This is a genomic window from Thalassobacillus cyri, assembly GCF_900107755.1.
Taxonomy (GTDB): domain Bacteria; phylum Bacillota; class Bacilli; order Bacillales; family Halobacillaceae; genus Thalassobacillus; species Thalassobacillus cyri.
In genome coordinates, this window is the sequence record NZ_FNQR01000025.1 from 1 (window position 1) to 56,456 (window position 56,456).

Here is a 56,456-nt window from a genome sequence, read left to right on the forward strand (position 1 = left end):
GGGTTTACCTCAATTGCATAATCAAGGTCTAGTGGCGATAGCGGAGAGGTCACACCTGTTCCCATGCCGAACACAGCAGTTAAGCTCTCCAGCGCCGATGGTAGTCGGGTTTATCCCCGTGAGAGTAGGACGCCGCTAGGCAATCAAGAAACCCGGAAGTCTTCCAAGGCTTCCGGGTTTCTTTGTATTTTAAAAAAACATGCATACAATGCTATACTATTCATACTTATATATAATCAGTATATGTACTGTAGTTGGAGGTGGATTCTGGTAATGGAAGCTATAACATTCTTAGATGATGATTTTGACATATTTTTAGTCCGGCTGTTAATTGCACTCTTTTTATCTGGATTAATTGGCTTTGAACGGGAGCTGAAAAACCATTCCGCTGGTTTCAGGACTCACATATTAGTCGGAGTAGGAGCGTGTTTAATGATGCTCTTATCCTTATACGGTTTTGAGTCATTTATGGATGCATATAAAAATGTCCGTTTCGACCCTGCAAGGATCCCTTCTTATGTTATCAGTGGTATTGGTTTTCTAGGTGCAGGCACGATCATTGTCAATGGTATGACCATCAAAGGATTAACTACAGCAGCTTCGATATGGACGGTAGCTGCAATAGGATTAGTAATTGGGGCTGGTATGTATGATGCGGCCATTTTAACTACTATCTTAGTGCTGCTCAGCCTGGTAGTGTTAAACCAAATAGAAGAGAAAATAATGGCTGGCCGGGGAAGGAATTTTGTACGTTTGATTGTAGATGAAGAAGTGAATATGGGAGAGGTCGTCGCTACTTTTGATGATTTCGGAATTAACGTGAAACGTTTGTCGATTGAAAACGATCGGACAGGAGAACGCACGCTCTTTATAGAAATGGAAAGAGGACAAAAGTTTGATCAAGCTGTCTTATTTGATTGTCTTTCTAAAATAAATCATGTCAAATTGGTATATGAGCGAAAAACATGACTTTTCATCTTAAGCTGTACTGCATTACTGTAGTACGGCTTTTTTCTACATAATCACCTATAAATCGTTGTTTTAAAATCCCTTGGTTTAGGGGAACATGGATGGTAGGTAAAAATTATAAACTTTTTAGTTGCGTCTCGAAAAATTTTGAGTATAATAAAATTAAAGTCAAAGATAGTCAAAGTCAAAAGAGGAGGAGGGAAGATGCGGAATATATCCGACATCATTGAAGCATATTTAAAACAGATACTTGAGGCTAATCAACAAGAAGTCATTGAGATCAAACGCAGCGAAATAGCAGAACAGTTTCAATGTGTTCCCTCTCAAATCAACTATGTGATTAAGACTAGATTTACTGTGGAAAAAGGTTATATAGTAGAAAGTAAACGTGGCGGCGGAGGTTATATCCGTATAATGCGGGTCAAACATCAGGATGATACGAAACTTTTAGACGAAATTTTAGAAATCATCCAGCCGAAAGTGACGCAGACTGCTGCCATTGACATAATTGAACGATTACTGGAAGACGAAATTATCACGGAGCGGGAAGCTAAGCTGATGGTAAGTGCAATGACTCGTGAGGTGTTGGCATTTCAACTGCCATTACGTGATGAGGTAAGATCGAAAATATTGACTGCGATGTTAACTACCCTGAGGTATAAAATGTCATAAAGGGAAAGGGGAGGAGTTAAGATGGAGTGCCAAGAATGTCATCAACGGCCGGCAACCGTCCATTTGACAAAAGTGATCAATGGAGACAAAACGGAAGTCCACGTATGTGAGCAATGTGCCAAAGAAAAAGGTTATGGCGAAAGTTCTTTTTCATTAAATGACTTACTATCTGGCTTATTCAACTTTGATCATGCATCTTCTCTTGGCAACGGGACAGCGCCGTCGTCCACGCCGCCAGCCCAACAGCTGCAATGCCCTAAATGTGGCATCACCTATCAAGAATTTACGAGAATCGGTAAATTCGGGTGTGCAGAATGTTATAAGACGTTTGATGATAAACTTAATCCGATTTTCCGCCGGGTACACAGTGGCAACACCGAGCATAATGGTAAAATTCCAAAGCGTGAAGGTGGAAACCTTCACTTAAGAAAAGAAGTTGAACAAAAAAAACATCTGTTGCATCAATTAATTGAAAAAGAGGAATTTGAAGAAGCGGCAAAGGTACGTGATCAAATTCGTAAACTGGATAAACAGCTTCAAAATGAGCAAGGGGGGGATGGATGATGTCTCTTCAGAATTTCATGAATGAAGCGATTAGCCCCTGGATGAAAGAAGAAGGTCCTGATAGTGACATTGTTTTAAGTAGTCGGATTAGGCTGGCGAGAAATTTCGCTCAAGTGACTTTTCCGATTATCGCTAAAGAAGAGGACCTGAAACCGATTCTTGATTTTTTTGATCAGGAATTCGCCCATCAATCATTTAAGGAATATAAAAACTTTGAATTAGTGCCAATGAACAATCTTAAACCTATTGAAAAACGGGTATTGGTAGAAAAGCATCTGATCAGTCCTCATCTTGCTGAGCAATCCGACCATTCTGCAGCGTTGATTTCCGAGAATGAGCAGATATCGGTCATGATTAATGAAGAGGATCATCTTCGCATCCAATTATATTACCCCGGCTTTCAATTAGAACAAGCCTTAAAACGGGCTTCAGAACTGGATGACTGGCTGGAAGAAAAAATAAATTATGCATTTGATGAAAAGCGTGGCTATTTGACCGCTTGTCCTACAAATGTTGGCACAGGGATGCGTGCTTCTGTTATGATGCACCTTCCTGCGCTGGCAATGACCCAACAAGTGAACCGTATGATTCCTGCTATCAATCAGCTGGGCCTGGTAGTAAGGGGCATCTATGGAGAAGGAAGCGAAGCTTTAGGCAATATTTTTCAAATTTCCAATCAGATTACCCTTGGTAAATCAGAAGATGATATTGTTGAAGATTTGCAAAGTGTGGTAAGACAGTTGATCGATCAAGAACGGCGGGCACGTGACACATTGATGCAGCGTTCTGGTCTTCAGCTGGAAGACCGGGTGTTCCGTTCTTATGGAGTTCTAAAGAACAGCCGAATTATTGAGTCTAAAGAAGCAGCAAAATGTTTGTCTGATGTTCGTCTTGGTATCGATTTAGGTTTTATTAAGAATATATCTAATAATATATTGAATGAGCTGATGATTTTGACACAACCGGGTTTTTTACAACAATACGCTCAGGAAACACTGACACCGGACCAAAGAGATATACGAAGAGCATCGCTGATACGAGAGCGAATACAACTAGAAAAACAGTAAACTATTAATGAGGAGGTTATGTCCCATGATGTTTGGGCGATTTACAGAAAGAGCACAAAAAGTGTTAGCACTTGCACAAGAAGAAGCAGTACGACTAGGTCATAATAATATTGGAACCGAGCATATCCTTCTAGGTTTAGTACGTGAAGGAGAGGGTATTGCTGCGAAAGCTTTAACCGCATTAGGCTTAGAGGCAGAAAAAATCCAAGGTGAGGTAGAACAGTTGATTGGCCGTGGCGAAAAGGTTTCTCAAACCATTCATTATACACCACGTGCTAAAAAGGTGATCGAATTATCAATGGATGAAGCAAGAAAGCTGGGTCACTCTTACGTTGGAACCGAGCATATCCTTCTAGGATTGATTCGGGAAGGAGAAGGTGTTGCAGCCCGTGTATTGAATAACTTAGGTGTAAGCCTGAATAAGGCTCGTCAGCAAGTTCTGCAGCTGCTGGGCAACAATGAATCATCAAACGGGCAGAACCGCCGAGGCGGTTCCAGCCAGGCTGCCAATGCCAACACACCAACGCTCGATTCTTTGGCCCGGGATTTAACGGCAATTGCTAAAGAAGGAAATATCGATCCGGTCATCGGCCGTGGAAAAGAAATCGAACGTGTCATCCAAGTACTAAGCCGACGTACCAAGAACAATCCAGTTCTTATCGGTGAGCCTGGTGTTGGTAAAACCGCTATAGCAGAAGGATTAGCACAACAGATCATCAGTAATGAAGTTCCTGAGATCCTTCGTGATAAACGAGTGATGACGCTCGATATGGGGACAGTGGTTGCTGGAACTAAATATCGTGGTGAGTTCGAAGACCGTTTGAAAAAAGTGATGGAAGAAATCCGTCAGGCCAACAACATTATTTTATTTATTGACGAATTGCATACGTTGATTGGTGCAGGTGGTGCAGAAGGTGCGATTGATGCTTCTAATATCCTTAAGCCGTCACTGGCTCGCGGAGAATTGCAATGTATCGGTGCCACTACACTGGATGAATATCGTAAATATATCGAGAAGGATGCCGCACTTGAACGACGTTTCCAGCCGATTCAAGTGGATGAGCCGACTTCAGAAGAATCGGTTCAAATTTTACAAGGACTCCGCGACCGCTACGAAGCCCATCATCGAGTAACTATTACGGATGAGGCGATCGAGTCTGCAGTCAAGCTATCTGACCGGTATATTACGGATCGTTTCCTACCGGATAAAGCAATTGACCTGATTGATGAAGCTGCTTCCAAAGTTCGCCTGCAGTCTTATACAGCTCCGCCAAATCTTAAAGAATTGGAGCAAAAACTGGAAGAAGTCCGAAAAGAAAAAGATGCAGCGGTTCAAGGGCAAGAGTTTGAAAAAGCGGCTTCCCTTCGAGATAGTGAACAGCGTCTACGTGATGAACTGGAGCAGACTAAAAATGAATGGAAAGAAAAGCAAGGCCAGGAAAGCTCCGAAGTATCTACAGAAGACATCGCAGCGGTCGTTTCTACCTGGACCGGTGTTCCAGTGTCTAAGCTGGCGAAAGATGAAAGCGAGCGTCTGCTACACATGGAAGATACGCTTCACAAACGTGTAATCGGGCAGGAAGAAGCGGTGAAATCCATTTCCAAAGCCATTCGCCGTGCCCGCGCCGGCTTGAAAGATCCGAAACGTCCGATTGGTTCCTTCATTTTCTTAGGACCGACTGGGGTGGGTAAAACAGAACTTGCCCGCGCTCTTGCTGAAACCATGTTTGGCGACGAGGATGCTATGATCCGCATTGATATGTCTGAATATATGGAAAAACACAGTACGTCTCGTCTGGTAGGTTCACCTCCAGGATATGTCGGCCATGAAGAAGGTGGACAGTTGACAGAAAAAGTTCGCCGTAAGCCATATTCTGTCGTGTTATTGGATGAAATTGAAAAAGCTCATCCAGAAGTGTTCAATATCCTATTACAAGTATTAGAAGATGGACGACTGACAGATTCCAAAGGACGTGTCGTCGACTTCCGTAATACTGTTCTGATTATGACTTCCAACGTAGGCGCCCAAGAGTTGAAACGCAATAAATTCGTTGGGTTCAGTCTGGGCGATGAGGATCAAAGTCATGCTGATATGAAATCTAAAGTTCTGGATGAATTGAAGAAAGCATTCCGTCCAGAATTCTTGAACCGTATTGATGAGACAATTGTCTTCCATTCTCTGGAGAGAAAACACATGACAGACATTGTAACGCTTATGGCTGAGGAGCTGCGTAAGCGTCTCAAAGAACAAGATATTGACTTCACCTTATCTCAAAAGGCAATCGAAAAAATTGCCAGCGAAGGGTTCGATCCAGAATATGGTGCACGTCCTTTGCGCCGTTCGATCCAGAAAAATGTCGAGGATCTATTATCTGAAGAACTATTGAAAGAAAATATTGAAAAAGGGCAGAAAGTAGATATCGATATTAGCGACGAAGATAAATTTGTCGTTCATGCCAAATAACAGTATTTTAAAAATCGGAAGGTGTTTGCCTTCCGATTTTTTTCTGTTTTCGCTATGCTTTCATTATGGATATTTAAAAAAGTTTAGCTTCTATGTAACTTTCTCATAATCATTTTCGTATACAATAATTGAAGTAAGGGGAGATCACCTTGGCAAAAAAGAAAAGTAAATTTGTTTGCCAGGAATGCGGTTATGAATCAGCGAAATGGATGGGCAAATGCCCGGCCTGTCATCAATGGAATACCTTAGTAGAAGAGGTAGTTTCAAAGGATCCATCACGCCACGTATTCCAGGCAGACAGTGGCAGTGGCTCAAAAAAGCCAGAAAAAATCACTGCCATCCATTCTGAAAAAGAGCCCCGCATCACCACCAATATGCCCGAGTTGAATCGTGTGCTCGGCGGCGGGATTGTTCCGGGTTCCCTGGTTTTAATAGGGGGAGATCCGGGAATTGGTAAGTCAACTTTGTTATTGCAAGTATCTTCACAACTAGCCGACAAAGGAATGCCGGTTTTATATATATCCGGGGAGGAATCAGCACGTCAGACAAAATTAAGGGCTGACCGGCTGTCAATTAATTCGGAAGAACTTTACGTCCTCCCGGAAACAAACTTGGTAGAAGTGGTCAATCAGATTGAATCGATTGAACCGAAATTTGTGGTCATCGACTCAATCCAGACGATTTACCGGGAAGAAGTAACCTCCGCTCCAGGCAGTGTTTCCCAAGTTCGTGAATGTACCAGTGAGTTGATGCGAGTGGCAAAAAGTAAAGGAATCCCGATATTTATTGTAGGGCATGTAACAAAAGAAGGTTCCATCGCCGGACCGAGACTGTTAGAACATATGGTAGATGCGGTTTTATATTTTGAAGGGGAACAGCACCACACTTTCCGAATCTTGCGAGGGGTAAAGAATCGTTTTGGCAGTACACATGAGATGGGTATTTTTGAAATGAAAGAAAAGGGATTGGAAGAGGTCGATAATCCTTCGGAAATCTTTTTGGAAGAACGATCCCAGGGTGCTGCCGGATCAACGATTGTAGCTTCCATGGAGGGGACAAGGCCTGTTTTAGTAGAAATTCAAGCGCTCATCTCTCCTACCACTTTCGGAAATCCTAGACGTATGGCTACTGGGCTGGATCACAACCGTGTACCATTACTGATGGCTGTGCTGGAAAAACGGGTAGGTCTCCTCCTGCAGAATCAGGACGCTTATTTAAAGGTAGCGGGTGGAGTGAAGCTGGACGAGCCGGCTATTGATCTGGCTGTCGCTATCAGTATTGCTTCGAGCTTCCGTAATCAGGCTTCTAAAGCTGACGATGTCGTGGTAGGGGAAGTAGGACTGACGGGTGAGATCCGTCGTGTCGCCCGTATTGAACAACGTATACAAGAGGCCGCAAAACTTGGCTTTAAGCGTGTAATCATTCCTCAAAAAAATCTTGATGGCTGGACGCCTCCAGCTAATATTAACGTAATAGGAGTAAACACCGTACAAGAAGCATTAAACGTGACGTTAGGAGAGAGGTAGATGGAATGGCATGAAATGAAAGAGTCCGTAATCGGTGACATACTGCAGTTTGTCGCTCCAGGGACTCCAATTCGTGAAGGGATTGATAATGTCCTGCGAGCGAACACTGGCGGACTGATCGTGGTAGGATATGATGAAAAGATGCAAAATATCGTCGATGGCGGTTTTCATATCCACTCTGTTTTCACCCCTGCCCATTTGTATGAGCTGGCTAAAATGGATGGGGCTATCATACTGGATGATGAAGGCGAATATATTTTATATGCTAACGCTCAATTGATTCCGGATTCTAACATCACTTCTACTGAGACGGGAATGCGACATCGAACTGCTGAACGGGTGGCTAAGCAGACCGGTCATCTGGTCATCGCCATCTCACAGCGGAGAAATGTCATTACCCTGTACAAAGGAAGTTTACGGTATTCGTTAAAAGACATCGGGGTCATATTGACTAAGGCAAACCAAGCCATTCAGACGCTTGAGAAGTATAAAAAAGTACTGGATCAGGGGATTACAAATCTTGGCGCTCTTGAATTCGAAGAGATGGTCACCTTTTCAGAGGTAATTCAGGTCATTCATCGTATTGAAATGGTGCTTCGTATCAAGACAGAGATACTGAATTACGCTAATGAACTGGGAACTGAAGGGCGACTGGTCCAACTGCAATTGACTGAACTGGTGTCCAATATTGAAGAAGAAGCTACACTTCTTCTCAAGGATTACAGTAAAAATCCAGATTATGAACCTTCCTATTTACTGAAGAAAATGCAAGAAGCTACAGATTCTGAATTAATGTCAGGAGAGCAGATTCTTAAACTGCTTGGATACCCTGCTACTCAAAAAATACAGGATTCCATCATACCAAGAGGGTATCGTATTTTGAAAAAGATTCCTCGACTTCCCCCATTGATTATTGAACATCTTGTAGAACGTTTTACGACCCTTAATAATATAGTGATGGCTTCTACTAAAGACTTAGTTAAGGTCGATGGTATTGGTGATGTTCGTGCAAGCAAAATAAGAGATGGCCTGGATCGTGTGCAGGAACAATTGTTTGTAGACAGGCATATTTAAGGTTTGACATACATCTTGTCCGTGTGGTAAAATTTTACGTTAAAAAATTGACTATATTTGTAAATTGTGCTAACTTAGAAAATATATATTTAGTTGAAGATTTCATGGTTATCGTAACCCAATTTTGGTCATACTGTTGGCTAGGAGGTGAACAGAGTGCTTAAAAGAATTGTGCAATTATTTATTATTATTGCAGGTGCTACATTAGGGTATTTGTATATTCCTGACTTGATGAAGCTTTTTACTGACCAGGGCTGGGTACAATCTGCTTATGTGGGCGCTGTTATAGGAGCACTTATATTATTTTTATTAACATTTTGGCTGGTTGATCCTATTGTGAATTTATTAAGGTGGTTTGAAGATACGCTCGTCAAAGCCCCGCTGGCTGATTTGTTATTAGGAAGTTTCGGTTTGATTATCGGTCTGGTTATTGCATTTTTGATCAACATGATTATTCAGGATATCCAAATCCAGGTTGTCAGTCAGGTTGTGCCGATTTTCTTGACCTTTTTCCTTGGGTACTTCGGGTTCCAGGTAGGTTTTAAGCGGAAAGATGAGATACTGGCCTTATTTAATAACACGGGAAAAAGAGAAAAGAAAAGGCCGGAAGAAGAGGGCTGTTCTGATCAGTCTGCAGAGATCCCTAAACCGAAAATATTGGATACAAGTGTGATCATTGATGGACGGATAGCTGATATCTGTCAAACTAGCTTTCTTGAGGGAACGATTGTTATTCCGCAATTTGTGCTCGAAGAGCTCCAGCATATTGCCGACTCTTCTGATGGGTTGAAGCGGAATCGAGGACGACGAGGGCTGGATATACTGAACCGGCTTCAGAAAGATCTGCCTGTCAATGTTGAAATTTATGAAGGCGACTTTGAAGAAATCCAGGAAGTAGACAGTAAACTCGTGAAGCTTGCTAAGGTGATGAATGGGGTTGTCGTCACAAACGATTTTAATTTGAATAAAGTGTGTGAGTTTCAAAACGTGGCAGTATTGAATATCAATGACCTTGCTAATGCCGTCAAGCCCGTTGTACTGCCTGGGGAAGAAATGAAAATCCAGGTGATCAAAGATGGTAAGGAGCAGAATCAGGGAGTGGCATATCTGGATGATGGTACCATGATTGTTGTCGAAGAAGGCAAGAATTACATTGGCGAAACCATCGATGTCATTGTCACCAGTGTCTTACAGACATCCGCCGGGCGGATGATTTTTGCTAAACCTAAACCACTTGAAAAAGCCTTATAAAAAGGGTATAAACAAATAAGGAAAAACAAAAGTGATAACAGATATGTTATCGCTTTTGTTGTTTACAAACGGTTAGGATGGATGCATGATGATCAACTATACAGCCATAGTGCTTGCGGCTGGCCAAGGGAAGCGGATGAAAGCAGGAAGAAATAAACAGTTTCTGCTGCTGGAAGATAAACCGCTGATTATACATACTTTATCTGTTTTCGAAACAGATGAGTGGTGCAAGGAAATCATTTTGGTCATTAATAAAAATGAACAAGAAAGCATGCAGTCTTTGGTCAAGTTCTACCCCTTCCACACAACGATCCGGTTTGCTGAAGGAGGTAAAGAACGTCAGGATAGTGTTTACGAAGGACTCCGGTATGTTTCAGATAAGAGCATTCCTGTCTTCATCCACGATGGAGCCCGGCCTTTTGTAGAACACCAGCATTTGCATGAGTTAGCGGAAATGACACAGCAGCACCAGGCTGCTTTGCTTGCTGTTCCAGTTACAGATACCATCAAGCAGCGGGAGGACAATAAACTGAAGACACTTGAACGGAATAGTTTATGGGCTGCCCAGACACCGCAAAGCTTTTCCTATCCATTGATCTGTCAGGCTCATGAGCAGGCGAAAGCGGCTGGTTATTACGGTACAGATGATGCCTCACTCGTGGAGCGGATGGGGAGAGATGTAGTGGTGGTACAAGGAAGCTATGATAATATGAAATTGACAACACCGGAAGATAAGGTAAAAGCACGGTCGCAGCTGTCAAAATACAACCAGACAGGGGATGAAGGAATGTTTCGGATTGGACAAGGATTTGATGTACATCAATTGGCCGAAGGGAGAAAATGTATCATAGGTGGAGTGGAAATTCCTCATGCTAAAGGCTTGCTTGGACATTCCGATGCAGATGTATTACTCCACACCATTGCTGACGCTTGTTTAGGCGCGATAGGGGAAGGGGATATCGGGAAACATTTCCCTGATACAGATGAAGCGTTCAAGGATGCCGATTCCTCCAAATTGCTTCAACAAGTTTGGGGCCTTGTACAAGAAAAAGGCTATCAACTTGGTAACCTGGATTGTACGGTCATTGCCCAGGCTCCGAAAATGGCCCCATATATTGATGAAATCAGAGAAAATATAGCAGCTTTACTAGCGACGGATATGCCCCGTATTAACGTAAAAGCGACTACTACCGAAAAGTTGGGCTTTCCTGGCAGGGGTGAAGGAATTGCTGCCCAGGCTGTTGTTCTTTTGCAGAATGATAACTAATGAGCAGGAAAAAATGATAAAATAGGACAAGGTAACGAACGTCCTTTAGTGGAGCGGAAATCAGAAAGGGGTAAACATACTATGAGTAACGAAGTACGTGTGCGTTATGCACCAAGTCCAACGGGGCATCTTCATATCGGGAATGCTCGAACAGCATTGTTCAATTATTTATATGCGCGTCATTTAAATGGGAAATTTATTATCCGGGTGGAAGACACGGACGAGAAGCGGAATGTCGAAGGCGGTGAAAAAAGCCAGTTGGATTATTTGAAGTGGCTTGGCATCGAGTGGGATGAAGGTGCCGATATTGGCGGGGAATACGGTCCATACCGCCAAATGGAACGTCTGGATATTTACCGTGAATATATCGATGAACTATTAGAGCGCGACCTTGCATACAAGTGCTATATGACCGCTGAGGAGTTAGAGCAGGAACGTGAAGAGCAGCGTGCTAAAGGTGAAGTGCCTAAATATTCTGGTGCACATGCTAATTTGACCCAGGAACAATGTGAACAATTCGAATCGGAAGGGCGTGAGCCAAGTATCCGACTTCGTGTGCCGAAAGACCATACCTATAAGTTTGATGATATTGTACGTGGTGATATCAGTTTTGACTCCAGTGATTTCGGTGATTGGGTCATCGTGAAGAAAAACGGCATCCCGACATACAATTTCGCTGTTGCTATTGATGATCATTTGATGGGTATTTCTCATGTACTGCGTGGGGAAGAGCATATTTCTAACACACCGAAACAAATGATGGTCTATGATGCTTTCGGATGGGAGCCCCCTAAGTTCGGGCATATGACTTTGATACTGAATGAAAATCGTAAGAAATTGAGTAAGCGCGATGAGCATATTCTGCAATTCATCGAACAGTATAAGAATCTTGGTTATTTGCCAGAAGCATTATTCAATTTCATTACGTTGCTGGGATGGTCTCCAGTAGGGGAAGAAGAAATTTTCACGAAAGACCAATTTATCCAGATGTTCGACCCTGATCGCCTGTCGACTTCACCAGCAGTATTCGATCCGGCTAAGCTGAAATGGATGAACAACCAATACATCAAAGCAGCTGATTTTGACCAGGTGGTCGACCTTACTTTGCCTCATTTGATTCAAGCTGGACGGCTTCCGGAAGATATGGACGGGGAAGAGCGGAAGTGGGCGCTAGAACTAATCAGCCTTTATCATGAACAATTAAGCTACGGTTCTGAAATCGTCGAACTGACAGAGTTATTCTTCAAACAGGAGATAGAGTATGACAGTGAAGCGATGGAAGTACTGGAAGGAGAACAGGTTCCTGAAGTACTGGAAACGTTCAAGCAGAAACTTGCAGAGCTTGAAGAAGTAAACCCTCAGAATATCAAAGCCCAAATCAAAGCGGTACAAAAAGAGACTGGTCACAAGGGTAAAAAGCTATTCATGCCGATCCGTGTTGTTACGACAGGACAGACGCATGGACCAGAACTTCCAGATGCTATTCATTTACTTGGCATCGACACGGTAACGGTACGATTGAACGATGTACTGAAAAAACTAGAAGCCTAATTGATTCACAAAGTATCAGGATTGTAATATAGTAATAATACATTTAAGGCTACGTATGATATAAAACGTTGATGAGGAAAAGTAGAAAACGGACTCCTTACACAGAGATGACCACCATGGCTGAAAGTGGTTTTAAGGGCTGTTTTTGAAATGCCCCTCTGAGTCTTTCGTCGAAATAAGTAGACGGAAGCGGGTTCTCCCGTTACAGGGATCAAGTTGGAGAAAGGTACTTTCTCAAACAGAGTGGAACCGCGTCTGAAGCGTCTCTGTGCTGATAAGCATAGAGGCGCTTTTTTATACTTTAGAAAGTTTAACTTTGTTAAAGGTTTAAAGGCTTTGGCCATAAGTACTTGGCGACAAGCCAAGGTTCTCTTATATTATTTTAGGAGGTCAAGTATGGGGCTGTTCAAGATGTTCAAGGAAGATGTCGAAGTCGTGTTTGATCAAGACCCGGCTGCTCGTACGTATTTTGAAGTCATTCTTACCTATTCCGGGTTGCATGCTATTTGGTCACACAGGGTGGCCCATGCTTGTTATAAGCGGAAGTTTTTCTTCATTGCCCGCGTCATATCCCAGGTAAGCCGTTTCTTTACAGGGATTGAGATACATCCGGGAGCAACGATCGGACGACGCTTTTTCATCGACCATGGTATGGGAGTAGTGATTGGGGAAACCTGTGAAATAGGGGATAATGTGACCATTTTCCAGGGAGTTACTCTTGGCGGGACAGGAAAAGAAAAAGGAAAAAGGCACCCTACACTGTTGGATAATTCTCTTGTTGCCACAGGTGCAAAAGTGCTCGGTTCGATTACGATTGGGGAGAATTCAAAAGTCGGGGCAGGTTCTGTGGTCCTAAAGGATGTACCTGACAATTCTACTGTCGTAGGAATTCCTGGGCGGGTCGTCATCCAGGACGGAATAAAAGTAAGAGAAAAAGACTTGGATCACCATAAGCTTCCTGATCCCGTTTATGATCGGTTGAAGTTGATGGAAGAAGAAATCATGCGGCTAAGAAAACAGATTGACGATAGCGAAGGAGCGATTCACGATGGCACTAAGAATTTATAATACCCTTAAGCGAACCAAAGAGGTATTCACCCCCCTGGAAGAAGGGAAGGTTAAAATGTATGTATGCGGTCCAACCGTATATAACTACATTCATATCGGGAATGCCCGCCCGGCTATCGTATTTGATACAGTGCGCCGGTATTTTGAACATAAAGGGTATGAGGTAGACTACGTCCTCAACTTTACGGATGTTGATGATAAATTGATAAAAGCGGCGAATGAATTGGGAGAAGAAGTGCCGACTATTGCTGACCGGTTCATATCTGCATATAAAGAAGATGTCAAAGCATTCGGAGTTAAAGAGGCGGTCCATCATCCCCGTGTTACAGAGAACATGACAGAAATCATTGCATTTATCGAAGGGCTGATTGAAAAAGGGCATGCTTATGAATCCGGTGGGGATGTCTATTTCAAAACACGTTCCTTTGATGAATATGGTAAGCTTTCACACCAATCGATCGAGGAACTGCGTACCGGCGCAAGAATACAGGTGGGGGAAAAGAAAAAAGACCCTCTCGACTTCACATTGTGGAAGCAGGCAAAGCCAGGAGAGATTTCATGGGACAGCCCATGGGGTAAAGGCCGTCCTGGCTGGCACATCGAATGCTCGACGATGGCTAAAAAGTATTTAGGAGAAACGATCGATATTCATGCCGGCGGCCAAGACTTGACTTTCCCTCACCACGAAAATGAAATCGCTCAATCGGAAGCCCATAATTGCCAGACATTCGCTAATTACTGGATGCACAACGGATATATTAACGTGGAGAATGAAAAGATGTCCAAGTCGTTAGGGAATTTCGTCCTGGCCCATGACTTGATTCAAAAGCACGATCCTAACATCATTCGTTTCTTTATGTTGAGTGTCCATTATCGGCATCCGATCAACTTCAGCGATGCGTTATTAGAAGGGGCGAAAAGCAGTTTTGACCGAATCCGAAATGCTTATGAAAATCTGCAGCACCGTAAGAGAGCGAGTGTAGATTTGCAGGACCACAACGAATGGCTGGGTAAAGTGAACGATCATAAACAGCGGTTTGAAGAAGAAATGGACGATGATTTCAACACGGCAAATGCGATCTCTGTTCTGTTTGATTTGACGAAAGATGCCAACCTTTACTTACAGTCGCAGCAAACTTCCACAGAAGTAGTGGAAGCATTCGAGGAAGCACTTGTTAATCTTACAGGAATCCTGGGTATTGAGTTGAAACAGGAAGAATTGGTCGATGAAGAAATCGAAGCGTTGATTCAAAAACGTATCGAGGCCAGAAAGAATCGTAATTTTGAACTTGCCGATCAAATCCGAGATGACTTGAAAGCAAGGAATATCATTTTGGAAGATACTCCGCAAGGCACACGCTGGAAACGAGGTTGAACGATGGCAGGGATAGAAGTAAAGCAAATGAAAAGCCTTGCCCTTGCCTATATGGGTGATGCCGTATATGAAATGTATGTACGGCATCACTTGTTAAAGCAGGGAGCTGTGATGCCTAATCAGTTGCATCGCTCCGCAGTCCGCTTTGTTGCTGCTACATCTCAGGCTTCGGTTGTACAAGCCTGGCTTACAGGTGATTTTTTGACAGAAGAAGAACAAGCGGTTGTAAGAAGAGGGAGAAATGCAAAATCGGGTACCATTCCAAAAAATACCGATGTGCAAACCTATCGGTACAGTACAGGATTTGAAGCACTGCTAGGTTACCATTATTTAGCGGAAAATACAGGCCGGCTGGAAGACTTGGTGACGGATGCTATCCGGCAAGTAGAAGAAAGGAGTTGAGAATATGAGTGAGGAATGGATTATTGGAAAAAACCCTGTTTTTGAAGCGTTGAAATCAGGGCGTACCATAAATAAAGTGTTTGTTTCTGATCAGTTGCAGCATCAAGCTTTTCAAAAAATTCAGCGTCTTGCCAAAGAGAATGGGGCACTGGTTCAAAAGGTACCTAGAAAGAAGATCGACCAACTGGTAGATGGAAACCACCAGGGGGTTGCCGCTTCTGTCGCAGCCTATGATTACAGTTCGTTAGATGATTTATTTGCAAAAGCGGAATCGTTGGGAGAAGCGCCTTTTTTCATCATCCTGGATGAAATTTCCGATCCCCACAACCTTGGCTCTGTTCTTAGAACTGCTGATGCGGTCGGGGCCCATGGCGTGATTATTCCAAAACGTCGTTCTGTCGGATTGACAGCTACCGTAGCAAAAACGTCGGCAGGAGCGATTGAGTACATTCCGGTTGCCCGTGTGACCAATCTATCGCGGACCATCGATGAATTGAAGGAGCGGCATGTATGGGTGGCCGGTACTGATGCGGAAGGGACAGAAGATTATCGCCAATTAGATGGTGAGATGGCGATCACGCTAGTAATTGGGAGTGAAGGTAAAGGGGTCAGCCGTATTATCAAAGAAAAGTGCGACTGGACAATTCAGCTTCCGATGAGAGGGAAAGTAACTTCGTTGAATGCCTCCGTAGCTGCATCTCTGCTGATGTACGAAGTCTATCGTAAAAGAAACCCTTTAGGTAGATAACTATGATTGTATTACTTGTAGATGGGTATAACATGATAGGGGCCTGGCCAGAACTGAAGAAATTTAAAGATAAAGACCTCTCCCAGGCCCGGGATTTGTTGATTGACATGTTGGCTGAGTATCAATCATATACCGGCGATCGTGTCATCATCGTATTTGATGCCTATCATGTAAGGGGACTCGCAAACAATGAAAAAAGCCATCGCGTTGAAGTGATTTTCACGCGGGAAAATGAAACAGCTGATGAACGGATTGAGAAACTGGCAGGCGATCTGAATGACGTCAGGACACAAGTTTATGTCGCCACCTCCGATTATGCGGAACAACGGACAATTTTCGGACAGGGCGCCTTAAGGAAGTCGGCGAGGGAGCTTTATATTGAAGTGAAAAATATCGAAAAAAGCATAGAAAAGGATGTAGAATCCCATAAACAAATTAAATATCAGCCGAAGATTCCGATAAAAAAAGAGGTGCTGGATGTGTTTGAGAAGTGGCGCCGAGGTGATAAATGAGCCAAGAGCCTTGTTGACGTTTTGGAAAGGCTTACTGTATAATATTTCTATATTCAGGGCACTACGGGTCGGGGGGAATCCTGAGTGAGCATCGTTCAAAAAGAGTTGGACATCTATGATTATGAAAAGCTGGAAGATGAAGAAATTATTGAACGGATCAACGAGGGTCAAAGCCAGGCGCTCGATTATCTGATCAATAAGTACAAAAACTTCGTCCGTGCAAAAGCCCGGACCTATTTTCTGATTGGTGCAGATCGTGAGGATATTGTGCAGGAAGGAATGATCGGTCTTTATAAAGCTATTCGAGATTATAAAGAAGACAAGCTTTCATCATTTAAAGCCTTCGCTGAGTTATGTGTCACCCGCCAAATCATCACCGCTATCAAAACTGCCACCCGTCAAAAACATATTCCGCTGAATTCGTATGTTTCTTTGGACAAGCCTATTTATGATGAAGAATCCGACCGTACCCTATTGGACGTCATTGCCGGGTCAAAAGCAATTGACCCGCAAGAATTAATTATCAATAAGGAAAGATTCGGAGACATGGAAGATAAAATTTCAGAATTGTTAAGCGACTTGGAGAGGAAAGTGCTGACCCTTTATTTGGACGGCAGATCTTATCAGGAAATTTCCGCTGAATTGGACAGGCACGTGAAATCGATCGATAATGCCTTGCAGCGAGTGAAGCGAAAGTTAGAGAAGTACCTGGAAGTAGCTGAAATCATATTATAATCCTGCATTGACATGCCTTGACAAGCGTGCTACATTTATGAGAGTGAAAAAATCCTCTTAGTCTAGGGGTGTATCATGAGAAAAAAAGTAGTCTTAGCCTGTACTGAGTGTATGAGTAGAAATTATAGTTCTTATAAAAATACGTCGAACCAGGCGGAACGGCTTGAGGTTCGCAAATTTTGTAAAAAATGCGGTAAACATACATTGCATCGAGAAACAAAATAGAGAAAGAAGCCGACAGGCGCAACGTTGGGGGAGGTTTAGCATGTTTAAGTTCTTAAAGAACGTGTCGCGTGAAATGCAGAAGGTCAGCTGGCCAAAAGGTCAGGAGCTTGTGCGCTACACAATTACTGTGTTAACCACGGTGGCATTTGTTTCTGTATTCTTCGCGGTTGTTGACTTGGGCATTTCTTGGGGTCTTGAATTCTTCTTCCCTGAATAATGCCGTCGGATTTATGCTATAATGGTGAATAAGATTTACGTTTAAAAACCCGTTCCGCGGGTTTTTTCAATGCTTGAATTTTTAAGATAAGGGAGGGAAGGGCAAGGAGCTTGTCCTGTATACATGGAAAAAAGATGGTATGTGGTTCACACCTATTCCGGTTACGAAAATAAAGTAAAAACGAATTTAGAAAAACGCGTCGAGTCAATGGGGATGGAAGATAAAATCTTTCGTGTCCTAGTGCCAGAAGACGAAGAAACAGAAATTAAAAATGGGAAACGCAAGGTTTCGAAGAAGAAGGTGTTCCCTGGTTATGTGTTAGCTGAAATGGTGATGACCGATGATTCATGGTACGTTGTCCGTAATACTCCTGGTGTAACCGGGTTTGTCGGATCCACAGGCTCCGGATCAAAGCCGACCCCTCTTTTGCCTGAAGAAGTAGAGACAGTGTTGAAGCGGATGGGAATGAAAGAGCCGGTAACCGACATCGATTTTGAATTGAAGGAAAGTGTCCAAGTGACAGACGGACCTTTCGCTAATTTCACTGGCACGATTGAGCACATTGATTTGGATAAACAAAAGGTAAAAGTCCACGTCAACATGTTCGGGCGGGAGACACCAGTGGAATTGGACTTCTCGCAAATTGAAAAATTATAACTCCCCCCTTGCAAACAGGTCGTAAAGATGCTAAAATTTTTATGTTCTTTATGTGCCTCGAACAAAGAGGAAGTTAACATATTGTAATTTTGAGTGGGAGGGCATCGCCCCATTACCACATCACGGACTTAAGGAGGTGTGTCTCGTGGCTAAAAAAGTAATCAAAGTAGTAAAACTTCAAATCCCTGCAGGTAAAGCGAACCCAGCACCACCTGTTGGACCAGCACTAGGTCAAGCGGGTATCAATATCATGGGTTTCTGTAAGGAGTTCAACGCTCGCACACAAGAACAAGCGGGAATGATCATTCCAGTTGAGATCACGGTATTTGAAGACCGTTCATTTACATTCATTACGAAAACTCCGCCAGCTGCAGTGCTTCTTAAGAAAGCAGCGGGCATTGATACTGCGTCAGGCGAACCGAACCGCAACAAAGTTGCGACGCTCAATCGTGACAAAGTAAGAGAGATTGCAGAAACTAAAATGCCTGACTTGAATGCTGCTGACGTTGAAGCTGCTATGCGTATGGTAGAAGGTACAGCGCGTAGTATGGGTATCGTTATCGAAGACTAATCCCACAGCGTCGCTCTATTGGAGTAAAAGGTTGCGAGAATGGAGCTTGTTTTCATTCCGCAACCTTTATTCGTGGGAGGTATAACCGTTAAAACCACAACGAGGAGGAAATAATAATGGCTAAACAAAGCAAAAGGTATCAAGAAGCTCAAAAGCTTGTTGATCGTGAAAAAGCATATGAAGTGAAAGAAGCAGTCGAATTAGTGAAAGAAACTTCTAAAGCGAAATTTGATGAAACAGTAGAAGCTGCTTTCCGTCTGGGAGTAGATCCTAAGAAAGCAGACCAGCAAATCCGCGGTGCGATGGTTCTGCCGCATGGTACTGGTAAAACGCAACGTGTCCTTGTTTTCGCTAAAGGTGAGAAAGCAAAAGAAGCGGAAGCTGCTGGTGCTGATTATGTAGGCGATCAAGATATGATCAACAAAATCAACCAGGGCTGGTTCGACTTTGACGTAGTCGTAGCTACTCCAGACATGATGGCTGAAGTAGGTAAATTAGGACGCGTGCTTGGACCAAAAGGTCTAATGCCTAACCCTAAGACTGGTACAGTCACTTTTGAAGTAGAAAAAGCTGTCCAGGAAATCAAAGCAGGTAAAGTGGAATACCGTGTTGATAAATCCGCGAATATCCACGTGCCGATCGGGAAAGTTTCTTTTGATACAGATAAGCTGGTTGAAAACTTTGAAGCCATCACAGATACTCTTGTAAAAGCGAAGCCGCAAGCTGCTAAGGGAACTTATATGAAGAATTCCGCTATTGCTTCTACAATGGGACCTGGAATCAAAGTAGACGTCTCCAGCTATATCCGTAAATAATTTGCTGTTGACTTTTTAAAGCATAACAAATATAATAAATGATGTTGTTTAAATAAATACGTTATACCGTAGACAGTAGGTGCGCGCTGGCGCTTAATTTCCTACCGAGGTGTGTGAATAAACGAAACGATTGTTCGTATGTCGTTTCTCACCAAAGCCTCCATGTCTACATGGGGGCTTTTTTCATCTTTAACCCTTGCCGTTTAAAAATGGATTGGGCACCTGGCGGTATGATGAAAAGTCAATAGGAGGTGGAATGATGAGCAAAATTATCGAGCACAAAAAACAGATTGTATCTGAAATTGCTGACAAGCTTCGCAATAGTAAATCTACCATCCTTGTAGATTACCGCGGACTTGATGTTGCAGAAGTGACTGAGCTTCGCCAGCAGCTTCGTGAAGCAGGCGTTGATTTCAAAGTGTATAAAAACACAATGACTCGCCGTGCTACTGAAGAAGCAGAGCTATCAGAGCTTAATGAAACATTGGTGGGCCCTACGGCTATTGCTTTCAGTGATGAGGATGTAGTAGCACCTGCCAAAATCCTTAACAACTTCGCTAAGGATCATGATGCACTCGAAATCAAAGGCGGTGTCATCGAAGGTAACGTAGCTAGCCTTGAGCAAATCAAGGAACTTGCAGATCTTCCAAACTACGAAGGTCTTGTATCTATGCTACTCAGCGTGCTTCAAGCACCTGTGCGCAACTTCGCTTACGTTACAAAAGCAGTTGCCGAGCAAAAAGAAGAACAAGGCGCTTAATAGCGTTTTCTGGTTACGATTAAATTATAAAACAAACAATTTTAAGGAGGAACTTAATCATGAGTCATGAACAAATTATTGAAGCGATTAAAGAAATGTCAGTTCTTGAGCTTAACGATCTAGTTAAAGCTATTGAAGAAGAATTCGGAGTAACTGCTGCAGCACCAGTTGCAGTCGGTGGCGGCGGTGCAGCAGAAGCAGAGGAAGAGCAAACAGAATTCGACGTAGTTCTTGAGAGCGCTGGAAGCTCCAAGATCAAAGTTGTTAAAGCTGTTCGCGAAATCACTGGTCTTGGTCTTAAAGATGCGAAAGACCTAGTTGATAACGCTCCTGGCGCTATCAAAGAAGGCATTTCTAAGGAAGATGCTGAAGAAATCAAAGGTAAGCTAGAAGAAGCAGGCGCTTCTGTAGAAGTTAAGTAATTTCATGCTTGAGAGGTAAAGCTCGCTGTTCATCGGCGAGCTTTCTTTTTCTTATACTATAGTGGAGCTTAACATGGTTAAAGGAATATAGCATAAGGAAAACTAAGACCTTCGCCATAAGTATCTGGCGATAACCCGAGCCGGGTTTTGCTAAAACGTAATTATCTATTCCAGTAAGAAGCAGGTGCATGAAAATGACCGAACACTATTATTCCAATAAAACTGATGCTCCCAGTGAGGAGCGCACATGGGAATATACGCTCAAAGGAGAGACTTTGCGTTTTACCACGGATAATGCAGTTTTTTCAAAAAAGGAAGTAGACTTTGGTTCCCGTGTTTTAATCGAAGCTTTTCGAGCTCCGGAAGTCGATGGCGGCTTTTTGGATTTAGGCTGTGGCTATGGAGCGATTGGTTTGACTCTGGCAAAAGTCCACCCCGGACGGAAGGTTTATATGGTAGATATAAACGAACGGGCGGTGGAGTTGTCAAGGAAAAATGCGGAGCAAAATGAGATATCCAATGTAGTGGTTGAAGTCAGCGACCGTATAAGCAATGTTCAAGATGTTACATTTGCAGCAGTCTTGACCAACCCTCCTATTCGAGCAGGGAAGAAAGTGGTTCATGCCATGTTTGAAGACGCTTATCGATCTCTGGTGGATAAGGGAGAGCTCTGGGTGGTCATTCAGAAAAAACAAGGTGCTCCTTCTGCACGCAAAAAACTGGAAGAATTATTTAGTGAGGTAGAAGTAGTAGACAAGCAAAAAAGATATTACATCTTCCGAGCTAAAAAGGTTTGACTGGGTTAATCGTTTATGCTATTATTGGAAAATGCCTATATATGCACTCCTATGTCAAGGGTTTTTTTCGCATTTTATGTATAAATTTAGTGAACGCGGTTCACAATGGTAAAATCGAAGAAAACAATAGGGTGAAATACGGTTTTTTTCTATGATAGAAGAACGTTTCTTTTTTGTCTAACGTTAGAGAGAAATGAAGTTTTCTGTTTTTAGATCCCATCCGCTTTCGCGGGTGACTATATATATCAGCTTGTGGTCGACATTAGCTTCCATAAGCTTGTTCGGCATGTCTGCCGGACCCTTTTTACGTAAGATTGAAAGTGGGAAGTACAGAATGTTGCTCAAAACTATTCGAGTAGCTGAAACACTTCCGCTTTTATTATTAAAATGCTTGATTTGAGGGGTGAAGCAGTTGACAGGTCAACTAGTTCAGTATGGACGACACCGCCAACGCAGAAGTTATGCGCGCATCAGTGAAGTACTAGAATTACCTAACTTGATTGAAATTCAGACCGCTTCTTATGAGTGGTTCTTAGAGGAAGGTCTGAAAGAAATGTTTCAGGATATTTCTCCAATCGAGGATTTCACCGGTAATCTATCGTTGGAATTTGTAGATTATAGTTTAGGGGAGCCTAAATATCCTGTAGACGAATCGAAAGATAGAGACGTCACCTACAATGCTCCTTTGCGAGTGAAGGTTCGTTTGTTGAATAATGAAACAGGCGAGGTAAAAGAGCAGGAAGTATTCATGGGTGATTTCCCATTGATGACAGATACAGGTACATTTGTCATTAATGGTGCAGAGCGTGTTATCGTATCACAGCTTGTCCGCTCACCAAGCGTATATTTCAATAAAAAAATTGATAAAAACGGTAAAAAAGGCTATACGGCCACCGTCATTCCAAACCGTGGTGCATGGTTAGAGTTCGAAACGGATGCAAAGGATGTCGTCCACGTTCGTATCGACCGTACTCGAAAGCTGCCAATTACGGTTCTTTTGCGTGCGCTCGGCTTTGGTACAGACCAGGAAATCATTGACCTTATCGGAGACAATGAATATCTGAAAAACACATTAGAAAAAGACAACACCGAGAATAGCGAAAAAGCGCTTCTTGAAATCTATGAGCGTCTTCGCCCTGGTGAACCGCCAACGGTTGAAAATGCGAAGAGTTTACTGGTTTCCAGATTCTTTGATCCGAAGCGTTATGACCTTGCTCGTGTTGGTCGCTATAAAATGAACAAAAAGCTTCATATTAAAAATCGTTTGTTCAACCAAACATTAGCAGAAACTTTAGTAGACGAAGAAACTGGTGAAGTTTTAGCTGATAAAGGGGACAAAATTGATCGTCGTTTATTGAACAAACTACTTCCTTATTTGGAAGGTCAGGATGAAAATACTGGAGAAGAGATTCTCGAACCTCATGAAGGGGTACTGGAAGACCCGATCAAGGTACAATCCATCAAGATTGTCGATCCTACCGATCCGGAAGGGGAACGGTCTATTAATGTAATCGGCAACTCTAATATCGATAAAACTGTCAAAAACATCACTCCTGCTGATATCCTTTCTTCCATCAGTTATTTCTTCAACTTGCTTCACCAGGTTGGGGATACCGATGATATTGACCATTTAGGAAACCGCCGCTTGCGTTCAGTCGGTGAGTTGCTGCAAAACCAATTCCGTATCGGGTTGTCTCGTATGGAGCGTGTGGTTCGTGAACGTATGTCTATCCAGGACACGTCTTCGATTACACCGCAGCAGTTGATCAACATCCGTCCGGTCATTGCATCAATCAAAGAGTTTTTCGGAAGCTCGCAGCTTTCTCAATTTATGGATCAGACCAACCCATTAGCAGAGCTTACGCATAAACGCCGTTTGTCTGCACTTGGACCAGGTGGTTTGACGCGTGAACGTGCCGGCTTTGAAGTCCGTGACGTCCACTATTCTCACTATGGACGTATGTGTCCAATCGAAACACCAGAGGGACCGAACATTGGTCTGATCAACTCGCTTTCATCTTATGCGAAGGTGAACGAGTTCGGATTTATTGAAACACCATACCGTAGAGTCGATCCAGATACCAATAAGGTTACTGCTCAAATCGACTACTTGACTGCCGATGAAGAAGATAACTACGTGGTTGCCCAGGCAAATGCTAAGCTGGAAGAGGACGGATCTTTCACAGATGCAGAGGTTATTGCCCGTTTCCGTGGTGAAAACACAGTCGTCAGTCGTGACCGTCTTGATTACATGGACGTATCACCGAAGCAGGTCGTTTCTGCTGCGACAGCATGTATTCCTTTCTTGGAGAATGATGACTCCAACCGTTCCTTGATGGGTGCGAACATGCAGCGTCAGGCAGTACCATTGTTGAACCCGGATTCGCCAATCGTCGGAACCGGCATGGAATATGTGAATGGTAAAGACTCAGGTGCGGCAGTTATCAACCGTCATGAAGGGATCGTTGAACGAGTGGAAGCGAAAGAGATCCACGTACGTCGCATCTCTGAAATTGATGGTAAAGAAGTAGAGGGCGACCTGGATCGTTACCGTCTGCAAAAATTCATTCGTTCCAACCAGGGAACTTGCTATAACCAGCGTCCAATCGTATCTAAAGGAGACCGTGTGACAAAGGGAGAAATTCTCGCTGATGGTCCTTCCATGGATAAAGGGGAACTAGCCCTGGGTCAGAACCCGCTGGTAGCCTTCATGACATGGGATGGTTATAACTACGAGGATGCGGTCATCATGAGTGAACGTCTGGTGAAAGATGATGTTTATACTTCTGTTCATATTGAAGAGTATGAGTCAGAAGCTCGTGATACGAAGCTCGGACCAGAAGAAATCACACGCGACATCCCGAACGTCGGGGAAGAAGCGTTAAAAGACTTAGACTCTCGCGGTATCATCCGTGTCGGTGCTGAAGTCAGTGATGGTGATTTATTAGTAGGTAAAGTTACTCCTAAAGGGGTAACGGAGCTATCTGCGGAAGAACGTCTATTACATGCGATTTTCGGGGAAAAGGCCCGTGAAGTTCGCGATACCTCTCTCCGTGTACCCCATGGTGCAGGTGGTATAGTGTTAGACGTGAAAATCTTCAACCGTGAAGACGGAGACGAACTTCCTCCTGGTGTTAACCAGCTGGTTCGTGTCTATATCGTACAGAAGCGTAAAATCTCTGAAGGGGACAAGATGGCCGGACGACATGGTAATAAAGGTGTCATCTCCAAAATCTTGCCTGAAGAAGATATGCCATTCCTTCCAGATGGCACACCAGTCGATGTCATGTTGAACCCACTTGGTGTTCCTTCTCGTATGAATATCGGTCAGGTGCTTGAATTGCACTTGGGAATGGCTGCTCGTCAGCTAGGCATCAAAGTAGCGACGCCAGTCTTTGACGGGGCGCGTGAAGAAGATGTTTGGGAAACACTTGAAGAAGCGGGAATGCCGCGTGACGCGAAGACCATCCTTTATGATGGACGCACAGGTGAACCTTTCGATAACCGTATATCTGTCGGTGTCATGTATATGATCAAACTGGCACACATGGTTGATGACAAACTCCATGCTCGTTCTACCGGACCGTACTCCTTGGTTACACAACAGCCATTAGGTGGTAAAGCACAGTTTGGTGGACAGCGTTTCGGTGAGATGGAGGTATGGGCGCTGGAAGCATACGGTGCAGCATATACCCTTCAAGAAATTCTTACCGTCAAATCGGATGATGTTGTCGGTCGTGTCAAGACTTATGAAGCTATCGTCAAAGGTGAAAATGTTCCAGAACCTGGTGTACCAGAATCCTTCAAAGTTCTAATCAAAGAGCTGCAAAGCTTAGGTATGGACGTGAAGATCCTGGCAGGTGACGAATCAGAGATCGAAATGAGAGATATTGAAGAAGAAGAAACAAAAGCTTCTGAAAATTTGAATCTCGACCCGGAAGAATAAAAACTCTTAGCAACAGTCCTGATGTTCTAAGCTTAGGGAAACTTGGATACTAAAAGGGAGGTAGGCCCCTTGCTAGATGTAAATAATTTTGAGTATATGAAAATAGGTTTGGCATCACCGGATAAGATACGTTCTTGGTCATTCGGTGAGGTCAAGAAACCGGAAACGATCAACTATCGTACGCTGAAACCAGAAAAAGACGGTCTGTTCTGCGAGCGCATTTTCGGTCCTACAAAGGACTGGGAATGCCATTGTGGAAAGTATAAACGTGTACGCTACAAGGGTGTGGTTTGTGACCGTTGTGGAGTAGAAGTAACGAAAGCGAAAGTTCGTCGTGAGCGTATGGGGCACCTTGAACTGGCTGCCCCTGTCTCTCACATCTGGTATTTCAAAGGAATTCCAAGCCGTATGGGTCTTGTTTTGGATATGTCTCCGCGTGCATTGGAAGAAGTTATCTACTTTGCCGCTTACATCGTGACAGATCCAGGCGAAACGGCACTGGATAAAAAGCAGCTGTTATCGGAAAAGGAATACCGTGCGTATCGTGAAAAATATGGCAAGAATTTCGGTGCCCAAATGGGTGCAGAAGCTATCCGTAAGTTACTTTCAGATATCAATCTTGATAAAGAGGTCGATATCCTGAAAGAAGAGTTGAAAACTGCCCAGGGTCAACGTCGCACACGTGCGATCAAGCGCCTGGAAGTTTTGGAAGCATTCCGTCACTCCGGAAATGATCCATCCTGGATGATTCTTGATGTTTTACCTGTCATTCCACCGGAGCTTCGTCCGATGGTACAGTTGGATGGTGGACGTTTTGCTACATCTGACCTTAACGATCTATATCGTCGTGTGATCAACCGTAACAACCGCTTGAAGCGATTATTGGATCTTGGAGCTCCAAGCATCATTGTCCAAAACGAAAAACGGATGCTGCAAGAAGCTGTCGATGCCTTGATTGACAACGGTAGACGCGGTCGACCGGTGACTGGTCCTGGTAATCGTCCATTGAAATCTCTTTCTCATATGCTGAAAGGGAAGCAAGGACGTTTCCGTCAGAACTTGCTCGGTAAGCGTGTCGACTATTCCGGTCGTTCGGTTATCGTGGTTGGTCCAAACTTGAAGATGTACCAGTGTGGTCTGCCGAAAGAAATGGCGCTTGAATTATTCAAACCATTTGTTATGAAAGAATTGGTAGAGCGTGGTTTGGCGCACAACATCAAGTCTGCCAAGCGGAAAATCGAACGTATCCACCCAGAGGTATGGGACGTACTCGAAGATGTAATCAAGGAGCATCCGGTGTTATTGAACCGTGCCCCTACATTGCACCGTCTTGGTATTCAAGCATTCGAACCAGTGTTGGTCGAAGGAAGAGCGATTCGTTTGCACCCGTTAGTATGTACAGCCTATAACGCTGACTTTGACGGTGACCAGATGGCGGTACACGTACCACTTTCTGCGGAAGCTCAAGCGGAAGCACGCATATTGATGCTGGCAGCACAAAACATCCTGAATCCTAAGGATGGGAAACCGGTTGTTACACCATCACAGGATATGGTATTGGGTAACTACTACCTGACTATGGAACGACCTGGTGCTGTCGGTGAAGGAATGGTCTTCAAAGACCTGAATGAAGCATTGATTGCATATCAAACAGGCTATGTCCATCTTCACACACGGGTAGCAGTTTATGCAGGTTCCTTAGATAACGAAACCTTTACCGAAAAGCAGAGCAAACAACTCTTGTTGACGACTGTAGGTAAATTGATATTCAATGAAATGCTCCCGGCTTCATTCCCGTATATGAATGAACCGACCCAGGAGAACCTGGAAATCAAGACTCCGGAGCATTACTTTGTAGAAAAAGGTACCAACATCAAAGAGGAAATCGCGAAACGGGAGGAAATACTTCCGTTCAAGAAAGGGATCCTCGGAGATATCATTGCACAAGTATTTAAACTGTTCTCGATCAGCGAAACTTCCAAAATGTTGGACCGCATGAAAGACCTGGGTTTCTCCTATTCTACAAAAGCTGGTATGACGGTCGGTGTTTCCGATGTGGTCGTATTACCAGAAAAGCAGGAAATTTTGGATGAAGCCCAGACTAAAGTAGATAAAGTCTTGAAACAATTCCGTCGTGGTTTAATTACAGAAGAAGAACGATACGACCGCGTCATTGAAGTTTGGTCCAAAGCCAAGGACGATATTCAAAATCGCTTGATGAAATCCTTGAACCCACGTAACCCGATCTTTATGATGAGCGACTCTGGTGCCCGTGGTAATGCATCTAACTTCACCCAGCTTGCAGGTATGCGTGGTCTAATGGCCAACCCGGCTGGACGGATCATTGAGTTACCGATCAAATCCAGTTTCCGTGAAGGTTTGACCGTACTCGAGTACTTTATTTCCACTCACGGTGCTCGTAAAGGTCTGGCGGATACCGCACTGAAAACAGCCGATTCTGGTTACTTGACTCGTCGTCTGGTTGATGTCGCCCAAGATGTCATCATTCGTGAAGACGATTGTGGTACAGACAGAGGACTGACAGTCAGCTCCTTGACAGAAGGCACCGAACTGATTGAACCGTTAATCGATCGTCTGATTGGACGTACATCGTTCCAGACAATCCGCCATCCAGAAACTAATGACATTCTTGCTACTCGTGATGAAGTCATTTCTGAGGATGTTGCTAAAGAGATTGTGGAATCGGGAATCGAAGAAGTCGTTATTCGTACAGCCTTCACTTGTAATACGAGGCATGGGGTTTGTAAGAAGTGTTACGGTCGTAACTTGGCTACTGGTGATGAAGTGGAAGTTGGAGAAGCGGTCGGTATCATCGCTGCCCAGTCCATTGGTGAACCAGGTACACAGCTTACCATGCGTACGTTCCACACGGGTGGGGTAGCAGGAGACGATATTACACAAGGTCTTCCTCGTATCCAGGAATTATTTGAAGCCCGTAACCCTAAAGGGCGTGCCGTCGTTTCGGAAATTTATGGTACGGTACAGGAAGTTAATGAAGTTAAAGAAAAACAAGAAATCGTCGTACAAGGCGATGTAGAGACTCGTACGTATACTGCCCCATATGGTGCTCGTATGAAAGTGGCAGTCGGCGATCAGGTTTCTGCCGGCCAGGAACTTACAGAAGGTTCTGTGGATCCGAAAGAACTCTTAACCATCAGCGGTCTTGATGGCGTTCAAGAATATCTCTTAAAAGAAGTCCAGAAGGTTTACCGCATGCAAGGTGTTGAAATCGGAGATAAACACGTCGAAGTTATGGTTCGTCAAATGCTTCGCAAAATTCGTGTTCTTGATTCCGGAGATACAGAAGTATTACCTGGCTCATTGCTGGAAATCCACCAATTCCGCGATGCAAACAAGAAAGCATTGCTGGAAGGTGGACAGCCGGCAGTTGGACGTCCGGTTCTGCTTGGTATCACGAAGGCATCGCTTGAAACAGATTCCTTCTTATCTGCCGCTTCCTTCCAGGAAACGACACGTGTCCTTACAGATGCGGCAATCAAAGGTAAGCGTGATGAACTACTCGGCTTGAAAGAGAATGTTATCATCGGTAAGCTCGTACCGGCGGGTACCGGCATGACTCGTTACCGTAAAATCCAGGCTGATAGAGAAGGGCAAAACCCCGATCAGGCTGAATTGGATCAACTGACTCAGTAATTGCAAAGTTAGCAAATAACATGGGTAAATAACAGGAAGCGCCTTGAAAAAATCACCTCGAATAATGTTGACATGCAAAACCGGGAGTGATAATATAATCAAGGTGCTTCCATTTATCCTTGTTACTTTGGAGGATATGCTTAAATGTCTTATGAAAAAGTAGCACAGGCTAATTCTAATATCGTTATTGGAACGAAACAGACACTAAAAGCCATGAAAAGTGGTGGAGTGGAAGAAGTCTTCGTAGCTGATGATGCTGATCGGCACGTGACAGAAAAAGTAATGCGCCTGGCTGAAGAATTAAACATTCCCTGTCAGCGGGTTGATTCTATGAAAAAACTGGGAGAAGCCTGTGACATTGATGTCGGTGCAGCTACAGTGGCGATAAAGCAATAAAGTTTTGGCGGTCAATCGCGAAAGCTTTGTTTTTTGCCTTATTATGAACCACCTGGATGTGTGGTATTGAAAAAGTGAGGAAGGGAGGACATAAAACATGCCTACTATTAACCAATTAGTTCGTAAAGGACGCGTAAGCAAAGGTCGTAAATCCGACTCTCCTGCGTTGAATAAAGGTTACAACAGCTTCAAGAAGTCATTGACAGACCAGTCTTCTCCGCAAAAACGTGGAGTATGTACTCGTGTTGGTACAATGACACCGAAAAAACCAAACTCTGCATTGCGTAAATATGCGCGTGTGCGTTTGACTAACGGTATTGAAGTTACTGCTTATATCCCTGGTATCGGCCACAACTTGCAAGAGCACAGTGTTGTTCTTATCCGTGGCGGACGTGTAAAGGACTTACCTGGTGTACGTTACCACATCGTTCGTGGTGCGCTTGATACTGCAGGAGTCGAAGGACGCATGCAAGGCCGTTCCAAGTATGGAACAAAGCGCCCTAAAAAATAATAGCCAGAGAGTGGCTGTATTATAAAAATTCATCATGGAAGGAGGGGGACATATGCCACGTAAAGGTCCAGTAGCTAAGCGTGATGTGTTGCCAGATCCGCTTTACAAATCTAAACTTGTAACTCGTTTGATCAACCAAATCATGGTTGACGGACAACGCGGTAAAGCCCAGAAGATTCTTTATAAAGCTTTTGATCTTGTTCAAGAACGTAGCGGTAATGACCCTATGGAAGTTTTCGAACAAGCAATGAAAAATGTTATGCCAGTACTTGAGGTGCGCGCTCGTCGTGTTGGTGGTTCAAACTACCAGGTACCAGTTGAGGTACGTCCAGAGCGTCGTCAAGCACTAGGATTGCGTTTCATCGTAAATTACTCTCGCCTGCGCGGAGAAAAAACGATGGAAGAGCGTCTGGCTAACGAAGTGTTAGATGCAGCAAACAACACAGGTGCATCTGTCAAGAAACGCGAAGATATGCACAAAATGGCAGAAGCGAACAAAGCATTCGCTCACTATCGCTGGTAATGCCAAACCAACTATAAAACTTATATTCAGGAAGGAGAAAGATTCATGCCTAGAGAATTCTCCTTGGAGAAAACACGTAATATCGGTGTCATGGCTCACATCGACGCCGGTAAGACAACTGCTACTGAACGTATCCTTTTCTATACAGGACGTATCCATAAAATTGGGGAAACTCACGAAGGTGCTTCCCAAATGGACTGGATGGAGCAGGAACAGGAGCGCGGTATCACCATTACATCCGCTGCTACAACTGCTCAATGGAAAGGCCATCGTATCAACATCATTGACACACCAGGACACGTGGACTTCACAGTAGAGGTAGAACGTTCCCTTCGTGTACTTGATGGATCCGTAGCAGTCCTTGACGCTCAATCAGGTGTTGAACCTCAAACGGAAACAGTATGGCGTCAAGCTACGACATACGGCGTACCACGAATCGTATTCGTAAACAAAATGGACAAAATTGGTGCAGACTTCCTTTACTCTTTAAGCACACTTAAAGACCGCCTGGGAGCAAATGCAGCAGCTGTCCAACTTCCAATCGGAGCAGAAGATGAATTCGAAGGAATCATCGACTTGATAACGATGGAAGCATACTACTATATGGATGATTTGGGTACACGTGCGGAAGCTCGTGAAATTCCAGACAGCCATAAAGAACAAGCGGAAGAATACCGTAGCAAGTTGGTTGAAGCTGTAGCAGATTTTGATGAAGACTTAATGATGAAATTCCTCGAAGGGGAAGAAGTCACTAATGAAGAGTTGAGAACAGCTATCCGTCAAGCAACATTGAGCGTGGAATTCTACCCTGTATTCTGTGGTTCAGCTTTCAAGAATAAAGGTGTCCAGCTATTGATTGATGGAGTTATCGATTATCTTCCATCACCATTGGATGTACCTCCAATCGAAGGTCACGTTCCACAAACAGAAGAAGAAGTTGTCCGTAAAGCGGATGACAAAGAGCCTTTCTCTGCCTTGGCATTTAAGGTTGCAACAGACCCGTATGTAGGTAAATTGACTTTCTTCCGTGTTTATTCCGGAACTTTAAAAGCCGGTTCTTACGTGAAGAACTCCACGAAAGATAAGCGTGAGCGTGTAGGTCGTATCCTGCAAATGCATGCAAACTCTCGTGAAGAGATCTCTGAAGTATATGCAGGGGACATCGCGGGTGCTGTAGGTCTGAAGGATACTGGTACTGGTGACACATTGTGTGACGAGAAAAGTCTTGTAATCCTTGAGTCTATGGAATTTCCTGAGCCTGTTATCTCCGTTGCGATCGAGCCTAAGTCGAAAGCGGACCAAGATAAAATGGCTGTTGCCCTTGGAAAACTAGCAGAGGAAGATCCTACATTCGTAACTGAGACTGATACGGAAACTGGTCAAACAATCATCAAAGGTATGGGTGAACTTCACCTTGACATCATTGTGGATCGTCTACGCCGCGAATTTAAAGTAGATGCAAACATCGGTGCTCCACAGGTTGCTTATCGTGAAACCTTCCGTGGAAGTGCAGAGGTCGAAGGTAAATTCGTACGTCAGTCTGGTGGTCGTGGTCAATACGGTCACGTTTGGGTCAAATTTGAACCTAACGAAGAAGGCGCAGGATTTGAATTCACAAACAAAATCGTCGGTGGTGTCGTTCCGCGTGAATACATTCCTTCCGTAGAACAAGGCATTAGAGAATCCTTGGAAAACGGTGTATTAGCTGGATATCCAATGGTAGACATCAAAGCAACCCTTTATGATGGTTCTTACCACGATGTCGACTCCAACGAGATGGCGTTTAAAGTTGCCGCTTCCATGGCACTTAAAGAAGCTAAGAACAAGTGTAAGCCAGTTCTTCTTGAGCCATTGATGAAAGTAGAAGTTGTCATCCCTGAAGAGTATATGGGTGATATCATGGGTGACGTCACTTCCCGTCGTGGCCGTGTAGAAGGAATGGAAGCTCGCGGTTCAGCTCAAGTGGTTAAGGCATTCGTACCACTATCTGAAATGTTCGGTTACGCAACAGCGTTGCGTTCCAACACACAAGGTCGTGGAACATACTCTATGCATTTTGACCATTATGAAGAAGTACCGAAGAGCATTTCTGATGAAATCATCAAGAAAAATGCGGGTCAGTAATTGATTTTATTGACTAGATAAAGTATAAATTATATTGTAGGCTTAGAGGCGGCACTATGTTGCTTCTGGGCTTCCTATAAAAAGTTAAACCATAACAATCTGTTATTTATTTAAAGGAGGAACTATAAATGGGTAAAGAAAAATTTGATCGTTCCAAGTCCCACGTCAACATTGGTACAATTGGACACGTTGACCATGGTAAAACAACTCTAACTGCAGCAATCACTACAGTACTTCACAAGAAATCTGGTTCAGGTACTGCAATGGCTTATGACATGATTGACGGTGCTCCAGAAGAGCGTGAGCGCGGTATCACAATCGCTACTGCACACGTTGAGTATGAAACTGACAATCGTCACTATGCACACGTTGACTGCCCAGGCCACGCTGACTATGTTAAAAACATGATCACTGGTGCTGCTCAAATGGACGGTGCTATCCTGGTTGTATCTGCAGCTGACGGTCCAATGCCACAAACTCGTGAGCACATCCTTCTTTCTCGTCAAGTAGGTGTACCTGCGATCGTAGTATTCCTAAACAAAACAGACATGGTAGACGACGAAGAGCTTCTTGAGCTAGTAGAAATGGAAGTTCGCGATCTATTGACTGAATATGAATTCCCTGGTGATGATGTACCAGTAATCAAAGGTTCAGCTCTTAAAGCCCTAGAAGGCGATGACGAGTACGAAGCTAAAATCTTCGAACTAATGGACGCTGTTGATGAGTACATCCCAACTCCAGAGCGTGACACTGATAAGCCATTCATGATGCCAGTAGAGGATGTATTCTCTATCACTGGTCGTGGTACAGTTGCAACAGGCCGTGTAGAACGTGGTCAAGTTAAAGTCGGTGACGAAATCGAAATCATCGGACTAATGCCTGAAGCTAAGAAAACAACTGTAACTGGTGTTGAAATGTTCCGTAAGCTTCTTGACTATGCAGAAGCTGGTGACAACATCGGTGCCCTTCTTCGTGGTGTATCCCGTGAAGATATCAACCGTGGACAAGTACTTGCTAAGCCAGGTTCTATCACTCCACACACGAAGTTCCGTGCAGAAGTTTATGTACTATCTAAAGAAGAAGGTGGACGTCATACTCCATTCTTCACTAACTACCGCCCACAGTTCTACTTCCGTACAACTGACGTAACTGGTGTTTGCCAGTTGCCAGAAGGAGTAGAAATGGTAATGCCTGGTGATAACGTTGAAATGACAGTTGAACTTATCTCTCCAATCGCTATCGAAGATGGAACTAAGTTCTCTATCCGTGAAGGTGGCCGTACAGTAGGCGCCGGCGTTGTTGCTGAAATCACTGAGTAATAACCACATTAACTATAAAAAGGCAGCGATCTAGCATCGCTGCCTTTTTTTTGTCTTTTGATGTGCTAACCGGTTTGCCATTTTAGTGTTGAATTTGCAATTAAAGCTTCCTTTAGTTTAAAGACTCAGTTTCGAGACATACTGTTTCCGTTATGGTGGTGAGCGTTTGGAAGTCCGGGAAATCACTCGCTTTCCAGAGACATGTGGTGAGCTTCCTCAGGCTTCGCCTTCCGGAATCTCACCGATCATGTTCATCCCATAGGAACTTGAAAAAGCACCTTGAATAAACATCGCACGAAGGAAAGGCGTAGCATTTTCGAGTAGTCTCGCAAATTCCTGGACCTCCTTGCGTTTATAAGAGAAAGGGAAAAATCGATAGGCAGAATCATTAAACCATAATAACAGCTACAAAGATGGCTTGTTTCCTGAATCATTGAGCCTTGTTATGCAGTGAATGTGGAAGATAACTTCTTACAACGTAGGGTTCGTTCATCCAAAAACGGATAGGGTGGAGGGGAAACGGTGAGACTCCTGTGGGAGAAGGATCCTGGCGAGACCCCGTAAAGAGAAACGACTGAGGAGGCTTGCCGATTTCCCCACAGGAAAGCGAGCCGTTTCCCAGCCGCCCTTTACTCCTGACTAGGCAACGGACCCTAAAACATCTCAAAATTAAGTATTCGACTTTACGGCTTTATAATTGAATAAGCATATCATGACATTGACGGCGAGAGAATTCTCTCGCCGTCATTTATTGCTTGATATTTATATAGAAGAAACTCGTCAAATACTTCTTTCCAACTATTGCTGCCAGAGAGTTTAAAACATACTGGCAGGAGGGGTTGAAATGAAGAAGAGAAGTTTGTATAATGTTTTAAGTGTTGCTTCATAGATTCGTTGAATTTATGCTTGCATTCGCCAATATTCTTCTATATAATGAATAATGTTGGTCATAAAAGGCGATGAAGTGAAAGGTTGTTGGCACACCCGGCCCCTTTGCCATGGCGGGTGAGTCGAGGAATTTTCGCGGAGAAAGTCTATTTATAAAAAATGGGCGAAAAGGAGGGAAAATAATGGCAAAAGAGAAGATTCGTATTCGTTTAAAGGCGTATGATCATCGTATTCTTGATCAATCCGCTGAAAAAATCGTGGACACTGCGAAGCGTTCAGGTGCTAATGTATCTGGTCCAATCCCGCTTCCGACAGAAAAAAGCATTTACACAGTTTTGCGTGCGGTGCACAAATATAAAGATGCTCGTGAGCAATTTGAAATGCGCACACACAAACGTCTAATCGACATCGTTAATCCGACACCACAAACTGTAGATTCACTAATGCGTTTGGATCTACCATCTGGTGTAGATATCGAAATCAAACTATAATAGTATTTTCAAAATAATAGGAGGTGTAACGGATGGCGAAAGGAATCTTAGGACGCAAAGTCGGCATGACTCAAGTTTTCTCTGAAAACGGCGAGTTGATCCCAGTTACAGTGGTTCAAGCCGAGCCGAACGTTGTTCTTCAAAAGAAGACGATGGAAAACGACGGTTATGAATCCCTACAATTGGGCTTTGCTGATCAAAAGAAGAATCGCGTGAACAAAGCTGGGCAAGGACATGCTGATAAAGCAAACACTACCCCTAAGCGCTACGTTCGTGAAATCCGTAATGTAAATCTTGACGATTATGAAGTAGGTCAAGAGGTTAAGGTAGATATTTTCGAAGCTGGAGACATCATTGATGTCACTGGAACATCCAAGGGTAAAGGTTTCCAAGGCGCAATCAAGCGTCATAACCAATCCCGCGGACCAATGACACACGGTTCTCGTTATCACCGTCGTCCAGGGGCAATGGGTGTAATTGATCCAATGCGTGTATTCAAGGGTAAAAACCTGCCTGGTCAAATGGGTAATGAGCAAGTGACATTGCAAAACCTTGAAGTAGTACAAGTGGACGTTGATCGCAACTTGTTGCTTATCAAAGGTAATGTACCTGGACCGAAAAAATCTTACGTTAAAATTTCAAGTGCAATCAAGGCTAGCAAATAATTAAAGGAAGGGAGGATTAGTCATGCCTAAAGTAGCACTATTAAACCAAGGTGGCTCTCAGGTAGGCGATGTGGAATTGAACGATGCCGTATTCGGTATTGAGCCAAATACACACGTACTACATGAAGCAGTAGTTATGCAACGCGCATCTTTGCGTCAAGGCACACACAAAGTTAAGAATCGTTCAGAAGTGAGTGGCGGAGGCCGTAAACCATGGCGTCAAAAAGGTACAGGACGTGCACGTCAAGGGTCTATCCGTTCCCCGCAATGGGTTGGCGGTGGAACTGTATTCGGTCCTACACCACGCAGCTACAGCTATAAGCTTCCAAAGAAAGTACGCCGTCTAGCGCTTCGTTCTGCTCTTTCTTCTAAAATCAATGAAGAAAACGTAGTGGTGTTAGAATCTCTTTCTTTTGATGCTCCAAAGACTAAAGAAGCAGTCAACGTCCTTAAAGCACTGGATGTCAACACAAAAGCGTTGATCGTCACAGCGGATGAAGATGAAAATGTAACACGCTCAACAAACAACATTCCTAATGCTAAGACAGTAACTGTCGATCAGTTGAATGTATTGGATTTGTTGGCGCATGACAAGCTGATCCTGACGAAGGAAGCAGCTGACAAAGCAGGGGAGGTGCTTGCATAATGAAAGACGCTCGTGATATCATTAAGCGCCCTGTCATTACGGAACACTCTGCTGACCTTATGGGAGAAAAGAAATATACGTTTGAAGTAGATACCAAAGCGAACAAGACACAAATCAAGCATGCCGTAGAGGAAATCTTCGACGTGAAAGTTGAGCGTGTCAACACGTTGAACCTTAAAGGTAAATTCAAGCGTATGGGTCGATATGGCGGCTACCGTTCTGACCGTAAGAAAGCAGTTGTCACTTTGACTGAAGATAGTAAAGAACTAGAATTCTTTGAAGGTGTATAAATAAAAAACTCATTTGTGAAGGAGGGAAAAAACGATGGCGATTAAAAAGTACAGACCAACAACGAATGGTCGCAGATTTATGACTGGTTCTGATTTTGCTGAAATCACAACCGATAAGCCAGAAAAATCCTTGCTATCACCGTTGCACAAACGCGGCGGCCGTAACAACCAAGGTAAATTAACAGTTCGTCATCAAGGCGGCGGTCATAAGCGTCAATACCGTATCATCGACTTTAAGCGTGACAAAGATGGAATACCAGGACGCGTTGCTACAATCGAATACGATCCAAACCGTTCCGCTAACATTGCTTTGATCCACTATGTAGATGGTGAAAAGCGTTACATTCTTGCTCCTAAAGGATTGCAAGTAGGTAATGAAATCATGTCTGGTGAAGGTGCTGACATCAAAGCTGGTAACGCACTTCAATTGAAAGACATCCCAGTTGGTACGATCATCCACAACATTGAGCTTAAACCAGGACGCGGCGGTCAAATGGCTCGCTCTGCCGGTGCGCAGGCTCAAGTACTAGGACGCGAAGATAAGTACACACTTGTCCGTTTGACTTCCGGCGAAGTTCGTTTGGTTCTAAGCACTTGCCGTGCGACTATCGGCCAAGTAGGTAACCTGCAGCATGAACTGATCAACATTGGTAAAGCTGGACGTTCCCGTCACCTAGGCAAGCGCCCTACAGTACGTGGTTCTGTCATGAACCCTAGTGATCACCCACACGGTGGTGGTGAAGGACGTGCGCCAATCGGACGTAAGTCACCAATGTCTCCATGGGGTAAACCAACGCTTGGTCTTAAGACTCGTAAGCGTAACAAACCTACAGATAAGTATATTGTACGTAAACGTAAAAAATAACGGGGTTGATCGACGGGGAATGAAACCCGTCTCTCAATCACGAAGGGAGGTTTATGTATGGGTCGCAGCCTAAAAAAGGGACCTTTCGTAGATGACCATTTAATGAAAAAAGTTGAGAAATTGAATGAAGACGACAAAAAGCAAGTGGTTAAAACTTGGTCACGTCGTTCTACTATTTTCCCTAATTTTGTCGGACACACAATCGCAGTTTATGATGGACGTAAGCACGTACCAGTCTACGTTACAGAAGACATGGTAGGTCATAAGCTTGGCGAATTCGCTCCATCCCGTACGTTCAAGGGTCACTCCGGCGACGATAAGAAAACAAAACGCTAAATGAGAGGAGGCACTCTACATGCAAGCTAAAGCCGTTGCAAAAACCGTTCGTATTGCTCCTCGTAAAGTTCGTATTGTTATCGATTTGATTCGAGGAAAAAACGTTGGCGAAGCGATCGGTATTTTAAATAATACTCGTCGTGGCGCTTCTCCGGTTGTAGAAAAAGTATTGAAATCTGCTATCGCTAACGCAGAGCATAACTATGAACTAGATCCAGAAAACTTATATATTTCTGAGGCGTTTGTAAACGAAGGTGTAACAATGAAACGTTTCCGCCCACGCGCAATGGGACGTGCAAGCCAAATCAACAAACGCACAAGCCATATTACAGTTGTCGTATCAGAAAAGAAGGAGGGATAATCAGTGGGTCAAAAAGTTAATCCGGTAGGTCTTCGTGTCGGCGTTATCCGCGATTGGGAATCCAAGTGGTACGCTGGTAAAGACTATGCAGACTTACTACATGAAGACATTAAGATTCGTGAATATGTTGAACAACGTCTGAAGGATGCTGCAGTATCAACGATCGAAATTGAACGTGCAGCAAACCGTGTGAACATTACCATCCACACTGCTAAGCCTGGTATGGTTATCGGTAAGGGCGGCTCTGAAGTCGAAGCACTTCGTAAGTCATTGAATAACCTTACTGGCAAGCGGGTTCACATCAACATCGTAGAAGTTAAAAAAGCTGACTTGAATGCAACATTGGTTGCTGAAAATATCGCACGTCAATTGGAAAACCGTATTTCTTTCCGTCGTGCGCAAAAACAAACAATCCAACGTGCTATGCGCGCAGGAGCTAAAGGTATCCGTACACAAGTATCCGGACGTCTTGGCGGCGCAGACATCGCTCGTGCAGAACATTATAGTGAAGGAACCGTGCCACTACACACACTTCGTGCAGATATCGATTACGGAACTGCAGAAGCAGACACCACTTACGGTAAGCTTGGTGTTAAAGTGTGGATCTATCGTGGAGAAGTCCTTCCAACTAAAAACAACAACTAAGGAAGGGGGAAAAGCATTATGTTAATGCCTAAACGTGTAAAGTATCGTCGTCAACACCGTACTAGTTTGAAAGGCCGTGCAAAAGGCGGAACTTCAGTAGCATTCGGTGAATATGGTTTGCAAGCTGTAGAGCCTGCATGGATTACTAGCCGTCAAATCGAGGCAGCGCGTATCGCGATGACTCGTTACATGAAGCGTGGCGGTAAGGTTTGGATCAAAATCTTCCCTGACAAACCTTATACTGCTAAACCCCTAGAGGTCCGCATGGGTTCCGGTAAAGGTGCTCCTGAAGGATGGGTTGCAGTAGTAAAACCTGGGAAAATCATGTTTGAAATCGCAGGTGTATCAGAAGAAGTAGCACGCGAAGCGTTGCGCCTTGCTTCTCACAAACTGCCGATCAAAACTAAATTCGTAAAACGTGAAGAAATTGGTGGTGAAATCAATGAAGGCTAATGAAATCAGAGAATTAACCACTGCCGAAATTGAACAAAAAGTTAAATCTTTAAAAGAAGAACTTTTCAACCTACGTTTCCAGCTAGCAACAGGTCAACTTGAGAACACAGCGCGTATCCGTGAAGTTCGCAAGTCCATTGCGAAAATGAAGACCGTTGTTCGCGAAAGAGAGCTAGGCGTAAATAACTAATAGTTGAGAGGAGGTTACCCTCACATGAGTGAACGTAACAATCGTAAGGTTTACACTGGTCGTGTAGTATCTGACAAGATGGATAAAACCATTACGGTAATGGTTGAAACGTATAAATTCCACAAGCTTTATGGCAAGCGTGTCAAATACTCTAAGAAGTTCAAAACACATGACGAAAACAACCAAGCTAAGAACGGCGACATCGTACGTATCATGGAAACTCGTCCGCTATCAGCAACAAAGCGTTTCCGTTTGGTTGAAATCGTTGAAGAGTCAGTAATTATCTAATTAAAGTTCGCTCGGAAGGATTCCGAAGGGAGGTTACAACGATATGATCCAACAAGAGAGTCGTTTAAAAGTCGCAGACAACTCTGGTGCTCGTGAAATCCAAGCAATCAAAGTGTTAGGTGGTTCTGGACGCAAGACTGCCAACATCGGTGACGTCATCGTTGCTACGGTGAAACAAGCAACACCAGGAGGCGTTGTTAAAAAAGGTGAGGTAGTAAGAGCAGTCATCGTACGTTCTAAGAGCGGAGCTCGCCGTAAAGATGGTTCTTACATTCGATTTGATGAGAACGCAGCCGTAATCATCCGTGACGATAAAGGACCACGCGGAACTCGTATCTTCGGTCCAGTTGCTCGTGAATTACGTGATGAAAAATTCATGAAAATCGTATCTCTAGCTCCAGAAGTACTATAAAGAATGAATCGCGTTGTTAAGGAGGTGCGTCAAGCATGCATGTGAAAAAAGGCGATAAGGTAATGGTCATTTCCGGTAAGGACAAAGGCAAGCAAGGCTCTGTACTTGAAGCTTACCCAAAAAATGAACGTGTATTAGTTGAAGGGATCAACGTGGTTAAAAAACACGCGAAACCTTCTCAAGATAACCCACAAGGTGGAATCCTCAACCAGGAAGCACCTATCCATGTATCTAATGTGATGCCGATCGATCCGAAATCCGGCGAACCAACACGCGTTGGATATAAGGAAGAAAACGGAAAGAAAGTTCGTATCGCTAAAAAGTCTGGTGAAACGTTAGGTAACTAATTAGCGACGAAAGGAGGGCCATACGATGAACGAACTAAAGAAAAAGTATCAAGAAGAAGTAGTGCCATCTTTGATGGAAAAATTCAATTATGACTCTATCATGCAAACACCTAAAGTTGAGAAAATCGTAGTCAACATGGGTGTAGGTGATGCAGTACAAAATGCGAAAGCTTTGGATACTGCTGTTGAAGAACTATCACTTATCACTGGTCAAAAACCAATGGTGACACGCGCGAAGAAATCAATCGCTGGCTTCCGCCTTCGTGAAGGAATGCCAATCGGCGCGAAAGTCACACTTCGCGGTGAGCGCATGTATGAATTCTTGCAAAAGTTGATTGCTGTTTCCCTGCCACGTGTACGTGACTTCCGTGGTATCTCTAAGAAAGCATTCGACGGCCGAGGAAACTACACGCTTGGCGTAAAAGAACAATTGATTTTCCCAGAGATTAATTATGATAAAGTCAACAAAGTGCGTGGAATGGATATCGTTGTAGTAACTACAGCGAACACTGATGAAGAAGCGCGTGAACTCTTAGCTCAGTTTGGCATGCCGTTTCAAAAATAATGAGCTAACAAAGGAGGGAAAATTGTGGCTAAAAAATCAATGATCGCGAAACAAAAGCGACCGCAAAAATATAAAGTTCAGGAATATACACGTTGTGAGCGTTGTGGACGTCCTCATTCCGTACTACGCAAATTCAAACTTTGCCGTATTTGCTTCCGTGAACTTGCATATAAAGGACAAATTCCTGGCGTCAAAAAAGCTAGCTGGTAAAGAGCCCGATAGGGAAGGAGGTAACAAGTTATGACAATGACAGATCCGATTGCAGATATGCTGACACGTATTCGTAATGCCAACATGGTTCGCCATGAGAAGCTAGAACTTCCGGCTTCAAACTTGAAGAAGGAAATCGCTGATATCCTTAAGCGTGAAGGTTTTGTGCGTGATTTTGAATATGTAGAAGACAATCATCAAGGTATGCTACGTATTTTCTTGAAATACGGACAAAACGACGAACGTGTTATCACTGGACTAAAACGTATTAGTAAACCAGGACTGCGTGTTTACGCAAAAGCAGAAGAACTGCCTAAAGTATTGAATGGTTTAGGTGTAGCTATCGTTTCCACATCAAAAGGTGTATTGACCGATAAAGAAGCACGTGAGCAAGCTATTGGCGGCGAAGTGCTTGCCTATATCTGGTAATCTTATAGAGAAGACAGGAGGTGTAAAGGTATGTCTCGCGTAGGTTTAAAATCATTAGAACTTCCAGAAGGTGTTGAGGTTAAAAACGACAACAACACAGTTACTGTAACAGGTCCTAAAGGGGAACTTACTCAAACGTTCCACCAGGATATGACGATCAAAATCGAAGACAATGTTCTTACAGTAGAGCGTCCAAGCGAAAGTAAAGAACATCGTGCCCTTCATGGAACAACTCGCAGCCTGATCGGAAACATGGTTGAAGGAGTATCCAAAGGTTACGAAAAAAGTCTTGAAATCATCGGGGTAGGTTACCGCGCAACAAAGCAAGGTAACAAAGTGACTATCAATGCTGGTTATTCCCACCCTGTAGAAGTAGAACACCGTGATGGTATTGAAATCGATGTTCCTTCCAACACAAAAGTGGTAGTGAAAGGCATCGATAAAGAGTTAGTTGGAGCTGTAGCTGCTAACATCCGTGCGATTCGTCCACCAGAACCTTACAAAGGTAAAGGTATCCGTTATGAAGGCGAATATGTACGTCGTAAAGAAGGTAAAACTGCTAAGTAAGGGCAAGTAAGCAACAGAAAGGAGTGACCTTGATGATCACTAAGCCTGATAAAAATGTGACACGTAAGAAAAGACATGCTCGTGTACGTCGCAGCATTTCTGGAACTGCTGCACGCCCACGTTTGAACGTATATCGCTCTAACAAGCACATCTATGCTCAATTGATCGATGATGTGAACCAGGTGACTGTAGCTAGTGCTTCTACGAACGATAACGGTGTCGAAGTTGAGAGCACTGGTAACGTGGAAGCTGCTAAGAAAGTCGGAGAATTGATTGCACAACGTGCACAAGAAAATGGATATAAGAACATCGTATTCGACCGTGGCGGTTACTTGTATCATGGACGTGTAAAAGCATTAGCAGAAGCCGCTCGTGAAGCCGGCCTTGAATTTTAATCGTTAAAGGAGGGACATATATGCGTACAAACATCGACCCTAGTAAACTTGATCTAGAAGAACGCGTTGTAACAGTCAACCGTGTAGCAAAGGTAGTTAAAGGTGGACGTCGTTTCCGTTTTGCGGCATTGGTTGTTGTAGGAGATAAAAATGGTCACGTCGGATTCGGTACTGGTAAAGCCCAAGAAGTACCAGAAGCGATCAAAAAGGCGATTGACGATGCAAAGAAAAACTTGATCAATGTACCAGTCGTTGGTACGACTATTCCACATGAAATCCATGGACAATTCGGCGCTGGAAACATTCTATTGAAACCAGCTGCAGAAGGTACCGGAGTAATCGCTGGTGGCCCTGTCCGTGCCGTACTTGAGCTTGCAGGTGTAGGTGACATCCTATCTAAATCCCTAGGATCCAATACACCAATCAACATGGTCCGTGCAACAATCAGCGGCCTGAACGAGCTTAAGCGTGCTGAAGATGTAGCTAAACTACGTGGAAAGTCTGTAGAAGAACTGTTAGGATAAGGAGGGAAATAACATGGCTAAAAAGTTGGAAGTTACCCTCACGCGCAGTGTGATCGGCAGACCTGAAGACCAACGTCTAACTGTCAAAACACTTGGCTTGAATAAAATTCGTCAATCAGTGGTACTAGAAGACACTCCGTCTAATCGTGGAATGGTCAACAAAGTATCCCACTTGGTTGCAGTTAAAGAAGTAGAATAACATTAAGCGCAAAGAGGAGGTGCTCGCATGAAACTACATGAATTGAAGCCATCAAAAGGTGCTCGTAAAGAACGTAACCGTGTCGGACGCGGAATGGCTACAGGGAATGGTAAAACTTCCGGTCGTGGTCATAAAGGACAAAAAGCTCGTTCCGGCGGTGGTACTCGTCCAGGGTTCGAAGGTGGACAAATGCCATTGTTCCAACGTCTTCCTAAACGTGGATTCACTAACATCCACCGTAAGGAATTCGCTATCGTAAACCTTGATGCACTTAATCGCTTTGATGAAGGCACAGAGGTTACTCCTGAGCTTTTACTTGAAACTGGCGTAGTAAGCAAAGAAAAAGCTGGTATCAAGGTTCTTGGTAACGGATCAATCGAGAAAAAACTCACAGTAAAAGCTCACAAGTTCTCTGCTTCAGCTAAAGAAGCAATTGAAGCAGCGGGCGGTCAAACTGAGGTGATTTAATGTTCCGGACAATCTCCAATTTTATGCGCGTGGGTGATATTCGGCAAAAAATCATATTCACATTATTGATGTTGATCGTGTTCCGTTTTGGTACCTTCATTCCTGTACCATTTACGGATAAAAACGCTATTAACTTCATGGATGAACAGAATGCCTTCGGGTTCTTGAATACATTCGGGGGCGGTGCGTTACAAAATTTCTCCATTTTTGCGATGGGAATCATGCCCTACATTACTGCTTCCATCATCATGCAGTTACTGCAGATGGACGTAGTACCTAAGTTTGCAGAATGGAAGAAGCAAGGGGAAGTGGGCCGCCGAAAATTAGCTCAATTCACTCGATATGGAACCATCGTTCTAGCATTTATTCAAGCGATCGGAATGTCGATCGGATTCAACGCTATGACGCAGGGACAGTTGATCCAGAACCCTGGAGTAGGTAAGTTCCTTGTTATTGCGTTGGTACTGACCGGCGGTACGGCATTCTTGATGTGGCTTGGTGAACAAATCACTGCAAATGGAGTAGGAAACGGAATTTCCATCTTGATTTTTGCAGGTATCGTAGCTGCTATTCCGCAAGGTGTAAATCAGTTGTATGATAAGTATCTCGCTGATCCTGGTGAACAATTGTTTATTAACATCGTAATCTTGGCAATCATTCTACTAGTAATCGTAGCTGTGGTTGTTGGTGTCATTTTCATCCAGCAAGCACTACGTAAAATTCCAGTCCAATATGCCAAACGCCTTGTAAATCGTTCACCTGTAGGTGGTCACTCCACGCATTTACCGATTAAAGTGAATGCGGCGGGGGTAATCCCAGTCATCTTTGCAATTTCCTTCATCATCGCTCCACGTACAATCGCTGGATTCTTTGAAGGAAGTGAAGTTGCAAGTACGATTGAATATATTTTCAACTATCAAAACTGGCCTGGTATGGTCATTTATGTCGCTTTGATCATCGCCTTCACGTACTTCTATACATTTGTTCAAGTTAACCCTGAACAAATGGCAGAAAACTTGAAGAAGCAAGGCGGATATATACCTGGTATCCGACCAGGACAAAACACAGAAACTTATTTGACACGAGTAATGTATCGTCTTACTTTCGTCGGTTCAATTTTCCTTGCTGCCGTTTCGATTCTGCCGATCATACTTGGGTCATTGGCAAATCTGCCACCTAGCATTCAAATTGGCGGTACCAGCTTACTCATCGTTGTAGGGGTTGCTCTTGAAATGATGAAACAGTTGGAAAGTCAATTAGTGAAACGCCACTATAAAGGTTTTATCAAATAAACATCCTGCGTGATTGCATATGGATGATCAACATGAGAGCGAGGGGAATAAGTTGAATTTAATTCTGATGGGTCTTCCTGGTGCCGGCAAGGGCACTCAGGCTGAAAAGATAGTCGAAAAATATAACATCCCTCATATCTCAACTGGAGATATGTTCCGTTTAGCTATCAAAGAAGGAACAGCATTAGGTAAAGAAGCAAAATCATTTATGGACAAAGGTGAATTGGTTCCTGATGAAGTTACTATCGGAATCGTTCGCGAACGTCTCAGCAAAGATGATTGTGAAAAAGGTTTCTTGCTGGATGGTTTTCCAAGAACTATCGCTCAAGCCGAAGCCCTCGAAAATCTGTTGAAAGATATGAACGAATCTTTAGATTATGTTCTTCATATTGATGTTCCGACCGATCAACTGGTAGAACGTTTGACAGGAAGACGTGTTTGCCCGACATGTGGTGCTACGTACCACGTCATTTACAACCCTCCTAAAGTGGAAGGCAAGTGTGATAAGGATGGATCTGAGTTGATTCAACGTGAAGACGACAAACCAGAAACCGTCCGTAAACGTTTGGATGTAAATATTGAACAAACACAACCAATGTTGGACTTCTATAAAGACAAAGGCTATTTAGTAACAATCAAAGGTGACCAAGATATCAACCAAGTATTCAAGGACATCGACGAAAAGCTCGGAGGCCTATCTAAATGATCATCACAAAAACACCACGGGAAATTGAAATCATGCGTGAAGCGGGCAAGATTGTCGCCCTGACGCACCGGGAGTTGAAGAAACACATTCAACCAGGTATTACTACTGGAGAATTGGACCGTATTGCAGAGGAGTTCATCAGCAGTATGGATGCAATTCCTTCCTTTAAAGGGTATAATGGTTTCCGTGGTAGTATTTGCGCCTCGGTCAATGAGGAACTTGTTCATGGAATTCCGGGTGACCGGAAATTGAATGAAGGAGATATCATCAGCATTGATATCGGTGCTAAATACAAAGGATATCATGGCGATTCTGCCTGGACTTACCCAGTCGGTGAAATTGATGAAAAGACAAAGGATTTGCTGAAAGTTACTGAAACATCCTTGTTCAAAGGACTTGATGAAGCAAAACCAGGTGTACGCCTTTCAAATATATCGCATGCCATTCAAAGTCATGTTGAACCGTTAGGATACTCCATTGTCCGCGAGTATGTCGGACACGGGGTCGGTCAGGAACTTCATGAGGATCCGCAGATCCCTCATTATGGGCCTCCAAACAAGGGGCCAAGATTGAAGCCTGGCATGGTATTAGCGGTTGAACCTATGGTCAATGCAGGAAAAAGGTATGTTAAAACACTTGCAGATAACTGGACGGTCGTCACTCAAGATGGTAAGATGTGTGCGCATTTTGAACACACCATCGTTATTACTGAAGAAGGTTATGAGATTTTAACCAAAGCCTAAGTGAAGGTGATCGTGATTGAACGAAACTGAGTCGAGTCCACGAATAGGTCAAGTTGTTCGTATTGTACAGGGACGTGAAGCAGAGCAGTATATGGTTGTCATCGATTTGCTTGACAATCGTTTTGTGCTGCTTGCTGATGGGGAGAAACGAAAGTTTGATCGACCAAAGAAAAAGAATCTGCAGCACGTGGAGCTGATGGATTTCGTTTCTCCAGAAGTCCAACACAGCCTTCTAGAAACTGGTCGCGTCACAAATGGTAAGCTGCGTTTTGCCGTAACCAAATTTATCAATGAAGTAGTGACTGATTTGAAGAAGGGAGATCAACTCGATGGCGAAAGACGATGTAATTGAAGTGGAAGGGACCGTCGTTGAAACTCTACCGAACGCAATGTTCAAAGTAGAGCTTGAGAACGAACATACCGTTCTAGCTCATGTTTCTGGTAAAATTCGCATGCATTTCATTCGAATCTTGCCTGGAGACAAAGTGACGGTTGAACTTTCCCCATATGATTTGACAAGAGGACGAATTACGTACCGTTATAAATAGCATGAAATGCTCCGATCTAAAAGGAGGTATGGATCATGAAGGTAAGGCCTTCTGTAAAACCAATTTGCGAAAAATGCAAAGTTATCCGTCGTAAAGGTAAAGTAATGGTAATTTGCGAAAACCCTAAGCATAAACAAAAACAAGGTTAATTATGAAGGAGGTGCACGTAACCTATGGCACGTATTGCAGGTATTGATATTCCTCGTGACAAGCGCGTTGTTGTTTCTTTGACGTACATCTACGGCATCGGTAAATCCGCTGCTAAAGATGTCCTGGCAAAAGCAGGTGTTTCTGAAAACACTCGTGTCCGTGACTTGACTGAGGACGAACTAGCTAAAATCCGTAAAGCAATGGAGGACTACAACGTTGAAGGTGATCTTCGCCGTGAAGTTTCTCTTAACATCAAACGTTTGATTGAAATCGGCTCTTACCGTGGAATCCGCCATCGTCGCGGCCTTCCAGTACGCGGGCAGAAGACGAAGAATAACTCCCGTACTCGTAAAGGACCACGTCGTACGGTCGCTAATAAACGTAAATAATCGATTGATAAAGGAGGTAAATACAACAATATGGCACGTAAAACTAACACTCGTAAACGTCGTGTGAAAAAGAATATTGAGAGTGGTGTGGCTCATATCCGTTCCACTTTCAACAATACGATCGTTACTATCACCGATGTGCAAGGTAACGCAGTAAGCTGGAGCAGTGCTGGTTCCCTAGGTTTCAAGGGTTCTCGTAAATCTACTCCATTCGCTGCTCAAATGGCTTCTGAAGCTGCAGCTAAAGCAGCACAAGAGCATGGCTTGAAAACATTGGAAGTAACCGTTAAAGGCCCAGGTGCTGGACGTGAAGCTGCCATCCGTGCACTTCAAGCAGCAGGCTTGGAAGTAACAGCTATTCGTGACGTAACACCTGTACCTCACAATGGTTGCCGTCCGCCAAAACGTCGTCGTGTATAATTTATCTGTATAGAATTTGTAACCCTGTCTATAATGGGTTATGATAGCTATTTAACAGCAACGCATGTATAACAGACAATACGGAACGTTATTTGTTCTAAATCGGGGACTGCCTACCTGAGGAATTTCGGTTAGACAGGAGGTCTAACCGAGGTTTCGACGTTTTGAAGGAGGGTTTTGTTTAATGATCGAAATTGAAAAGCCGAAAATTGAAACGGTTGAGATCAGCGATGACGCCACTTTTGGGAAATTCGTTGTCGAACCGCTCGAACGCGGGTATGGTACAACACTAGGTAACTCCTTGCGTCGTATCCTACTATCCTCGCTTCCTGGCGCTGCTGTCACATCTGTTCAGATGGAAGGGGCTCTTCATGAATTCTCCACCATTGATGGAGTTGTAGAAGATGTTACCACTATCATTCTGAATCTGAAGCAATTGGCCCTAAAGATTTATTCTGAAGAGGAAAAGACTTTAGAAGTCGATGTACAAGGCGAAGGGAAAGTAACTGCTGCTGATATTACGCATGATAGTGATATCGAGGTATTGAATCCGGATCTTCACATTGCAACACTTGGCCCGAATGCCAACTTGCAAATGCGTATCACGGCTGAACGTGGTAGAGGATATCGCCCGGCAGAGGGGAACAATCATGAAGATTTACCAATTGGAGTCATTCCTGTTGATTCCATCTTCACACCAGTATCACGTGTAACATACCAAGTGGAAAACACACGTGTCGGTCAGTCTGCAAACTTTGATAAACTTACGCTGGATGTATGGACAGATGGAAGTATCCGTCCCGAAGAGGCTGTATCTCTAGGCTCTAAAGTCTATATGGAACACCTTAATATCTTTGTCGGCCTGACTGATGAAGCACAAAAAGCGGAAATCATGGTGGAGAAAGAAGAGGACCAAAAGGAAAAAGTGCTTGAGATGACTATTGAAGAGCTTGATTTGTCCGTACGTTCTTATAATTGCCTGAAGCGTGCGGGAATCAATACAGTCCAAGAGTTGGCCCATAAGTCAGAGGAAGATATGATGAAGGTCCGTAACCTCGGGCGTAAGTCACTAGAAGAAGTAAAATACAAGTTAGATGAACTCGGACTTGGTCTAAGAAAAGACGATTGATCGATAGATTGCATCTAAGAGAGTCCAAACAAGGGAGGGATAATCAATGGCTAGAAAATTGGGTCGTACTACAGATCAGCGCTTAGCGTTGTTACGCAACCTGGCGACGGATCTAATTATCTATGAACGTATTGAAACGACTGAAGCAAAAGCGAAAGAGCTTCGTTCTGTCGTGGACAAAATGATCACACTTGGCAAGCGTGGGGACCTACACGCTCGTCGTCAAGCAGAAGCGTATCTATACAGTGCTTCAGCTGATGAAGAAGGGGATCAGTCAGCACTACAAAAACTATTCTCTGACATCGCTCCACGCTATGAGGATCGTCAAGGTGGTTACACTCGTGTCCTGAAACTTGGCGAACGTCAAGGGGATGGCGCGAAGATGGCGATCATTGAATTAGTTTAATGAATAACAAGGGTGCAAAAGGGCAGGACGGAATCTCAGCTAGAGGTTGGTTCCAGCCCTTTTTTGTTTTGCACCTTTACAGGAATTTCCCATTCTTTCAAGGAAATTAGACATTATTTCCCCGGAAATAATATATTAGCCGAGCAGAGGGGGAGCAAGTTTGTCGCAATTTATCGAGTTTAGAGACGTATCTTTCCGTTATAGAGAAGACCAGCCGTGGGTACTGGAGAATGTAAGCTTTACAGTCCATACGGACGAATGGTTAGCGATCATCGGTCATAACGGGTCAGGGAAATCAACGATAGCTAAGTTGATGAATGGTCTTCTCTTACCTCAACAAGGAGAAATATTGGTTGATGGAATAGTAGTCAATGAGGAAACAATTTGGGATATACGAAAAAAAGTCGGGATGGTGTTCCAAAATCCTGATAACCAATTTGTTGGAACTACGGTAAGGGATGACGTGGCGTTCGGTATGGAAAACCACGGGTTGCCCCGGGAATTGATGTTAAAAAGAGTCCAAAGCAGCTTAGCAGCTGTCGGAATGAGTAATTATCAATCTCATGAACCTCATCGTCTTTCTGGAGGACAAAAACAGCGAGTAGCCATAGCTAGTGTTTTGGCTGTTGCTCCTGAGCTGATTATTCTTGATGAAGCGACTGCTATGCTTGACCCAAAAGGCAGACTGGAAATTATGGAGACGATACGACAGGTACAAGAAAACCAGGATCTCTCTTTAATTACCATCACGCATGATTTAAGAGAAGTAATAAAAGCGGATCGAGTATTAGTTATGAATCAAGGACGCAGGTGGCTGGAAGGTGATCCTCGAGAGGTTTTTGCAGAGAAAGATGCTTTAATGAATATTGGCTTAGATACTCCTTTTGTGACCAAACTGGCTGCTGAATTGTCAGCTGCTGGTTTGAATATACAGCGTGAGCCACTTAATCACCAGGAGTTGTTGGAGGAATTATGGACATTACATTCAAAGATGTAAGTTATATCTATCAACCTAATACTCCGTTTGAGCATCGTGCTTTAAGTGAGCTATCGTTTCACATCAGATCAGGCTCCTTTATAGCGATAATCGGGCATACAGGCTCTGGCAAGTCCACCTTGCTTCAGCATCTGAACGGACTTCTGCGGCCAACTGAAGGCGAAGTTACCATTGGAACTTACAAAATAAGTGCTGATGAGAAGACGAAGAATATAAAAAGTTTGCGGGAAAAGGTAGGCGTTGTCTTTCAATATCCTGAGCATCAATTGTTTGAAGAAACCGTCGAGAAAGACATTGGGTTTGGACCACTTAACTTTCATGTTGATCAAGAAGAAATCAAACGGAGAACTCGGGAAGCAATCAAGGCTGTAGATTTGCCGGAGGAACTTTTACACCGTTCCCCTTTTGATTTAAGTGGGGGACAAATGAGGAGAGTAGCTATTGCGGGAGTATTGGCTATGGATCCGAACGTATTAGTATTAGATGAACCCACTGCAGGTCTGGATCCTCGTGGTCAAAGGGAAGTTATGGATATGTTCTCCAATCTCCATAAAGAAAAGAAACTTACTACTGTTCTTGTTACCCATAGCATGGAAGATGCACTTCGTTATGCTGACCATATCATTATTTTGAAGGATGGGAAAAAGCATTTGGAAGGGCCTCCCCTGGAGGTTTTAGTACGTAAGAAAGAATTGGAACATGTCCAATTGGATGTTCCTGAAGTCATTCAATTCTTAAGTGAAGTAGAAGAGAAATTTGGAAAAACGATCTCCTATCATAATCAGAACATAGCACAATTAGCAAAGGAATTGGCTGCTATGGTAAAAGGGGGAGACGACCATGAGTAGCAGTATGATCATCGGTCAATATGTACCCGGGAACTCCGTTATTCATCGTCTCGATCCCAGGACAAAAATCACTATCATTTTTTTCTTTGTGCTGATCGTATTCTTTGCTAATTCTGTTATGAGTTATGGTCTGCTTACCTTATTTGCGGTAGGGAGCGCTGTTTCTACTAAAATACCAGCAAACTATTTAATCAAAGGGCTGCTGCCTGTTTGGTTTTTGATTGTATTTACTTTTATTTTGCATTTATTCGTCACTAAAGAGGGAGAAGTACTATTCAGTATTTTTACCTTTGACTTTTATACTGGTGGATTTATTCAAGGTTTAGCTATTTCGTTGCGCTTCTTTTTGTTGATTTTAGTGACCTCGCTGCTCACCTTAACCACAACCCCAATTGAAATAACGGATGCCATTGAAAGTATGTTAGGACCTTTGAAAAAGATACGCTTTCCTGTCCATGAGCTTGCTTTGATGATGTCGATTTCGCTCCGGTTCATTCCCACTTTGATGCAAGAAACAGAAAAGATATCAAAGGCGCAGGCATCGCGTGGGGTCGATTTTCGAACCGGCCCTGTCAAAGACCGTATCAAAGCTGTTGTCCCACTGCTTGTCCCATTGTTTGTCAGTGCATTTAAACGGGCTGAGGAGTTAGCCATGGCAATGGAAGCAAGGGGGTACCAGGGTGGTGAAGGAAGAACGAAACTGAGAGAGCTAAGTATCGGCAGGCTGGATATTTATATATATATTTTGTTTGTCCTTGTTATCATCGGTTTATTCATGACCCGCTCGTAGGATGGAGGAAGCTTTATGCAAAAGTTGAAATGCATCATCCAATATGATGGAACAGCGTTCTCGGGGTATCAAGTGCAGCCGAATGGCCGTACCATCCAGGCCGAAATCGAAGCTGTTTTATCTAAAATGCATAAAGGGGAAGTGGTGAAAATTATTGCTTCCGGCCGGACTGATGCTGGGGTCCACGCGGTCGGTCAGGTCATTCATTTCACCTCTGACCTTAATATTCCGCTGGATGGATGGAAGCGGGCATTGACTGCCATGCTTCCGGCAGATATTCGCGTGGCAGACGTTCATTACGCGAATGCTGATTTCCATGCGCGCTATGACACCACTGGAAAAGAATATCGCTATAAGGTGTTGAACCAAACGGAAGCTGATTTATTCCGTCGTCATTACAGTTATCACGTTCCACAGCCACTAAATATTGAAGCGATGAGGAAAGCATGCGACTATTTAGAAGGAGAACATGATTTTACTTCTTTTTGTTCAGCACGAACAACGGTGAAAGGTGATAAAATACGGACAATTACCAAAGCGGGTATTGTCGTCGAAGGAAATGAGCTTACTTTCATTTTCCGTGGCACAGGTTTTCTTTACAATATGGTTCGGATTCTTGTTGGTACATTACTGGAAATCGGTAATGGAGAACATGAGCCTGAAAAGATTATGGAGATGATCCGTGCCAGGGACCGAAGTGCCGCTGGGAAAACCGCACCGCCCCATGGCTTATTTTTATGGCAAGTCTTTTACTAAGCACCTTTTTAAATAGAATATTATCAAAAAAGTAAAAAACAACTGTCCCTGGTGTAACATTTGCTTGACATTAAGGGTGTAAGTATTATAATATGTTCTATGGCATTTTATTTCTATACCACGATTAGCCCCGGAAACTAATCGTATCGAGATAAATGAAGCTCTGTGAAACATTTAAACAATTCAGGAGGGAAACCGACATGCGCACAACTTTCATGGCTAATGAAGGTAACGTTGAACGTAAATGGTATGTTGTGGATGCAGAAGGCAAAACACTTGGTCGTCTATCAAGTGAAGTCGCTGCTATCCTACGTGGTAAGCATAAACCAACTTATACACCGCACTTTGACACTGGTGATCACGTAATTATCGTCAATGCAGAAAAAATCGAACTATCAGGTAAGAAACTTAACGATAAAATTTACTACCGTCACACTAATTATGTAGGCGGTTTGAAATCTCGTACAGCTAACGAAATGCGTACAAAATACCCTGAGCAAATGCTTGAAATTGCAATCAAGGGTATGCTGCCTAAAGGAAGCCTGGGACGTAAGATGGGTAAAAAGCTTCACGTGTATGCTGGCCCAGAGCACAAGCACGAAGCACAACAACCAGAAGTTTACGAACTTCGCGGATAATCTAAGGAGGTAATGAAGAGTGGCACAAGTACAATACAACGGTACTGGACGTCGTAAAAAGTCAACTGCACGTGTACGCCTTGTTCCTGGTAACGGCCGTGTAGTAGTCAACAACCGTGACGCGGAAGACTACTTCCCGTATGAAACCCTTCGTACAATTCTAAAGCAGCCTCTTGCTGTTACAGAAAATGAAGGTAACTATGATGTATATGTAAACGTTGATGGTGGTGGATTCACTGGCCAGGCTGGTGCTGTCCGTCATGGTATCGCTCGTGCGCTATTGCAAGCGGACCCTGACTACCGTACACCATTGAAGCGTGAAGGCCTATTGACACGTGACAGCCGCATGAAAGAACGTAAGAAATACGGTCTTAAAGGCGCTCGTCGTGCACCACAATTCTCTAAGCGTTAATCTTATATCACTATCTAAGTCTCTGGTCTATTTTAGATCAGAGGCTTTTTTGTACTTTAGGAAAGTTTAACGTTGTTAGGGTCAAAGTAAAAGAAAATACTAAGGCTTTCTAATATAAGGAAGAATGAAAGTGGGGCGTATGAAGGTGATTGTTTCCTTCAGTGGCGGATGGGGAGTTTTACACAATCGTCATGGACGGCCCGAATGTCACAAAGCCAATTTTCGGCCAGGCAAAGCATTTGTACAGCATGAACACTTCCTTTAGATTTTCAAGTGTCAGGTAAGGCGTAGACAAGCATATTTTCCTGACTTGTCCCATATAGTTGAAAGAGAATGTTATGGGAGAGGGTGGGGAGACGTGTACCATCGTCTAAAGGTGTTCACATGGTTATGTGGTTTGGCATTATTGATTTTTTTAATTGCTTATCCAGTGCAGGAAGCAAAAGATACATGGCAGACTTGGTCTCTTCCTTTAGCCGGGAAAGTGATAGTGCTTGATCCGGGGCACGGAGGAGTGGATGGAGGGGCAGAAGGCTCTGACAATACACAGGAAAAAGATATTGCCCTGAACATTTCTAAATATCTGCAGGATTATTTACAGCAGGCTGGCGCATTGGTGTATCTGACACGTAGTGATGACCGTGATCTGGCGGAGGAGGGTACGGAGGGATTATCCAGAAGGAAGTCAGAAGACATACGAAACCGGTTAGCATTCATTCATGAGAAAGAACCCGATTTCTTTTTGAGTATTCATCTGAATGCCATACCTGCTACTCAATGGCACGGGGCACAGACATTCTATTATCCTGATTTGGAACAAAGCGAAAACCTGGCGAAATTCATACAAGCGGAAATCATCCGCAACCTGGAAAATACGGAAAGAACCGCGCTTGCTATAAATGGCATGTACCTGCTCAAACATGCAGATGTTCCTGCAGCACTGGTGGAAGCTGGTTTTTTATCCAATACTCATGAACGCAATTTATTGAAAAAAGATAGCTACCAAAGAAAAATGGCTGCTTCCATCTATGAGGGGATTTTGCGTTATACCAGTGAAGAAGAATATCCGGAAGCGGATTGACAGATTTCACCATCCTTGATGCAAATCACTTATTAAGTATATGAAATATGTTATACTTGCTGTGATTGAAACTATTCAAAGGATGGTGAATCATTCGTGTTAACTAAAGAAGAAGTACAAAAATTACTTCATCCAATCGAAGATCCGTTTTTACATAAAACGTTAGAAGAAACAGGTGGAGTTGAAGAGATTAAAATTAAAGAAGAAAAGAACCATGTCAGTGTTAAGGTTGGCGTGGCTAAAACAAATACTGCAGAACAAATGCAGCTTCAGCAGGAAATTGTCAATGTGCTGAAAGGCGCTGGAGCTGCCACTGTGGGATTGCGTTTTACCCAGCTTCCAGATGAAGTTATCGAGAAATATCAACAAAGTGCACAGCAAGCAGAAGAAGCTTCACTGATGAATGGACAGACAGGCACCACCTTCATTTCGATTGCCAGTGGTAAGGGCGGGGTAGGTAAATCTACCGTTACGGTGAACTTAGCTATTGCTCTTGCTCGTCTAGGTAAAAAAGTTGGCATCATCGACGCTGATATATACGGCTTCAGTGTGCCGGATATGATGGGTGTCGAAGAGCGGCCAGTCGTACGAGGAGAAAAGATCCTGCCGGTAGAGCGTTTTGGTGTGAAGGTGATTTCTATGGGGTTCTTCGTAGAAGATAATTCACCAGTCATCTGGCGTGGACCTATGCTGGGTAAGATGTTGACCAGCTTT

70 protein-coding genes, 1 rRNA gene and 2 other annotated features (1 of these 73 running past the window's edge) are annotated in these 56,456 nt (G+C 43.6%); all 71 genes read left to right on the plus strand.

Features of this window, described 5'->3' with window-relative positions:
* Positions 1–27: 27 nt before the first annotated feature.
* Positions 28–141: ribosomal RNA gene (gene rrf, locus BLV00_RS20090) — 5S ribosomal RNA — on the plus strand.
* A 132-nt stretch (positions 142–273) separates the two neighbouring features.
* On the plus strand, positions 274–969 hold the full coding sequence (locus tag BLV00_RS20095; protein ID WP_093046720.1) for an MgtC/SapB family protein: 696 nt from the start codon (positions 274–276) through the stop codon (positions 967–969).
* A gap of 204 nt (positions 970–1,173) precedes the next feature.
* Positions 1,174–1,641, plus strand: coding sequence for a CtsR family transcriptional regulator (locus BLV00_RS20100; RefSeq protein WP_093046721.1), 468 nt, complete (start codon positions 1,174–1,176; stop codon positions 1,639–1,641).
* A gap of 21 nt (positions 1,642–1,662) precedes the next feature.
* On the plus strand, positions 1,663–2,205 hold the full coding sequence (gene mcsA, locus BLV00_RS20105) for a protein-arginine kinase activator protein McsA (protein ID WP_093046722.1): 543 nt from the start codon (positions 1,663–1,665) through the stop codon (positions 2,203–2,205).
* The gene (gene mcsB, locus BLV00_RS20110; RefSeq protein WP_093046768.1) at positions 2,205–3,272 is read left to right on the plus strand and encodes a protein-arginine kinase McsB; all 1,068 of its coding nucleotides are present in this window, start codon (positions 2,205–2,207) and stop codon (positions 3,270–3,272) included. The genes mcsA and mcsB overlap by 1 nt, the downstream gene beginning before the upstream one ends.
* Before the next feature lie 25 nt (positions 3,273–3,297).
* Positions 3,298–5,736 (plus strand): ATP-dependent protease ATP-binding subunit ClpC, encoded by a 2,439-nt coding sequence (gene clpC / locus BLV00_RS20115; protein WP_093046723.1) that lies wholly within the window; start codon positions 3,298–3,300, stop codon positions 5,734–5,736.
* A 149-nt stretch (positions 5,737–5,885) separates the two neighbouring features.
* Positions 5,886–7,262: a DNA repair protein RadA gene (gene radA / locus BLV00_RS20120; protein WP_093046724.1), complete on the plus strand. Its 1,377-nt coding sequence runs from the start codon at positions 5,886–5,888 to the stop codon at positions 7,260–7,262.
* Entirely contained in the window at positions 7,263–8,336 is a 1,074-nt protein-coding gene (gene disA, locus BLV00_RS20125; RefSeq protein ID WP_093046725.1) for a DNA integrity scanning diadenylate cyclase DisA, read from the plus strand.
* A gap of 156 nt (positions 8,337–8,492) precedes the next feature.
* Positions 8,493–9,587 carry a PIN/TRAM domain-containing protein gene (locus tag BLV00_RS20130; RefSeq protein WP_093046726.1) on the plus strand — a complete coding sequence of 365 codons (1,095 nt, stop codon included), beginning with the start codon at positions 8,493–8,495 and terminating at the stop codon, positions 9,585–9,587.
* An 88-nt stretch (positions 9,588–9,675) separates the two neighbouring features.
* Positions 9,676–10,854 carry a 2-C-methyl-D-erythritol 4-phosphate cytidylyltransferase gene (gene ispD, locus BLV00_RS20135; RefSeq protein ID WP_093046727.1) on the plus strand — a complete coding sequence of 393 codons (1,179 nt, stop codon included), beginning with the start codon at positions 9,676–9,678 and terminating at the stop codon, positions 10,852–10,854.
* An 81-nt stretch (positions 10,855–10,935) separates the two neighbouring features.
* Positions 10,936–12,405: a glutamate--tRNA ligase gene (gene gltX, locus BLV00_RS20140; protein ID WP_093046728.1), complete on the plus strand. Its 1,470-nt coding sequence runs from the start codon at positions 10,936–10,938 to the stop codon at positions 12,403–12,405.
* Positions 12,406–12,464: 59 nt separating this feature from the next.
* Positions 12,465–12,676 (plus strand) — a binding site (T-box leader).
* A 131-nt stretch (positions 12,677–12,807) separates the two neighbouring features.
* Positions 12,808–13,473 (plus strand): serine O-acetyltransferase, encoded by a 666-nt coding sequence (gene cysE / locus BLV00_RS20145; protein ID WP_093046769.1) that lies wholly within the window; start codon positions 12,808–12,810, stop codon positions 13,471–13,473.
* Positions 13,454–14,848, plus strand: a complete 1,395-nt coding sequence (gene cysS / locus BLV00_RS20150; protein WP_093046729.1) for a cysteine--tRNA ligase — start codon at positions 13,454–13,456, stop codon at positions 14,846–14,848. Before cysE ends, cysS begins: the two co-directional genes overlap by 20 nt.
* A gap of 3 nt (positions 14,849–14,851) precedes the next feature.
* Positions 14,852–15,250, plus strand: coding sequence for a Mini-ribonuclease 3 (locus BLV00_RS20155; RefSeq protein WP_093046730.1), 399 nt, complete (start codon positions 14,852–14,854; stop codon positions 15,248–15,250).
* A 4-nt stretch (positions 15,251–15,254) separates the two neighbouring features.
* Positions 15,255–15,998, plus strand: a complete 744-nt coding sequence (gene rlmB / locus BLV00_RS20160) for a 23S rRNA (guanosine(2251)-2'-O)-methyltransferase RlmB (protein WP_093046731.1) — start codon at positions 15,255–15,257, stop codon at positions 15,996–15,998.
* Positions 15,999–16,000: 2 nt separating this feature from the next.
* Complete coding sequence (locus BLV00_RS20165) at positions 16,001–16,510, plus strand: NYN domain-containing protein (protein WP_093046732.1); 510 nt, start codon at positions 16,001–16,003, stop codon at positions 16,508–16,510.
* Positions 16,511–16,594: 84 nt separating this feature from the next.
* Positions 16,595–17,245 carry an RNA polymerase sporulation sigma factor SigH gene (gene sigH, locus BLV00_RS20170; RefSeq protein ID WP_093046733.1) on the plus strand — a complete coding sequence of 217 codons (651 nt, stop codon included), beginning with the start codon at positions 16,595–16,597 and terminating at the stop codon, positions 17,243–17,245.
* A gap of 75 nt (positions 17,246–17,320) precedes the next feature.
* A complete protein-coding gene (gene rpmG / locus BLV00_RS20175) occupies positions 17,321–17,470 on the plus strand; it encodes a 50S ribosomal protein L33 (protein ID WP_093046734.1) in 150 nt (49 codons plus the stop codon).
* A 40-nt stretch (positions 17,471–17,510) separates the two neighbouring features.
* The gene (gene secE / locus BLV00_RS20180) at positions 17,511–17,687 is read left to right on the plus strand and encodes a preprotein translocase subunit SecE (RefSeq protein WP_028781698.1); all 177 of its coding nucleotides are present in this window, start codon (positions 17,511–17,513) and stop codon (positions 17,685–17,687) included.
* Positions 17,688–17,810: 123 nt separating this feature from the next.
* The gene (gene nusG / locus BLV00_RS20185; protein ID WP_093046735.1) at positions 17,811–18,344 is read left to right on the plus strand and encodes a transcription termination/antitermination protein NusG; all 534 of its coding nucleotides are present in this window, start codon (positions 17,811–17,813) and stop codon (positions 18,342–18,344) included.
* Between the two features lie 145 nt (positions 18,345–18,489).
* On the plus strand, positions 18,490–18,915 hold the full coding sequence (gene rplK / locus BLV00_RS20190; RefSeq protein ID WP_028781700.1) for a 50S ribosomal protein L11: 426 nt from the start codon (positions 18,490–18,492) through the stop codon (positions 18,913–18,915).
* A 116-nt stretch (positions 18,916–19,031) separates the two neighbouring features.
* On the plus strand, positions 19,032–19,730 hold the full coding sequence (gene rplA / locus BLV00_RS20195; protein WP_093046736.1) for a 50S ribosomal protein L1: 699 nt from the start codon (positions 19,032–19,034) through the stop codon (positions 19,728–19,730).
* 48 nt (positions 19,731–19,778) lie between these two features.
* Positions 19,779–19,923, plus strand: a sequence feature (ribosomal protein L10 leader region).
* Between the two features lie 66 nt (positions 19,924–19,989).
* Entirely contained in the window at positions 19,990–20,490 is a 501-nt protein-coding gene (gene rplJ / locus BLV00_RS20200; RefSeq protein WP_093046737.1) for a 50S ribosomal protein L10, read from the plus strand.
* Positions 20,491–20,549: 59 nt separating this feature from the next.
* Positions 20,550–20,912 (plus strand): 50S ribosomal protein L7/L12, encoded by a 363-nt coding sequence (gene rplL / locus BLV00_RS20205; RefSeq protein ID WP_093046738.1) that lies wholly within the window; start codon positions 20,550–20,552, stop codon positions 20,910–20,912.
* Between the two features lie 194 nt (positions 20,913–21,106).
* On the plus strand, positions 21,107–21,709 hold the full coding sequence (locus tag BLV00_RS20210; protein ID WP_093046770.1) for a class I SAM-dependent methyltransferase: 603 nt from the start codon (positions 21,107–21,109) through the stop codon (positions 21,707–21,709).
* A 412-nt stretch (positions 21,710–22,121) separates the two neighbouring features.
* Complete coding sequence (gene rpoB / locus BLV00_RS20215; protein ID WP_093046739.1) at positions 22,122–25,655, plus strand: DNA-directed RNA polymerase subunit beta; 3,534 nt, start codon at positions 22,122–22,124, stop codon at positions 25,653–25,655.
* A gap of 69 nt (positions 25,656–25,724) precedes the next feature.
* Entirely contained in the window at positions 25,725–29,330 is a 3,606-nt protein-coding gene (gene rpoC, locus BLV00_RS20220; protein ID WP_093046740.1) for a DNA-directed RNA polymerase subunit beta', read from the plus strand.
* A 144-nt stretch (positions 29,331–29,474) separates the two neighbouring features.
* Positions 29,475–29,726 (plus strand): 50S ribosomal protein L7ae-like protein, encoded by a 252-nt coding sequence (locus tag BLV00_RS20225; protein ID WP_093046741.1) that lies wholly within the window; start codon positions 29,475–29,477, stop codon positions 29,724–29,726.
* Positions 29,727–29,823: 97 nt separating this feature from the next.
* Positions 29,824–30,237 carry a 30S ribosomal protein S12 gene (rpsL, locus tag BLV00_RS20230; protein ID WP_062438267.1) on the plus strand — a complete coding sequence of 138 codons (414 nt, stop codon included), beginning with the start codon at positions 29,824–29,826 and terminating at the stop codon, positions 30,235–30,237.
* Positions 30,238–30,289: 52 nt separating this feature from the next.
* Entirely contained in the window at positions 30,290–30,760 is a 471-nt protein-coding gene (gene rpsG / locus BLV00_RS20235; protein WP_028781709.1) for a 30S ribosomal protein S7, read from the plus strand.
* Between the two features lie 45 nt (positions 30,761–30,805).
* A complete protein-coding gene (gene fusA, locus BLV00_RS20240; protein WP_093046742.1) occupies positions 30,806–32,884 on the plus strand; it encodes an elongation factor G in 2,079 nt (692 codons plus the stop codon).
* Between the two features lie 128 nt (positions 32,885–33,012).
* Positions 33,013–34,203 (plus strand): elongation factor Tu, encoded by a 1,191-nt coding sequence (gene tuf, locus BLV00_RS20245; protein WP_062438274.1) that lies wholly within the window; start codon positions 33,013–33,015, stop codon positions 34,201–34,203.
* A 1,070-nt stretch (positions 34,204–35,273) separates the two neighbouring features.
* Positions 35,274–35,582, plus strand: a complete 309-nt coding sequence (rpsJ, locus tag BLV00_RS20250) for a 30S ribosomal protein S10 (protein ID WP_085504873.1) — start codon at positions 35,274–35,276, stop codon at positions 35,580–35,582.
* 32 nt (positions 35,583–35,614) lie between these two features.
* On the plus strand, positions 35,615–36,247 hold the full coding sequence (gene rplC / locus BLV00_RS20255; protein ID WP_028781713.1) for a 50S ribosomal protein L3: 633 nt from the start codon (positions 35,615–35,617) through the stop codon (positions 36,245–36,247).
* Between the two features lie 22 nt (positions 36,248–36,269).
* Positions 36,270–36,893: a 50S ribosomal protein L4 gene (rplD, locus tag BLV00_RS20260; RefSeq protein WP_093046743.1), complete on the plus strand. Its 624-nt coding sequence runs from the start codon at positions 36,270–36,272 to the stop codon at positions 36,891–36,893.
* A complete protein-coding gene (gene rplW / locus BLV00_RS20265; RefSeq protein WP_028781715.1) occupies positions 36,893–37,183 on the plus strand; it encodes a 50S ribosomal protein L23 in 291 nt (96 codons plus the stop codon). Before rplD ends, rplW begins: the two co-directional genes overlap by 1 nt.
* Before the next feature lie 34 nt (positions 37,184–37,217).
* Positions 37,218–38,048 (plus strand): 50S ribosomal protein L2, encoded by an 831-nt coding sequence (rplB, locus tag BLV00_RS20270; RefSeq protein ID WP_028781716.1) that lies wholly within the window; start codon positions 37,218–37,220, stop codon positions 38,046–38,048.
* A gap of 57 nt (positions 38,049–38,105) precedes the next feature.
* Positions 38,106–38,384 carry a 30S ribosomal protein S19 gene (rpsS, locus tag BLV00_RS20275; protein WP_028781717.1) on the plus strand — a complete coding sequence of 93 codons (279 nt, stop codon included), beginning with the start codon at positions 38,106–38,108 and terminating at the stop codon, positions 38,382–38,384.
* Positions 38,385–38,403: 19 nt separating this feature from the next.
* A complete protein-coding gene (rplV, locus tag BLV00_RS20280; RefSeq protein ID WP_028781718.1) occupies positions 38,404–38,745 on the plus strand; it encodes a 50S ribosomal protein L22 in 342 nt (113 codons plus the stop codon).
* 3 nt (positions 38,746–38,748) lie between these two features.
* Positions 38,749–39,390: a 30S ribosomal protein S3 gene (rpsC, locus tag BLV00_RS20285; RefSeq protein ID WP_028781719.1), complete on the plus strand. Its 642-nt coding sequence runs from the start codon at positions 38,749–38,751 to the stop codon at positions 39,388–39,390.
* An 18-nt stretch (positions 39,391–39,408) separates the two neighbouring features.
* Positions 39,409–39,843, plus strand: coding sequence for a 50S ribosomal protein L16 (rplP, locus tag BLV00_RS20290; protein ID WP_028781720.1), 435 nt, complete (start codon positions 39,409–39,411; stop codon positions 39,841–39,843).
* Positions 39,833–40,033: a 50S ribosomal protein L29 gene (gene rpmC, locus BLV00_RS20295; protein WP_093046744.1), complete on the plus strand. Its 201-nt coding sequence runs from the start codon at positions 39,833–39,835 to the stop codon at positions 40,031–40,033. The genes rplP and rpmC overlap by 11 nt, the downstream gene beginning before the upstream one ends.
* Before the next feature lie 24 nt (positions 40,034–40,057).
* Positions 40,058–40,321, plus strand: coding sequence for a 30S ribosomal protein S17 (rpsQ, locus tag BLV00_RS20300; RefSeq protein WP_062438298.1), 264 nt, complete (start codon positions 40,058–40,060; stop codon positions 40,319–40,321).
* 43 nt (positions 40,322–40,364) lie between these two features.
* Entirely contained in the window at positions 40,365–40,733 is a 369-nt protein-coding gene (rplN, locus tag BLV00_RS20305) for a 50S ribosomal protein L14 (protein ID WP_028781723.1), read from the plus strand.
* 35 nt (positions 40,734–40,768) lie between these two features.
* Positions 40,769–41,080 carry a 50S ribosomal protein L24 gene (gene rplX / locus BLV00_RS20310; RefSeq protein WP_028781724.1) on the plus strand — a complete coding sequence of 104 codons (312 nt, stop codon included), beginning with the start codon at positions 40,769–40,771 and terminating at the stop codon, positions 41,078–41,080.
* 25 nt (positions 41,081–41,105) lie between these two features.
* Positions 41,106–41,645: a 50S ribosomal protein L5 gene (rplE, locus tag BLV00_RS20315; protein WP_028781725.1), complete on the plus strand. Its 540-nt coding sequence runs from the start codon at positions 41,106–41,108 to the stop codon at positions 41,643–41,645.
* 24 nt (positions 41,646–41,669) lie between these two features.
* Positions 41,670–41,855 carry a type Z 30S ribosomal protein S14 gene (locus tag BLV00_RS20320; protein WP_082411863.1) on the plus strand — a complete coding sequence of 62 codons (186 nt, stop codon included), beginning with the start codon at positions 41,670–41,672 and terminating at the stop codon, positions 41,853–41,855.
* Positions 41,856–41,885: 30 nt separating this feature from the next.
* The gene (gene rpsH / locus BLV00_RS20325; protein WP_028781726.1) at positions 41,886–42,284 is read left to right on the plus strand and encodes a 30S ribosomal protein S8; all 399 of its coding nucleotides are present in this window, start codon (positions 41,886–41,888) and stop codon (positions 42,282–42,284) included.
* A 30-nt stretch (positions 42,285–42,314) separates the two neighbouring features.
* On the plus strand, positions 42,315–42,851 hold the full coding sequence (gene rplF / locus BLV00_RS20330; RefSeq protein ID WP_093046745.1) for a 50S ribosomal protein L6: 537 nt from the start codon (positions 42,315–42,317) through the stop codon (positions 42,849–42,851).
* A gap of 32 nt (positions 42,852–42,883) precedes the next feature.
* Positions 42,884–43,246 carry a 50S ribosomal protein L18 gene (gene rplR / locus BLV00_RS20335; RefSeq protein ID WP_093046746.1) on the plus strand — a complete coding sequence of 121 codons (363 nt, stop codon included), beginning with the start codon at positions 42,884–42,886 and terminating at the stop codon, positions 43,244–43,246.
* A 20-nt stretch (positions 43,247–43,266) separates the two neighbouring features.
* Positions 43,267–43,770, plus strand: coding sequence for a 30S ribosomal protein S5 (gene rpsE / locus BLV00_RS20340; protein ID WP_093046747.1), 504 nt, complete (start codon positions 43,267–43,269; stop codon positions 43,768–43,770).
* Positions 43,771–43,783: 13 nt separating this feature from the next.
* Positions 43,784–43,969, plus strand: a complete 186-nt coding sequence (rpmD, locus tag BLV00_RS20345) for a 50S ribosomal protein L30 (protein ID WP_028781730.1) — start codon at positions 43,784–43,786, stop codon at positions 43,967–43,969.
* A 27-nt stretch (positions 43,970–43,996) separates the two neighbouring features.
* Positions 43,997–44,437, plus strand: a complete 441-nt coding sequence (rplO, locus tag BLV00_RS20350; RefSeq protein WP_093046748.1) for a 50S ribosomal protein L15 — start codon at positions 43,997–43,999, stop codon at positions 44,435–44,437.
* Positions 44,437–45,729: a preprotein translocase subunit SecY gene (secY, locus tag BLV00_RS20355; protein ID WP_093046749.1), complete on the plus strand. Its 1,293-nt coding sequence runs from the start codon at positions 44,437–44,439 to the stop codon at positions 45,727–45,729. Before rplO ends, secY begins: the two co-directional genes overlap by 1 nt.
* 52 nt (positions 45,730–45,781) lie before the next feature.
* Positions 45,782–46,435, plus strand: a complete 654-nt coding sequence (locus BLV00_RS20360; RefSeq protein ID WP_093046750.1) for an adenylate kinase — start codon at positions 45,782–45,784, stop codon at positions 46,433–46,435.
* Complete coding sequence (gene map / locus BLV00_RS20365) at positions 46,432–47,178, plus strand: type I methionyl aminopeptidase (protein WP_093046751.1); 747 nt, start codon at positions 46,432–46,434, stop codon at positions 47,176–47,178. The genes BLV00_RS20360 and map overlap by 4 nt, the downstream gene beginning before the upstream one ends.
* Before the next feature lie 16 nt (positions 47,179–47,194).
* Positions 47,195–47,530, plus strand: a complete 336-nt coding sequence (locus BLV00_RS20370; RefSeq protein WP_093046752.1) for a KOW domain-containing RNA-binding protein — start codon at positions 47,195–47,197, stop codon at positions 47,528–47,530.
* On the plus strand, positions 47,508–47,726 hold the full coding sequence (infA, locus tag BLV00_RS20375) for a translation initiation factor IF-1 (protein ID WP_028781736.1): 219 nt from the start codon (positions 47,508–47,510) through the stop codon (positions 47,724–47,726). The genes BLV00_RS20370 and infA overlap by 23 nt, the downstream gene beginning before the upstream one ends.
* Positions 47,727–47,761: 35 nt before the next feature.
* Positions 47,762–47,875 carry a 50S ribosomal protein L36 gene (gene rpmJ, locus BLV00_RS20380; protein WP_003156543.1) on the plus strand — a complete coding sequence of 38 codons (114 nt, stop codon included), beginning with the start codon at positions 47,762–47,764 and terminating at the stop codon, positions 47,873–47,875.
* A 24-nt stretch (positions 47,876–47,899) separates the two neighbouring features.
* On the plus strand, positions 47,900–48,265 hold the full coding sequence (rpsM, locus tag BLV00_RS20385) for a 30S ribosomal protein S13 (RefSeq protein WP_093046753.1): 366 nt from the start codon (positions 47,900–47,902) through the stop codon (positions 48,263–48,265).
* A gap of 30 nt (positions 48,266–48,295) precedes the next feature.
* On the plus strand, positions 48,296–48,685 hold the full coding sequence (gene rpsK / locus BLV00_RS20390; protein ID WP_028781738.1) for a 30S ribosomal protein S11: 390 nt from the start codon (positions 48,296–48,298) through the stop codon (positions 48,683–48,685).
* Positions 48,686–48,869: 184 nt separating this feature from the next.
* Entirely contained in the window at positions 48,870–49,814 is a 945-nt protein-coding gene (locus tag BLV00_RS20395) for a DNA-directed RNA polymerase subunit alpha (RefSeq protein WP_093046754.1), read from the plus strand.
* 46 nt (positions 49,815–49,860) lie between these two features.
* Positions 49,861–50,220 (plus strand): 50S ribosomal protein L17, encoded by a 360-nt coding sequence (rplQ, locus tag BLV00_RS20400; protein ID WP_093046755.1) that lies wholly within the window; start codon positions 49,861–49,863, stop codon positions 50,218–50,220.
* Positions 50,221–50,380: 160 nt separating this feature from the next.
* Positions 50,381–51,217, plus strand: a complete 837-nt coding sequence (locus tag BLV00_RS20405; protein ID WP_093046756.1) for an energy-coupling factor ABC transporter ATP-binding protein — start codon at positions 50,381–50,383, stop codon at positions 51,215–51,217.
* Positions 51,193–52,065 carry an energy-coupling factor ABC transporter ATP-binding protein gene (locus BLV00_RS20410; RefSeq protein ID WP_093046757.1) on the plus strand — a complete coding sequence of 291 codons (873 nt, stop codon included), beginning with the start codon at positions 51,193–51,195 and terminating at the stop codon, positions 52,063–52,065. The genes BLV00_RS20405 and BLV00_RS20410 overlap by 25 nt, the downstream gene beginning before the upstream one ends.
* Complete coding sequence (locus BLV00_RS20415; protein WP_093046758.1) at positions 52,058–52,855, plus strand: energy-coupling factor transporter transmembrane component T family protein; 798 nt, start codon at positions 52,058–52,060, stop codon at positions 52,853–52,855. Before BLV00_RS20410 ends, BLV00_RS20415 begins: the two co-directional genes overlap by 8 nt.
* A gap of 15 nt (positions 52,856–52,870) precedes the next feature.
* Positions 52,871–53,611 (plus strand): tRNA pseudouridine(38-40) synthase TruA, encoded by a 741-nt coding sequence (gene truA / locus BLV00_RS20420; protein ID WP_093046759.1) that lies wholly within the window; start codon positions 52,871–52,873, stop codon positions 53,609–53,611.
* Between the two features lie 200 nt (positions 53,612–53,811).
* Positions 53,812–54,249: a 50S ribosomal protein L13 gene (gene rplM / locus BLV00_RS20425; RefSeq protein WP_093046760.1), complete on the plus strand. Its 438-nt coding sequence runs from the start codon at positions 53,812–53,814 to the stop codon at positions 54,247–54,249.
* Between the two features lie 19 nt (positions 54,250–54,268).
* A complete protein-coding gene (gene rpsI / locus BLV00_RS20430; protein WP_093046761.1) occupies positions 54,269–54,661 on the plus strand; it encodes a 30S ribosomal protein S9 in 393 nt (130 codons plus the stop codon).
* A gap of 376 nt (positions 54,662–55,037) precedes the next feature.
* The gene (cwlD, locus tag BLV00_RS20435; RefSeq protein WP_425441711.1) at positions 55,038–55,742 is read left to right on the plus strand and encodes an N-acetylmuramoyl-L-alanine amidase CwlD; all 705 of its coding nucleotides are present in this window, start codon (positions 55,038–55,040) and stop codon (positions 55,740–55,742) included.
* 96 nt (positions 55,743–55,838) lie between these two features.
* A protein-coding gene (locus BLV00_RS20440; protein WP_093046763.1) for an Mrp/NBP35 family ATP-binding protein crosses the window boundary here: on the plus strand, positions 55,839–56,456 show its 5' portion. It continues 438 nt past the right edge of the window; the window shows 618 of its 1,056 coding nt (coding positions 1–618); it begins with the start codon at positions 55,839–55,841; its stop codon lies off the right edge, out of view.

Excerpts from the sequence above, each read along its gene's own strand:
- BLV00_RS20095 (WP_093046720.1), top strand. The coding sequence starts at position 274 with ATGGAAGCTATAACATTCTTAGATGATGATTTTGACATATTTTTAGTC.
- BLV00_RS20100 (WP_093046721.1), top strand. The coding sequence starts at position 1,174 with ATGCGGAATATATCCGACATCATTGAAGCATATTTAAAACAGATACTT.
- mcsA (WP_093046722.1), top strand. The coding sequence starts at position 1,663 with ATGGAGTGCCAAGAATGTCATCAACGGCCGGCAACCGTCCATTTGACA.
- mcsB (WP_093046768.1), top strand. The coding sequence starts at position 2,205 with ATGTCTCTTCAGAATTTCATGAATGAAGCGATTAGCCCCTGGATGAAA.
- clpC (WP_093046723.1), top strand. The coding sequence starts at position 3,298 with ATGATGTTTGGGCGATTTACAGAAAGAGCACAAAAAGTGTTAGCACTT.
- disA (WP_093046725.1), top strand. The coding sequence starts at position 7,263 with ATGGAATGGCATGAAATGAAAGAGTCCGTAATCGGTGACATACTGCAG.
- ispD (WP_093046727.1), top strand. The coding sequence starts at position 9,676 with ATGATCAACTATACAGCCATAGTGCTTGCGGCTGGCCAAGGGAAGCGG.
- gltX (WP_093046728.1), top strand. The coding sequence starts at position 10,936 with ATGAGTAACGAAGTACGTGTGCGTTATGCACCAAGTCCAACGGGGCAT.
- cysS (WP_093046729.1), top strand. The coding sequence starts at position 13,454 with ATGGCACTAAGAATTTATAATACCCTTAAGCGAACCAAAGAGGTATTC.
- BLV00_RS20155 (WP_093046730.1), top strand. The coding sequence starts at position 14,852 with ATGGCAGGGATAGAAGTAAAGCAAATGAAAAGCCTTGCCCTTGCCTAT.
- rlmB (WP_093046731.1), top strand. The coding sequence starts at position 15,255 with ATGAGTGAGGAATGGATTATTGGAAAAAACCCTGTTTTTGAAGCGTTG.
- BLV00_RS20165 (WP_093046732.1), top strand. The coding sequence starts at position 16,001 with ATGATTGTATTACTTGTAGATGGGTATAACATGATAGGGGCCTGGCCA.
- rpmG (WP_093046734.1), top strand. The coding sequence starts at position 17,321 with ATGAGAAAAAAAGTAGTCTTAGCCTGTACTGAGTGTATGAGTAGAAAT.
- secE (WP_028781698.1), top strand. The coding sequence starts at position 17,511 with ATGTTTAAGTTCTTAAAGAACGTGTCGCGTGAAATGCAGAAGGTCAGC.
- nusG (WP_093046735.1), top strand. The coding sequence starts at position 17,811 with ATGGAAAAAAGATGGTATGTGGTTCACACCTATTCCGGTTACGAAAAT.
- rplA (WP_093046736.1), top strand. The coding sequence starts at position 19,032 with ATGGCTAAACAAAGCAAAAGGTATCAAGAAGCTCAAAAGCTTGTTGAT.
- rplJ (WP_093046737.1), top strand. The coding sequence starts at position 19,990 with ATGAGCAAAATTATCGAGCACAAAAAACAGATTGTATCTGAAATTGCT.
- rplL (WP_093046738.1), top strand. The coding sequence starts at position 20,550 with ATGAGTCATGAACAAATTATTGAAGCGATTAAAGAAATGTCAGTTCTT.
- BLV00_RS20210 (WP_093046770.1), top strand. The coding sequence starts at position 21,107 with ATGACCGAACACTATTATTCCAATAAAACTGATGCTCCCAGTGAGGAG.
- BLV00_RS20225 (WP_093046741.1), top strand. The coding sequence starts at position 29,475 with ATGTCTTATGAAAAAGTAGCACAGGCTAATTCTAATATCGTTATTGGA.
- rpsL (WP_062438267.1), top strand. The coding sequence starts at position 29,824 with ATGCCTACTATTAACCAATTAGTTCGTAAAGGACGCGTAAGCAAAGGT.
- rpsG (WP_028781709.1), top strand. The coding sequence starts at position 30,290 with ATGCCACGTAAAGGTCCAGTAGCTAAGCGTGATGTGTTGCCAGATCCG.
- fusA (WP_093046742.1), top strand. The coding sequence starts at position 30,806 with ATGCCTAGAGAATTCTCCTTGGAGAAAACACGTAATATCGGTGTCATG.
- tuf (WP_062438274.1), top strand. The coding sequence starts at position 33,013 with ATGGGTAAAGAAAAATTTGATCGTTCCAAGTCCCACGTCAACATTGGT.
- rpsJ (WP_085504873.1), top strand. The coding sequence starts at position 35,274 with ATGGCAAAAGAGAAGATTCGTATTCGTTTAAAGGCGTATGATCATCGT.
- rplC (WP_028781713.1), top strand. The coding sequence starts at position 35,615 with ATGGCGAAAGGAATCTTAGGACGCAAAGTCGGCATGACTCAAGTTTTC.
- rplD (WP_093046743.1), top strand. The coding sequence starts at position 36,270 with ATGCCTAAAGTAGCACTATTAAACCAAGGTGGCTCTCAGGTAGGCGAT.
- rplW (WP_028781715.1), top strand. The coding sequence starts at position 36,893 with ATGAAAGACGCTCGTGATATCATTAAGCGCCCTGTCATTACGGAACAC.
- rplB (WP_028781716.1), top strand. The coding sequence starts at position 37,218 with ATGGCGATTAAAAAGTACAGACCAACAACGAATGGTCGCAGATTTATG.
- rpsS (WP_028781717.1), top strand. The coding sequence starts at position 38,106 with ATGGGTCGCAGCCTAAAAAAGGGACCTTTCGTAGATGACCATTTAATG.
- rplV (WP_028781718.1), top strand. The coding sequence starts at position 38,404 with ATGCAAGCTAAAGCCGTTGCAAAAACCGTTCGTATTGCTCCTCGTAAA.
- rplP (WP_028781720.1), top strand. The coding sequence starts at position 39,409 with ATGTTAATGCCTAAACGTGTAAAGTATCGTCGTCAACACCGTACTAGT.
- rpmC (WP_093046744.1), top strand. The coding sequence starts at position 39,833 with ATGAAGGCTAATGAAATCAGAGAATTAACCACTGCCGAAATTGAACAA.
- rpsQ (WP_062438298.1), top strand. The coding sequence starts at position 40,058 with ATGAGTGAACGTAACAATCGTAAGGTTTACACTGGTCGTGTAGTATCT.
- rplN (WP_028781723.1), top strand. The coding sequence starts at position 40,365 with ATGATCCAACAAGAGAGTCGTTTAAAAGTCGCAGACAACTCTGGTGCT.
- rplX (WP_028781724.1), top strand. The coding sequence starts at position 40,769 with ATGCATGTGAAAAAAGGCGATAAGGTAATGGTCATTTCCGGTAAGGAC.
- rplE (WP_028781725.1), top strand. The coding sequence starts at position 41,106 with ATGAACGAACTAAAGAAAAAGTATCAAGAAGAAGTAGTGCCATCTTTG.
- rpsH (WP_028781726.1), top strand. The coding sequence starts at position 41,886 with ATGACAATGACAGATCCGATTGCAGATATGCTGACACGTATTCGTAAT.
- rplF (WP_093046745.1), top strand. The coding sequence starts at position 42,315 with ATGTCTCGCGTAGGTTTAAAATCATTAGAACTTCCAGAAGGTGTTGAG.
- rplR (WP_093046746.1), top strand. The coding sequence starts at position 42,884 with ATGATCACTAAGCCTGATAAAAATGTGACACGTAAGAAAAGACATGCT.
- rpsE (WP_093046747.1), top strand. The coding sequence starts at position 43,267 with ATGCGTACAAACATCGACCCTAGTAAACTTGATCTAGAAGAACGCGTT.
- rpmD (WP_028781730.1), top strand. The coding sequence starts at position 43,784 with ATGGCTAAAAAGTTGGAAGTTACCCTCACGCGCAGTGTGATCGGCAGA.
- rplO (WP_093046748.1), top strand. The coding sequence starts at position 43,997 with ATGAAACTACATGAATTGAAGCCATCAAAAGGTGCTCGTAAAGAACGT.
- secY (WP_093046749.1), top strand. The coding sequence starts at position 44,437 with ATGTTCCGGACAATCTCCAATTTTATGCGCGTGGGTGATATTCGGCAA.
- map (WP_093046751.1), top strand. The coding sequence starts at position 46,432 with ATGATCATCACAAAAACACCACGGGAAATTGAAATCATGCGTGAAGCG.
- infA (WP_028781736.1), top strand. The coding sequence starts at position 47,508 with ATGGCGAAAGACGATGTAATTGAAGTGGAAGGGACCGTCGTTGAAACT.
- rpmJ (WP_003156543.1), top strand. The coding sequence starts at position 47,762 with ATGAAGGTAAGGCCTTCTGTAAAACCAATTTGCGAAAAATGCAAAGTT.
- rpsM (WP_093046753.1), top strand. The coding sequence starts at position 47,900 with ATGGCACGTATTGCAGGTATTGATATTCCTCGTGACAAGCGCGTTGTT.
- rpsK (WP_028781738.1), top strand. The coding sequence starts at position 48,296 with ATGGCACGTAAAACTAACACTCGTAAACGTCGTGTGAAAAAGAATATT.
- BLV00_RS20395 (WP_093046754.1), top strand. The coding sequence starts at position 48,870 with ATGATCGAAATTGAAAAGCCGAAAATTGAAACGGTTGAGATCAGCGAT.
- rplQ (WP_093046755.1), top strand. The coding sequence starts at position 49,861 with ATGGCTAGAAAATTGGGTCGTACTACAGATCAGCGCTTAGCGTTGTTA.
- BLV00_RS20410 (WP_093046757.1), top strand. The coding sequence starts at position 51,193 with ATGGACATTACATTCAAAGATGTAAGTTATATCTATCAACCTAATACT.
- BLV00_RS20415 (WP_093046758.1), top strand. The coding sequence starts at position 52,058 with ATGAGTAGCAGTATGATCATCGGTCAATATGTACCCGGGAACTCCGTT.
- truA (WP_093046759.1), top strand. The coding sequence starts at position 52,871 with ATGCAAAAGTTGAAATGCATCATCCAATATGATGGAACAGCGTTCTCG.
- rplM (WP_093046760.1), top strand. The coding sequence starts at position 53,812 with ATGCGCACAACTTTCATGGCTAATGAAGGTAACGTTGAACGTAAATGG.